The 57,671-nt window shown below is 75.2% G+C and carries 45 protein-coding genes (1 of these 45 running past the window's edge); 19 read left to right on the top strand and 26 right to left on the bottom strand.

Features of this window, described 5'->3' with window-relative positions:
- Both MNY62_RS12275 and MNY62_RS12270 read right to left on the bottom strand, forming a co-directional pair.
- Positions 1-580: the beginning of an acetyl-CoA C-acyltransferase gene (locus MNY62_RS12275; protein WP_242344504.1), read on the bottom strand. It extends 593 nt beyond the left edge of the window; 580 of the gene's 1,173 nt are visible here — the first part of the coding sequence; its start codon is at positions 578-580; its stop codon lies off the left edge, out of view.
- An 18-nt stretch (positions 581-598) separates the two neighbouring features.
- Positions 599-2,989 carry a 3-hydroxyacyl-CoA dehydrogenase/enoyl-CoA hydratase family protein gene (locus tag MNY62_RS12270; RefSeq protein ID WP_242344483.1) on the bottom strand — a complete coding sequence of 797 codons (2,391 nt, stop codon included), beginning with the start codon at positions 2,987-2,989 and terminating at the stop codon, positions 599-601.
- A 311-nt stretch (positions 2,990-3,300) separates the two neighbouring features.
- On the opposite strand from MNY62_RS12270, the gene prpR reads away from it, so the two are divergent.
- Positions 3,301-5,238: a propionate catabolism operon regulatory protein PrpR gene (gene prpR / locus MNY62_RS12265; RefSeq protein ID WP_242344481.1), complete on the top strand. Its 1,938-nt coding sequence runs from the start codon at positions 3,301-3,303 to the stop codon at positions 5,236-5,238.
- Between the two features lie 398 nt (positions 5,239-5,636).
- Here prpR and MNY62_RS12260 read toward each other — a convergent pair whose 3' ends face one another.
- Entirely contained in the window at positions 5,637-6,821 is a 1,185-nt protein-coding gene (locus tag MNY62_RS12260; RefSeq protein ID WP_242344479.1) for an HNH endonuclease, read from the bottom strand.
- Positions 6,822-7,444: 623 nt separating this feature from the next.
- Entirely contained in the window at positions 7,445-7,831 is a 387-nt protein-coding gene (locus MNY62_RS12255; protein WP_242344478.1) for an ACT domain-containing protein, read from the bottom strand.
- A gap of 293 nt (positions 7,832-8,124) precedes the next feature.
- On the opposite strand from MNY62_RS12255, the gene MNY62_RS12250 reads away from it, so the two are divergent.
- The gene (locus MNY62_RS12250) at positions 8,125-11,097 is read left to right on the top strand and encodes a fibrinogen-related protein (protein ID WP_242344477.1); all 2,973 of its coding nucleotides are present in this window, start codon (positions 8,125-8,127) and stop codon (positions 11,095-11,097) included.
- Positions 11,098-11,169: 72 nt separating this feature from the next.
- Here the strand turns inward: MNY62_RS12250 and MNY62_RS12245 are convergent, their stop codons facing one another.
- The 3 genes from MNY62_RS12245 to MNY62_RS12235 all read right to left on the bottom strand — a co-directional run bounded on the left by MNY62_RS12245 (position 11,170) and on the right by MNY62_RS12235 (position 12,774).
- The gene (locus MNY62_RS12245; RefSeq protein WP_242344476.1) at positions 11,170-11,610 is read right to left on the bottom strand and encodes an acyl-CoA thioesterase; all 441 of its coding nucleotides are present in this window, start codon (positions 11,608-11,610) and stop codon (positions 11,170-11,172) included.
- A 51-nt stretch (positions 11,611-11,661) separates the two neighbouring features.
- Entirely contained in the window at positions 11,662-12,264 is a 603-nt protein-coding gene (locus MNY62_RS12240; protein ID WP_242344474.1) for a hypothetical protein, read from the bottom strand.
- Between the two features lie 93 nt (positions 12,265-12,357).
- Complete coding sequence (locus tag MNY62_RS12235) at positions 12,358-12,774, bottom strand: hypothetical protein (protein WP_242344473.1); 417 nt, start codon at positions 12,772-12,774, stop codon at positions 12,358-12,360.
- A 215-nt stretch (positions 12,775-12,989) separates the two neighbouring features.
- On the opposite strand from MNY62_RS12235, the gene MNY62_RS12230 reads away from it, so the two are divergent.
- Positions 12,990-13,718 carry a hypothetical protein gene (locus MNY62_RS12230; RefSeq protein WP_242344472.1) on the top strand — a complete coding sequence of 243 codons (729 nt, stop codon included), beginning with the start codon at positions 12,990-12,992 and terminating at the stop codon, positions 13,716-13,718.
- Positions 13,719-13,774: 56 nt separating this feature from the next.
- Here MNY62_RS12230 and MNY62_RS12225 read toward each other — a convergent pair whose 3' ends face one another.
- From MNY62_RS12225 to MNY62_RS12215, 3 genes are all read right to left on the bottom strand, one after another.
- On the bottom strand, positions 13,775-14,479 hold the full coding sequence (locus MNY62_RS12225) for an endonuclease V (RefSeq protein ID WP_242344471.1): 705 nt from the start codon (positions 14,477-14,479) through the stop codon (positions 13,775-13,777).
- Complete coding sequence (locus tag MNY62_RS12220) at positions 14,476-14,955, bottom strand: YbhB/YbcL family Raf kinase inhibitor-like protein (RefSeq protein WP_242344470.1); 480 nt, start codon at positions 14,953-14,955, stop codon at positions 14,476-14,478. Before MNY62_RS12220 ends, MNY62_RS12225 begins: the two co-directional genes overlap by 4 nt.
- An 83-nt stretch (positions 14,956-15,038) precedes the next feature.
- Positions 15,039-16,025 (bottom strand): aldo/keto reductase, encoded by a 987-nt coding sequence (locus tag MNY62_RS12215; RefSeq protein WP_242344469.1) that lies wholly within the window; start codon positions 16,023-16,025, stop codon positions 15,039-15,041.
- A gap of 139 nt (positions 16,026-16,164) precedes the next feature.
- On the opposite strand from MNY62_RS12215, the gene MNY62_RS12210 reads away from it, so the two are divergent.
- Complete coding sequence (locus MNY62_RS12210; protein WP_242344468.1) at positions 16,165-16,311, top strand: hypothetical protein; 147 nt, start codon at positions 16,165-16,167, stop codon at positions 16,309-16,311.
- Positions 16,312-16,338: 27 nt separating this feature from the next.
- Here the strand turns inward: MNY62_RS12210 and MNY62_RS12205 are convergent, their stop codons facing one another.
- Complete coding sequence (locus tag MNY62_RS12205; RefSeq protein ID WP_242344467.1) at positions 16,339-17,403, bottom strand: DUF475 domain-containing protein; 1,065 nt, start codon at positions 17,401-17,403, stop codon at positions 16,339-16,341.
- A gap of 93 nt (positions 17,404-17,496) precedes the next feature.
- Entirely contained in the window at positions 17,497-17,889 is a 393-nt protein-coding gene (locus MNY62_RS12200; RefSeq protein ID WP_242344466.1) for a VOC family protein, read from the bottom strand.
- Between the two features lie 137 nt (positions 17,890-18,026).
- Here MNY62_RS12200 and MNY62_RS12195 point away from each other — a divergent pair, with 137 nt between their 5' ends.
- Positions 18,027-18,701, top strand: a complete 675-nt coding sequence (locus MNY62_RS12195; RefSeq protein ID WP_242344465.1) for a site-specific DNA-methyltransferase — start codon at positions 18,027-18,029, stop codon at positions 18,699-18,701.
- Between the two features lie 85 nt (positions 18,702-18,786).
- Here the strand turns inward: MNY62_RS12195 and MNY62_RS12190 are convergent, their stop codons facing one another.
- The 4 genes from MNY62_RS12190 to MNY62_RS12175 form a co-directional block, all read right to left on the bottom strand.
- Positions 18,787-19,068 (bottom strand): GIY-YIG nuclease family protein, encoded by a 282-nt coding sequence (locus tag MNY62_RS12190; protein ID WP_242344464.1) that lies wholly within the window; start codon positions 19,066-19,068, stop codon positions 18,787-18,789.
- Positions 19,069-19,101: 33 nt separating this feature from the next.
- Complete coding sequence (locus MNY62_RS12185) at positions 19,102-20,073, bottom strand: patatin-like phospholipase family protein (protein ID WP_242344463.1); 972 nt, start codon at positions 20,071-20,073, stop codon at positions 19,102-19,104.
- Positions 20,070-21,458, bottom strand: a complete 1,389-nt coding sequence (locus MNY62_RS12180; protein ID WP_242344462.1) for a NapC/NirT family cytochrome c — start codon at positions 21,456-21,458, stop codon at positions 20,070-20,072. The genes MNY62_RS12185 and MNY62_RS12180 overlap by 4 nt, the downstream gene beginning before the upstream one ends.
- Positions 21,459-21,625: 167 nt before the next feature.
- Positions 21,626-23,386 (bottom strand): MASE1 domain-containing protein, encoded by a 1,761-nt coding sequence (locus MNY62_RS12175; RefSeq protein ID WP_242344460.1) that lies wholly within the window; start codon positions 23,384-23,386, stop codon positions 21,626-21,628.
- A 619-nt stretch (positions 23,387-24,005) separates the two neighbouring features.
- Between MNY62_RS12175 and MNY62_RS12170 the strand changes: the two genes are divergently transcribed.
- Entirely contained in the window at positions 24,006-24,947 is a 942-nt protein-coding gene (locus MNY62_RS12170; RefSeq protein ID WP_242344459.1) for a LysR family transcriptional regulator, read from the top strand.
- A 9-nt stretch (positions 24,948-24,956) separates the two neighbouring features.
- Here MNY62_RS12170 and MNY62_RS12165 read toward each other — a convergent pair whose 3' ends face one another.
- A complete protein-coding gene (locus MNY62_RS12165; protein WP_242344457.1) occupies positions 24,957-25,397 on the bottom strand; it encodes a hypothetical protein in 441 nt (146 codons plus the stop codon).
- Between the two features lie 192 nt (positions 25,398-25,589).
- Here MNY62_RS12165 and MNY62_RS12160 point away from each other — a divergent pair, with 192 nt between their 5' ends.
- From MNY62_RS12160 to MNY62_RS12150, 3 genes are all read left to right on the top strand, one after another.
- A complete protein-coding gene (locus MNY62_RS12160) occupies positions 25,590-26,300 on the top strand; it encodes a DUF2059 domain-containing protein (RefSeq protein WP_242344455.1) in 711 nt (236 codons plus the stop codon).
- Positions 26,301-26,396: 96 nt separating this feature from the next.
- On the top strand, positions 26,397-28,967 hold the full coding sequence (locus MNY62_RS12155; RefSeq protein ID WP_242344454.1) for a PEP/pyruvate-binding domain-containing protein: 2,571 nt from the start codon (positions 26,397-26,399) through the stop codon (positions 28,965-28,967).
- A gap of 123 nt (positions 28,968-29,090) precedes the next feature.
- Positions 29,091-31,724, top strand: a complete 2,634-nt coding sequence (locus MNY62_RS12150) for an ATP-binding response regulator (protein ID WP_242344453.1) — start codon at positions 29,091-29,093, stop codon at positions 31,722-31,724.
- Positions 31,725-31,745: 21 nt separating this feature from the next.
- On the opposite strand, the gene MNY62_RS12145 is transcribed toward MNY62_RS12150, so the two are convergent.
- The gene (locus MNY62_RS12145) at positions 31,746-32,312 is read right to left on the bottom strand and encodes a methyltransferase family protein (protein WP_242344503.1); all 567 of its coding nucleotides are present in this window, start codon (positions 32,310-32,312) and stop codon (positions 31,746-31,748) included.
- The gene (locus tag MNY62_RS12140; protein ID WP_242344451.1) at positions 32,309-33,889 is read right to left on the bottom strand and encodes an N-acyl amino acid synthase FeeM domain-containing protein; all 1,581 of its coding nucleotides are present in this window, start codon (positions 33,887-33,889) and stop codon (positions 32,309-32,311) included. Before MNY62_RS12140 ends, MNY62_RS12145 begins: the two co-directional genes overlap by 4 nt.
- A 331-nt stretch (positions 33,890-34,220) precedes the next feature.
- Here MNY62_RS12140 and MNY62_RS12135 point away from each other — a divergent pair, with 331 nt between their 5' ends.
- Entirely contained in the window at positions 34,221-35,420 is a 1,200-nt protein-coding gene (locus MNY62_RS12135) for a 3-phosphoglycerate dehydrogenase family protein (RefSeq protein WP_242344449.1), read from the top strand.
- A gap of 31 nt (positions 35,421-35,451) precedes the next feature.
- Here the strand turns inward: MNY62_RS12135 and MNY62_RS12130 are convergent, their stop codons facing one another.
- Complete coding sequence (locus MNY62_RS12130) at positions 35,452-36,153, bottom strand: DUF2059 domain-containing protein (RefSeq protein WP_242344448.1); 702 nt, start codon at positions 36,151-36,153, stop codon at positions 35,452-35,454.
- 102 nt (positions 36,154-36,255) lie between these two features.
- Between MNY62_RS12130 and MNY62_RS12125 the strand changes: the two genes are divergently transcribed.
- From MNY62_RS12125 to MNY62_RS12100, 6 genes are all read left to right on the top strand, one after another.
- Entirely contained in the window at positions 36,256-38,241 is a 1,986-nt protein-coding gene (locus MNY62_RS12125; protein WP_242344446.1) for a hypothetical protein, read from the top strand.
- Between the two features lie 99 nt (positions 38,242-38,340).
- On the top strand, positions 38,341-39,699 hold the full coding sequence (locus MNY62_RS12120; RefSeq protein WP_242344445.1) for an APC family permease: 1,359 nt from the start codon (positions 38,341-38,343) through the stop codon (positions 39,697-39,699).
- Positions 39,700-39,709: 10 nt separating this feature from the next.
- Positions 39,710-40,333 carry an SAM-dependent methyltransferase gene (locus MNY62_RS12115; RefSeq protein ID WP_242344443.1) on the top strand — a complete coding sequence of 208 codons (624 nt, stop codon included), beginning with the start codon at positions 39,710-39,712 and terminating at the stop codon, positions 40,331-40,333.
- A 59-nt stretch (positions 40,334-40,392) separates the two neighbouring features.
- Complete coding sequence (locus tag MNY62_RS12110) at positions 40,393-45,702, top strand: carboxyl transferase domain-containing protein (RefSeq protein WP_242344441.1); 5,310 nt, start codon at positions 40,393-40,395, stop codon at positions 45,700-45,702.
- A 242-nt stretch (positions 45,703-45,944) separates the two neighbouring features.
- Positions 45,945-46,865: a hypothetical protein gene (locus tag MNY62_RS12105; protein ID WP_242344439.1), complete on the top strand. Its 921-nt coding sequence runs from the start codon at positions 45,945-45,947 to the stop codon at positions 46,863-46,865.
- A gap of 14 nt (positions 46,866-46,879) precedes the next feature.
- Positions 46,880-47,482 carry a hypothetical protein gene (locus tag MNY62_RS12100; protein ID WP_242344438.1) on the top strand — a complete coding sequence of 201 codons (603 nt, stop codon included), beginning with the start codon at positions 46,880-46,882 and terminating at the stop codon, positions 47,480-47,482.
- A 108-nt stretch (positions 47,483-47,590) separates the two neighbouring features.
- On the opposite strand, the gene MNY62_RS12095 is transcribed toward MNY62_RS12100, so the two are convergent.
- A complete protein-coding gene (locus MNY62_RS12095; RefSeq protein ID WP_242344436.1) occupies positions 47,591-48,430 on the bottom strand; it encodes a PfkB family carbohydrate kinase in 840 nt (279 codons plus the stop codon).
- A 51-nt stretch (positions 48,431-48,481) separates the two neighbouring features.
- A complete protein-coding gene (locus tag MNY62_RS12090) occupies positions 48,482-50,242 on the bottom strand; it encodes a DEAD/DEAH box helicase (RefSeq protein WP_242344434.1) in 1,761 nt (586 codons plus the stop codon).
- Between the two features lie 138 nt (positions 50,243-50,380).
- Between MNY62_RS12090 and MNY62_RS12085 the strand changes: the two genes are divergently transcribed.
- Together MNY62_RS12085 and MNY62_RS12080 are read left to right on the top strand one after the other, a co-directional pair.
- A complete protein-coding gene (locus MNY62_RS12085) occupies positions 50,381-51,541 on the top strand; it encodes a hypothetical protein (RefSeq protein WP_242344433.1) in 1,161 nt (386 codons plus the stop codon).
- A complete protein-coding gene (locus MNY62_RS12080; protein ID WP_242344431.1) occupies positions 51,538-52,116 on the top strand; it encodes a c-type cytochrome in 579 nt (192 codons plus the stop codon). Before MNY62_RS12085 ends, MNY62_RS12080 begins: the two co-directional genes overlap by 4 nt.
- 37 nt (positions 52,117-52,153) lie before the next feature.
- Here the strand turns inward: MNY62_RS12080 and MNY62_RS12075 are convergent, their stop codons facing one another.
- Positions 52,154-53,521, bottom strand: a complete 1,368-nt coding sequence (locus tag MNY62_RS12075) for a GAF domain-containing protein (protein WP_242344430.1) — start codon at positions 53,519-53,521, stop codon at positions 52,154-52,156.
- The gene (locus MNY62_RS12070; RefSeq protein ID WP_242344429.1) at positions 53,518-54,003 is read right to left on the bottom strand and encodes a pyridoxamine 5'-phosphate oxidase family protein; all 486 of its coding nucleotides are present in this window, start codon (positions 54,001-54,003) and stop codon (positions 53,518-53,520) included. The genes MNY62_RS12075 and MNY62_RS12070 overlap by 4 nt, the downstream gene beginning before the upstream one ends.
- Before the next feature lie 217 nt (positions 54,004-54,220).
- Here MNY62_RS12070 and MNY62_RS12065 point away from each other — a divergent pair, with 217 nt between their 5' ends.
- A complete protein-coding gene (locus MNY62_RS12065) occupies positions 54,221-55,777 on the top strand; it encodes a serine/threonine-protein kinase (protein WP_242344428.1) in 1,557 nt (518 codons plus the stop codon).
- A 29-nt stretch (positions 55,778-55,806) separates the two neighbouring features.
- Here the strand turns inward: MNY62_RS12065 and MNY62_RS12060 are convergent, their stop codons facing one another.
- Both MNY62_RS12060 and MNY62_RS12055 read right to left on the bottom strand, forming a co-directional pair.
- Entirely contained in the window at positions 55,807-56,739 is a 933-nt protein-coding gene (locus MNY62_RS12060) for a DUF6328 family protein (protein WP_242344427.1), read from the bottom strand.
- A 30-nt stretch (positions 56,740-56,769) separates the two neighbouring features.
- The coding region (locus MNY62_RS12055; protein WP_242344426.1) for a (Fe-S)-binding protein at positions 56,770-57,671 on the bottom strand (902 nt) is incomplete at its 5' end.

Genomic DNA, 57,671 nt, shown 5'->3' with positions numbered 1-57,671 from the left:
CGTCCACCGGCGCGAGCTCGCCCGCGAACAGGCCCTTCGCCTGCGCGGACGCCGCGCGGGCGTGGCTCTCCGCCGCGAAGGCGTCCTGGTCCTCGCGCGTGACGCGGTAGCGCGAGGCGACGAGCTCGGCGGTGACCCCCATCGCCGCGTAGGACTCGGGCCAGGCGCCGACGAGCCCAGGGTTCGCGCTGAACTTCGCGCCGCCCATCGGGACGAGGCTCATGCTCTCGGCGCCGCCCGCGACGATGGCGTCGGCCTGGCCGGCGAGGATCCGCTCGGCGGCGGTCGCGATCGCCTGGAGGCCGGACGCGCAGAAGCGATTCACGGTCTGGCCGGGCACCTCCACCGGCAGGCCCGCGCGCAGCGCCGCGACGCGGCCGAGGTTCATGCCCTGCTCGCCCTCGGGGAAGGCGCAGCCCATGATGACGTCCTCGATGGCGCGCGGCTCGACCCGCGCACGCTCGAGGAGCGCGCGGATCGCCGTCGCGGCGAGGTCGTCCGGGCGGACGTCCCTGAGCTTTCCCTTCTTGGCCTTGCAGCCGGGCGTGCGGACCGCGGCGAGGACGTAGGCTCCACTCATGGTGATCACCCGTGTGTGCTAGTTGCGGAGCGGCTTGCCCTTCTTGAGCATGTGCTGGATCCGCTCGAGCGTCTTCTTCTCCCCGCAGAGGCGCAGGAACGCCTCCCGCTCGAGGTCGAGCAGCCACTGCTCGGTGATGGCGGTGCCGGCGGGGACGTCGCCGCCCGTGATGACCCCGGCGACGGTCCTCCCGAGCTTCTCCTCGTACTCGGTGATGAAGCCGCCCATCCGCATGTTCCAGAGCTGGGAGGCGAGGCTCGCCGCGACGCTCCGGCCCGGCGCCCTGAGGTCCGTCGCCGGCTCCCCCGGGCGGTGGTTCGCGGCGAGCGCGAGGACGCGCGCCTTCGCGTCGTGCACGAGCCGGTCCGGCGAGAGCGTGACGCCGTCGCCCGGCCGGAGGAGCCCCATCCCGCGGAGCTCGTCGGCGGAGGCGCTCACCTTCGCGGTCGCGATCGTCGTGAAGTGCTTGAACAGGAACGGCGAGACGTCGGTCTCGTACTGCTCGGCGAGCCGGACGGCCCGGAGCGCGAGCTCCTTCGTGCCGCCGCCGGCGGGCAGGAGCCCCACGCCGAGCTCCACGAGCCCCATGTACGTCTCGGCGAGCGGGTTCATCGCGGTGGCGTGCAGGCAGACCTCGCAGCCGCCGCCGAGGGCGAGCCCGTGCGGCGCGGCCACCACCGGCACCCGCGCGTACTTCACCGCCATCATGGCCTTCTGGAACGCCCGCACGGTGAGCGCGATCTCGTCGTACGCGCCCTCCGCGATGGCCATCGCGACGAGCATCAGGTTCGCGCCGGCCGAGAACGCCGGGCCCTGGTTCGCGATGACGAGCCCCCGGCCCTCGGTCTCCGCACGACGCAGCGCCTTGTGGACCATGGCGAGCACGTCGTTGCCGATGGCGTTCATCTTGGTGTGGAACTCGAGGCAGAAGACGCCGTCGCCGAGGTCCAGGACCGAGGCGCCCGCGTTCCGCTCCACGACCGCGCCCGCCTTCTCGAGGACGGTGAGGTCGAGGTGATCCGGCGGCCGCGGCACGTCCAGCCAGCCGCCGCCGTGGGCGAGATCCACGAAGCGGCGCTTCCCGCCCTCCTCGGAGTAGAACGACGGCACGCCGTAGAGCGCGGCGGGGACCTTCACGCCGTCCGCCTCGGCGCGGCGCACCAGCTCGGCGACGCCGATGGCGTCCATCATCTCGAACGGCCCGAGCTCCCAGCCGAAGCCCCAGCGCATCGCGGCGTCGACGTTCACGACGTCGTCGGCGATCTCCGGGATCCGGTTGAACGCGTAGAGGAGCGTGTCCCGCAGGTTCCGCCACGCGAACGTCGCGGCCGGATCGCTCCCGGCGAGCACGGCGCGGAGCCGCTTCCCCGGATCGTCGATCCCCTTCGCCGCCTCGACGGAGGCGAACCGCGGCCTCCGCGCGGGGAGGTACTCACCCGAGCGGTGATCGAAGAAGAGGACCTGGCTCCCCTCCTCCCCCTTCGTCTTCCTGAAGAAGCCGCCCTGCGTCTTGTTGCCGAGGAGGCCCCGCTGGATCATCCCCCCGACGAACCCGGGCAGGAGGAACGCCGCCCGCTGCTCGTCTCCGGGCAGGAGCTCGTACGAGTTCCGCGCGACGTGCGCGAGGGTGTCGAGGCCGACGAGATCGGCGGTGCGGAACGCCGCGCTCTTGGGGCGCGCCGTGGCGGGGCCGGCGACCGCGTCGACCTCCTCCACGGTGAGGCCGAGCTCGACCATGTGGTGGACGGCGTTGCAGAGGGAGAACACGCCGATCCGGTTCGCGACGAAGTTCGGCGTGTCCTTGGCGGTGACGATCCCCTTCCCGAGCCGCACGCGGATGAGCTCCGCCATCCGCGCCGCCACCGCGGGATCGGTGAAGCGCGAGGAGACGATCTCGACGAGCCGCATGTAGCGCGGCGGGTTGAAGAAGTGGGTGACGAGGAGCCGCGGCCGGAGCGGCTCGGGGAGCGCCTCGGCGAGCGCGTTCACCGAGAGGCCGCTCGTGTTCGTCGAGAGCACCACGTCGGGCCGGAGGTGCGGCGCGAGGCGCGCGAGCAGCGCCCGCTTCACCTCCAGGTTCTCGAGGACGACCTCGACCACCCAGTCGCACTCGCGGAGGCGCGGGAGGTCGTCCTCGAGGTTGCCCACCTCGATGCGCGCCGCGTACGCGGGGAGGTAGAGCGGCGCCGGCTTGAGCCTCTCGAGCCCCGCCCGCGCGGCGGTGGCGAGCCGGTCGCGCACGGCGCGATCGGCGAGGCCGAGCCCCGCCGCGCGCTCCTCGGCGGTCGCCTCCTTCGGCACGATGTCCAGCAGGAGCACGCGAAGCCCGGCGTTCGCGAGCTGGGCTGCGATGGTCGCGCCCATCACCCCCGACCCGAGCACCGCCACCCTCTCGATCCGTTCGTCCACCGCTCGGCCTCCGGTCTTCGCGTGCGCGTCCACGCATCGCGCTACACCATCGGTTCACTCGGCCGCGCCCGGGGCGGGAGCGGCTCGGACGGCGAGCGGTCTCCATTGCATCGAGCGCACCGAGCGCGGCGAGCGGGCGCACCCGAGCACAACCCGCCGGGTTCGCAGGCGTTCGAGCCACGGCGCCGACCAGCAGCCCCCGGACGGGGCGGCCACTCGGTGCACCGCTTCCGGAACAGGTATGCTCCGCGAACGGAACACTGGGCCGCAGCCCGGGCCGGTGCCGTCGCGAACCAAGAAGGAGGAGCCCGATGGCCGCCGACGCGGACCGCCGCCCCATCGTCTGGGCGTTCAGCACGAGCCGCCTGCGCCACGTCTTCGAGAGCGTCGCCCCGCTCCTCGCGAACGTCGCGGAGGTCCGCGTCTTCGACAAGGGCTTCGAGGAGGCGCTGCAGGCCGCGCGGTCGCTCGTCGAGGCGGGCGAGGAGGTCGACGCGTTCGTCGCCGCCGGCGCGAACGGCGCGTACCTGCGCGACCACGCCGACGTGCCGGTGGTCGTGGTGATGGCGTCCACCGTCGACGCGCTGCAGGCGCTGGTGCAGGCGCGCAAGCTCTCGAACCGGATCGGCGTCGTGAACTTCCGGCGCGTCGTCGCCGGGATCGAGCAGAGCGCCGGCCTCATGAGCGACCTCGTCATCGAGCAGCGGCCCTACGTCACGCCGGAGGACGTGAAGGCGCACGTGGCCGACCTCGCCGCGCGAGGGTTCGGGGTCATCGTCGGCCCCGGGCCCGTGTGCGACTTCGCCGAGCGCCAGGGTCTGCCGGCGGTGCTGCTCTACGGGCAGGACTCGCTCTCGGAGGCGATCCGTCACGCGGCGGAGGTCGCCCGCATCGCCCGCGCGGCCGAGGCGAAGCGCCTCGAGGTCGAGCGCGTCCTCCGCCACCTCGACGTGGGCGTGCTGGCGGTGGACGGCGACGAGCGGATCCAGTCGATCAACCCCGCCCTGCAGCGGGTCCTCGGGGTGACGAGCGCGGAGGTGAACGGCCGCCGCCTGTCGAGCGTCGCGCCGGAGCTGTCGCTCGCGCGCGTGCTCGAGACCGGCGCCCCGGAGCTCGACGTCGTCCAGCGGCTCGGCGGCCGCACGCTGGTGGTGAGCCGTGTGCCCCTGCGCGAGGCCGGCGTGCAGCGCGGCGCGGTCCTCACCTGCCAGGACTCCGCCGCCATCCAGCGGCTCGAGCGCGGCCTGCGCTCCGAGCACCGCCCGCCCCGCTTCGTGGCCCGGTTCGACCTCGCCGGCCTCGTCGGCACCTCGCCCGCCATCGCCCGCGTGCGCGCGCTCGCGGAGCGCTACGCGCGCACCGACGCGACCGTGCTCATCACCGGCGAGAGCGGCACGGGCAAGGAGATGGTCGCGCAGGGCATCCACCGCGCGAGCCGGCGGCGCGACCGCCCGTTCGTGGCGGTGAACTGCGCGGCGTTCCCGGAGACGCTGCTCGAGGCGGAGCTCTTCGGGCACGAGGAGGGTGCCTTCACCGGCGCGCGCCGCGGCGGCCGCCCCGGCCTCTTCGAGGCGGCGCACACGGGATCGATCTTCCTCGACGAGATCGGCGACGTGCCGACCACGCTGCAGACCCGGCTCCTGCGCGTCCTCCAGGAGCGGCAGGTGCTCCGCCTCGGCTCGAACGACCCGACCCCCGTGGACGTCCGGGTGATCGCGGCGACGCACCGGGATCTGCGCGCCGCGGTCGCGCGCGGGGACTTCCGCGAGGACCTGTACTACCGACTCGCCATCCTCCCCCTGCACATCCCGCCGCTGCGCGAGCGCGGCGACGACGTGCAGGCGATCGCCTCCGACCTCCTGAAGCGCGCGCTCCTCCGGCACGGCGAGCCCGACGCGCACCGCCACGCGCTGGCGCTCGTCCTGCCGCGCCTCGCGGGCTACGCCTGGCCGGGAAACGTGCGCGAGCTCGAGAACGTCCTCGAGCGCGTCGCCGCCCTGTTCGTCGATCGCGGCCCGCGGGCGCGGATCCCCGAGGAGGAGCTGCGCGCCGCGATGCCGGAGGTCTTCGAGCGCCCCGCCCCCGCCCCCGTGGTCGCCCGGGCGGACCTGCGCGCCACGCGCGAGACGCAGGAGCGCGCGCACGTGGAGCGCGTCCTCGCCGAGTGCGGCGGGAACCAGACCGAGGCCGCCCGCAGGCTCGGGATCGGTCGGACGACGCTCTACCGGAAGCTGGGCCGGGCGCGCTGAACGACAGTGCGCGATTCGCGATCACCTTCGGTGTCGCGCATCGCGCTGTCGTTTGGCCGTGTTCTGACGGGGCTGCGCCCTCACCATCATCACATCCTGGGGATGCGACGGTGCTCGCGGTTGCCGTTCGACGAGCGGCCCAGCGCGCAGGCCGGTGGGGCATCGACGGGGTGAGCCCGTGCGGCCCGGGAACGCGCCCTTCGGAGTCGTACGGGCGGCAAGCGCGCGGCGAGCGTTGACCGCGGGGACCCGGGCCGAGGGGTCGGATGCCGGATGCCTGCGGAGGCGCGGCGGCGCGACGTTCGGCCCGACCGCAGCTGGAGAGCCGTCTCTCCGGCGTGTCCGCGCGAGCGCCGTCCGTGCGCAGCGTCACTCGTCCTTCGTTGGCGCGCGCAGGCTCACGGCGCCCACATCCCCAGCTGCATGGCGGGACGCAGGGGCGCTCCCCCAGCGCGCTCCAGCGGCGTCGGTCCGGCGCCCGCGTGGCGGCGGAAGCGCGCCATGTGCTCGCGTCCGAAGATCCTCTCGGCGTGAAGCAAATTGTGAGCTCGGCAGGCGAGCCGGAGATTGTCGATCGTCGAGGGTCCCCCGAGCGCGGCGGGTTGGATGTGGTCGAGCTCGAGCTTCCAGCGGCTGCTGCAGCGGCACCCGTCCGGACCGACCCAGGCGCAGCGCCCGCCGTCGCGCCTCCACACCGCGCGGCGCACTATCGCCGGGATCGTGGAAGTCGCCGCCGGGGACGCCGCCGCCATCGGCTCAGGGCGCTTCGTCTTTCGCTCCGGTACGACCGCGCCCTTGCGCTTGCCGTGCTTGTCGATGGCGCAGCGGATCGCCTCGTGGAGCACCGCCGCCAGGTCACCGTCCGGGATCTTGTGCGAGAGAAGACACCGGAGCGTCTCGAGGTCCTCCTTGCAGGCGCGGTCGAGGGTGACGCGGAGCGACCAGTGGCTCTCGGTGACCGCCACGGTCTCCGACCGGCGCTTCGTCCTCTCGGTCGCGACCTCGCGGGTGGCCGGCGACGTCGAGCGCGCGTCGGGCATCGGCGCCGCGGACGCGGGTGCTCCCCCCGACGACTCGGCGCGCTCCCCGCCAGTGTCCTGCGCCGTGAGCGGCAGCGCCGCGCTCGCCTTGGCGGGCTCGCGCTCCGGGAGCTTGCGGATCCCTGCGCGTGGCGCGGTGCGCGCATGGATGGAGGCGACGAGGTGCTCGACCTCGGCGCGGGTCCGGTACGCGGCGCGGGCGAGGAGGTCGTCCACGTTCTCCTCGGTGAGCACCGGACCGAGGAGCCCCACGGTGGAGAGGCAGACGCGCCCATCGCGCAGCGGCGCCTCGAGGCTCGGGAACCGGCGCAGCACGCGCATGGCCTGGATGCGGCGGCCGGCGGCCCCCTCCCGGAGGTGGAGGACCTTCAGGCAAAAAGCCCAGAGCGAGGCGTGCCCCGCCTCGACGTAGGCGCGCCGGCGGTCGAACTCGTCGAGGTGAAGGAGGAAGTCCACCTGGACGTTTCGTTCCTCTCCGGCGAGCTCGCGCAGGCGAACGGCGAGGACGTTCGAGTCGAGGGAAGCGGGGGCGAGCGAAGACATGGAGTGCACCTCCAGATGCACCCTTCGTAACACGCGTTTTCGGGAGCTCCGGAGGCGCTCCAGGCTCGCGCGAGCGCGGCTTTTCTCGGTGTGCCCTCGGCAACCCCCTGCCGCGGTCGAACGCGCGCGCCCAGCCCAGCTGCGTGCGCGTGAGCGGCCCTGGCGCGCCGCCTCGAACCCCGGATCGGAGCTCCGGCGGGGAGCAGTCAAGGGCGATTCTTCACGCACCGCAACTGGGACAGATTGTTCACATCGTCAGGAAGCCCGTACGACGACCGGCGCTACCTCTGGCGACAGCTGTTACGTTCAGTGAATATGCGAAAGCTCGTGCGCCGCTTCCGGGCTCGCCTCCGCGCGTGGGCGCGAGCGCCCACGGCAAGACGCTCTCGGTAGAGAGACGCTCGCTTGCACCCGCCACTCCGGCTGGGCCGCTCGGAACCGTGCCCGGACAGCGCGATTCCTCCTCGTCGATGCCCGAGCCCGATGTGCGCATCCATACGCCGGCCCATCGGCGTACGGCCCTCCGGGCGCGTCCCTGAGATGTGACGAATCCTGGGCTGCGCCCCCGCCCCGGCGGGCTCGCTTCGCTCGTCGACTGTTCCCGAATATTGATCGGTCGTTAGCTACCGGACGGCCTTCAGCGCCGTCTTGAGATCGCTGACACCCAGGAAGACGGTCGTCTTCCGCGCGGGCGCCGTCCCGACGAACACGTGGGTGATGTCCACTCCGGCCTTGCCGATCGCGGTCGCCGCGCGGCCGAGCGCGCCGGGCTTGTCGGGCAGCTCGAGCTCGAGGACCTCCTGCTCCTCGGTCGCCCAGCCGCGCTTCGCGAGCACGCGCTTCGCCGCGGCCGCCTTGTCCACCACCATCCGCACGACGCCCTCGTTCCCCTCGACCCAGGCGTTCACGGCGCGCAGGTTCACCTGCTTCTCGCCCAGCGCGGCGGCGATCTCTCCCAGCATGCCCGGCCGGCTGGGCACGCGGATCTTCAGCTCCTTCGCTCGAGGCATCGTCTTCCTCCCGGTCCGCCATCGCAGCGCGCCGCGCACGCCACGGCAAGCTCACGCAGAGGGCGCGCTTCTCCGGCGCACCGCTCTCGCCCCGCCGGCCAGCCCGGGTTCGGGCGATCGCCCTAGGCCGCGCGGCGCGCCAGTCGCTCCCGTCACTCGCCCGCCGGACACGTACCGGGGGTCGCACCCGTCGCGGGTCCTCCATGCTGGCGACAGGCGCACGCCCGCACCCCTGCCTACCTTCCGAGCCATCCAGCCTTCGCCGGCCGTGCGCCGGCTCCATTGGGGGAAGCATGCAGTCGAGATCGCTCGCCGGTCTGATGCTCGCCGCGCTCCTCGCGGCCTGCTCCAGCTCGAGCCCGAGGAAGGACCCTCCGAAGTCCTGCAGCGAGACCTGCGCCGCGCCGAACGTCTGCGTGCGGGAGGTTTGCGGCCCTCCGTCCTGCACGGACGGCGTGCGCGACGGCGGCGAGTCGGACGTGGACTGCGGCGGGAGCTGCGCGCCGTGCACGAGCGGCGGCGCCTGTACCGTCCCGGCGGACTGCGACTCCAGCGTGTGCTCGTCCGGCGCGTGCGCCGCCGCGAGCTGCGCCGACGGCGTCCGGAACGGCGCCGAGACGGACGTCGACTGCGGCGGGAGCTGCGCGCCGTGCCCCGCCGGCGGCGACTGCAGCGGCGGCGGCGACTGCGCCTCCGGCGTGTGCGACTCCGGCGCCTGCGCCGCGCCGACCTGCTCGGACAGCGTCCAGAACGGCGACGAGACGGACGTCGACTGCGGCGGCTCCTGTGGGCCGTGCGCCAACGGCGGCGGTTGCCTGACGGGGAGCGACTGCGCGTCCGGCGCGTGCGCCTCGGGCACCTGCACCGCACCGGGCTGCGCCGACGGCGTCGCGAACGGCGACGAGAGCGACGTGGACTGCGGCGGGAGCTGCCCGGCCTGCGGCACCGGCCAGGGCTGCGGCGCCGGCACGGACTGCGGCTCGGGCGTGTGCAGCGCCGGCGCGTGCGCCGCCCCGACGTGCTCGGACGGCGTGACGAACGGCGGCGAGTCCGACGTGGACTGCGGCGGCGCGTGCGCGCCCTGCCAGGACGGCGCAGGCTGCAACGGCGCGGGCGACTGCGCCTCCGGCGTGTGCGCCTCCGGCGCGTGCGCAGCGCCGAGCTGCGGCGATCAGGTGAAGAACGGGGACGAGACCGGCACGGACTGCGGCGGGCCGACCTGCGCGCCGTGCGCGAACGGCGGCGGGTGCAGCAGCGGGACCGACTGCGCCTCGGGGACCTGCGCCGGCGGGACCTGCGCGGATGCGAGCTGCGCCGACGCGCAGAAGAACGGGGACGAGACCGGCACGGACTGCGGCGGGAGCTGCCCGCCGTGCGGCGCGAACCAGGGCTGCGGCGTCGCCGCCGACTGCGCCTCGCAGGTCTGCACGGGCGGCGTGTGCCAGCCGCCGTCCTGCACGGACCTCCTGAAGAACGGCGACGAGAGCGACGTGGACTGCGGGGGCAGCGTGTGCCCCGGCTGCGTCGACGGGTTCTCCTGCTCGGGTCCCGCGGACTGCGCGTCCGGCAAGTGCATCGCCGGGGTCTGCTATCCGCAGTTCTGTGCGAACGGGCGCCTCGACGGTGACGAGACCGACCTCGACTGCGGCGGGTCGTGTGCCCCGTGCGGCGACGGCGGCGCCTGCATCACCCCCGAGGACTGCGCCTCCGGCGTCTGCAACGGCAACGTCTGCCAGGCGCCGACCTGCGCCGACGGCGTGAAGAATGGCGCCGAGACCGACGTGGACTGCGGCGGCCCGACCTGCAACGCCTGCACGACGGGCTACCAGTGCACCACCGGCACGGACTGCACCTCCGGGATCTGCACGGACGGAACCTGCCAGGCGCCGACCTGCGCCGACCAGGTGAAGAACGGGTTCGAGACCGGCGTCGACTGCGGCGGCTCCTGTGTCGGGTGCGTGGACGGCGGTCCCTGCAACACCGGCCCGGACTGCGCGTCGGGCGTGTGCAGCGGGAACGTCTGCCAGGCTCCCACCTGCACGGACGGCGTGAAGAACGGGACGGAGACCGGCAAGGACTGCGGCGGCGGCACCTGCGCCGCCTGCCCGAACCGCGAAGGCTGCGCGACCGGCGCCGACTGCACCTCCGGCGTGTGCGCGAGCGGCGTCTGCGTCGCCGCGACCTGCACGAACGGCCAGCCGGATCCGGGCGAGACCGGCCTCGACTGCGGCGGGCCGGACTGCGCGCCGTGCGGCGATGGCGGCGGCTGCGGGACCGGGAGCGACTGCGCCTCGCGCGTCTGCACGGGCGGCGTCTGCGTGCCCGCGACGTGCAGCGACGGCACGAAGAACGGTGACGAGAGCGACGTGGACTGCGGCGGCGCCTGCGCGGACTGCGGCGCGAACCAGGCCTGCAGGGCCGCGTCGGACTGCGCCTCGGGCGTCTGCGTGAGCGGCGTGTGCCGCGCGGCGACCTGCACCGACGCGGTCGAGAACGGGAGCGAGAGCGACGTCGACTGCGGCGGGACCTGCCCGCAGTGCCCGCTCGGTCGGACCTGCACGAGCCCCGCCGACTGCAACGCGGGCGCCTGCGTCGACGGCAAGTGCGGGGCGTCGAGCTGCGTCGCGCTGAAGCGCACCGGGCTCAAGTTCCCCACCGGCACGTACTCCGTCGCGCCGAACGGGACCTCCGCCCTCACCGCTTACTGCGACATGCGCACGCTCGGCGGCGGCTGGACGCTCGTCCTCCGCGCCACGCGCGGCGCGGAGTACCCGGCGGGCCTCGCCTACTCGCAGTCCTACTCGGACTGGCTCACGTCCGGCGTGGGGAGCCCGGTGGTCGCGCCGAGGGTGCTCTCGAGCCAGTACGTGTTCCCGCTCGAGCAGCTGCGCCGCCTCACCCTGCTCCGGAACGCCTACCTGCGCTTCTCGGCGGACGGCGTCACGCAGGTCGCGCGGCTCCGCAAGGTGAAGCTCTCCTCCGCCTACGCCATCGCCGGCCAGAACTCGCTCTTGGTCGCCGAGGAGCTGTGCGGTCCGCAGTCCACCACGCGCTGCTTCCTGCGCGACCGCGGGATGCCGTTCGTGGCGCCGGGCGGCCCGGCCGGCCCCGCCGACGCGTGCGTCGTCGCGAACGGCGGCGTCGGGTTCTGGTACGACCCGAGCGGCTGCTACTCGCACGACCCGTTCCACGTCGAGGACGAGAAGGCTTTCTCGGGGACGACCACCGCCCCGACGACGCAGCACTGGACCTGGTGGGTGCGCTGACGGCGAGGAGCGTCCGGAGCGGCGCGCTGCTGCTCCGGACGCTCCGGCCGCGCGCGGTGGCGGGCGCGCCCCTCACGCACGGTGAGCGGGCGCGCCGACCACCTCGCGGAACGCCGCGGGCATGGTCACCACCCGGCGCGCCTTGTAGTCGAAGAAGACGATCCCGGTCTTCACGCGCGCGATCTCCTGGCCGGTGGCGGCGTCCGAGAGGCGGTAGAGGAGATCGCAGCCGCGCGTCCGCACGTCGTCCGCGGCGATCTCGACCGCGAGCGTCATCCCGTACCGGCCCTCGGCGCGGTAGACGAGCGCCGCGTCGACCATGATGATCCCGGCGCCGGCCACGTCGAGCTCCCCGAAGCCGTGCGCCGCGAGGAACCGGACGCGCGCCTCGTGGACGATCGAGAGCACGGCGTCGTTGCCGAGGTGACCGCCGTAGTTCACGTCCCCGATGCGGACGGGGATCTCGGTGCGGAAGAGGAACGTCTCCGGGAGCGCGATCTCGACGCGGGCCATGCCCACCCGTACCGCGAAGCGCCCGCCCGGGCCAGGGCCGAGCGCCTCCGTTCACGTCCCGCAGAGCACCCGCACCTTCCGCACCGCGACGTCCACCTCCTCGCGCGTCCGCGCCCGCAGCAGCTCCTCCTTCGCGGCCGAGCAGCGCCCCGCGTCCTCCTGCGCGCGCTGCGCGAGCGCCGCGTCGTCCGGCTCCGGCGGGGCCGGCTCGCAGAGCGCCCCCGAGACCCGGCGGAGGTTCGTGAACCGGCCGGTCTCGACCTGGACGCAGTCGCCGGGCCTGAGATCGGCCTGCTCCGTCACGACCTGCACCGCCCGGCCGTCGAGCAGGGTCACCGTGTGAATCCACGACGGCAGCGCGCTCTCGGAGGCGGCGGTGACGGCGCCGCCGATGAACGCGCCGGCGATCATCCCGGCGAGCTTCTCGGCGGGGTGGTGCCCGCTCGCGACGAGGCCGATGAGGCCGCCGACCATCGCGCCGGCGGGCGCGTTCGACGGGCGGGCGACCCGCTCCACCGCCGTGATCGTCCCGTGCTCGACGGCGATCGCGGTGTACGGCTCGGGCGGCGGCCCGGGCGGCGTGGTCGCGCAGGCGAGGAGCGCGAGGGCGGAGAGCAGCGGGACGGCGAGGGTGGAGCGTGGCCGAGGCGTCATGGTGCCTCCCTCCCACGAGCGGGATCGTACGCCTCCGGGCGGCGCGGCCGGCGCGCCTCCGGGGTTCGGGGAAACGGGGGCGCGCACACGGCCTCACCGGTGCGGCGCGCCCGCCGGGTCGGGCATGCCCGGCACGCCCACCGCGCCGTCCGCGTCCCCGCCCACCGGGCGCACCCAGCGCACGGGCGTGCCTTCCACCACCAGGCAGCGCTCGTTGTAGACGAGCGTGAACAGGCCGCGCGTCCGCACCGAGACCTCGGCGAGCGCGTCGGCGCCGGGCGCGGCTGCGATCGCCCGCAGGTAGGCGTCCTCGAGATCCGGCATCGGGGAGAGCGGGACGAAGAGCAGGTACTTGCGGCACGACTCCCCGCGGACCGTCCTCGGCGCGTCGTGCGTGCGCGCCGCGGCGACGAAGGCGGTCGCCGGGTGCGTGGAGACGATCGAGAAGTGGCCCATCCGCTGCGCGCAGCCCGCCGCGGTGCACAGCAGGACCACGGAGACCCATCGCATCGCGCGCCTCCGATCCCACGCCCCTCGGGCCCGGGATCCGGGGCCGACGGTAGCGCCGCGCGAGCGCCCGGGGCCGCGCCGAGGTGTGGCTCGCCCGCGCGCGTGTGACCGGAAGCCCTCCCCGCCCGCTGCGCGTGCGCCTGCTCGCCTGCTCGCCGGCGCCGCCCGCCGCCGCGTTGTCCTGGCCCCCGCTCCCCGGGTAGGCTGCCGCGCGCATGATCCCGATCAGGTGCTCGCTCCTCGCAGCCGGCGCGCTCGCCGTCGCCGCGCCCGCGTTCGCCCAGTCGTACCTCATGAAGCCCGGCGCGGAGGCGGCGCCGGGAGGAGAGGCGGCTCCGGGCGCCGGAGCGAAGTCGACGGCGGGCTGCCACTGCTTCCGCGATCGCACCTTCGAGCTCGAGCGCCCCGCCGCGGCCGATCCCTACATCCTCGCGACCACGCGCAGCTCGCTCCTCTCCGCGGCGTTCGGGCCCGGCAAGGCGAGCCTCGTCCAGGCGGTGATGACCGGGACCGCGCCCGAGGACCTGTGGGTCGCCCACTTCGCGGCGGCGCGCTCCGGCGGCGATGCGGGCGCGCTGCTCGCCGCGAAGGGCGCAAAGGGCGCCTGGAAGCCGGCGCTCGCGGGCGCAAAGGGGCTCGACGGCCCGTTCGCGGCCGCGCTCGCGCGCGGCGCGCCGGATCAGGAGCTCGCCGGGATCGCCGTGGACGACGTCCTCGTCCGCCGGACCGGCGCGAGCGCGGACGCCGTGCGCGCGGTGCGCCAGGCGGGCGCGTCCACCGAGGAGACGATCCTCGCCACCGTGCTCTCGAGGAAGCTCGGCTCCCCGGCCGTGCCGCTCCTCCAGAAGGTGCGCAGCGGCAAGGCCACCTGGGGCCGCGTGCTGAACGACGCGGGCCTCGTGCCGAAGCAGATGGACGGGATCGTGCGCGCGATCGTGCGGTGAGCGAGCCCGGCGCCAGCCTCGGGCCGCGCCGGCTGCGACCGCCGATCCTCCTTCTTTCACCCGACGCGCCCGTCCCGCAGCGCGCGCGCCCGCTCGACGGCGCGGCGGAGCGGCTCGGGGAAGCGCGTACCGCGCGTCGCGGCGAGCACGACCTCGACCGCGACCACCGCCGTCGTTCGCCACGCGGCGTGCGCCACGATGGGTCGGACGCCCGCGCGGGTCCGCAGCCAGTACGCGACCTCCTCGCCGCCGCGGGTGAGCGGAGCGCGCGCGCCGGCGCGCTCCTGCGGAGGCGATCCCGAGGCGACGAGCGGGCGGGCCGTGACGCCGATGGAGGGTACGTCGAGCGCTGCGCCGAGCATGAGGGCGAGGCCCGCGCCGCGGGGGTGGTCACGCCCGGCCGCGTGGACCATCAGGATCTCGGGACGCGCGGGCAGCCCCACCACGGCCGCGGCGAGGAGCGGCCCCTCGCGCAGCGCCAGCATCCCGCTCTCGAACCCGGCGCCGAGCGGGCCGCTCGCGTCCCCGTACGCGAGCACGCGCGGCGCGCCGGAGCCCACCTCCACGAGCGCAGCGGCGGCGAACCCGTCCTCGCCCTCGCCTCCCGGCCTCCCTCGCCCCGCGACGAGGGCGCAGCCCGCGACGCGGAGCGGCCCGCCCTCCCAGCGCCACGGCGCGGGGATCGCGAGCGCGAGCGTCGCCTGTGCCGCCTCGAGCTCCGCCCGCGTGCGCGGCCAGGCCGGCGGCACGGCGGCGCTCAATGCTTCTTCTTCTGGTACGTCCCCATGAGCCGCGCCTCCTCGAGGACGTGCCCCTTCATCGCCGCCTCGAGCTTCGCCTTCGTCGGGTGACCGAGGTCCGGGAGCGCCGTGTCGAGCGCGTACAGCTTGAAGAAGTAGCGGTGCCGGCCGATGGGGGGACACGGGCCGCCGTAGCCGGTCCGCTTCCAGTCGTTCGTCCCCTCGCGGGCGCCCGCCGGAAGCGCCTTCGCCTGGGCGGCCTCCGGCAGGCTCTTCGCGTCGGCGGGGAGGCCGTAGAGCACCCAGTGCACGTACGTCATCTTCGGCGCCTTCGGATCAGGCGCGTCCGGATCGTCCACGATGAGCGCGAGGCTCCTCGCGCCGGACGGCACGCCCGTCCACGCGAGCGCGGGCGAGGTGTCCTTCCCCTCGCACGTGTGGACCTGCGGGATCTCGCCTCCGTCCTCGAACGCGGTGGAGCGGATCGACATCGCCATGGCGCCTCCCCTCTCTCCCGCCGCGGCGGTCGCCACCGCCGCCGCGGCCACGAGCCCCCATCGGCGCGCCCACGCGCCGGGCGTCACAGGTTGACCGACTTCATCCCCGCCTCCGGGTAGCGTGTCCCGGCGGCCGCGCCCTTCGGCGCGATCTGATCGATCCGGGCGAGCTCCTCGGGCGTGAGCCGGATGGACGCGGCAGCGACGTTCTCCTCGAGGTACTTGCGCCGCTTCGTGCCCGGGATCGGCACGATGTCCTCACCGCGCGCGAGGACCCAGGCGAGCGCGAGCTGCGAGGGCGTCACGCCGCGAGCCTCGGCGAGCGCGCGCAGGTGCTCCACGAGCTCGAGGTTCTTCGCGAAGTTCGCGCCCTGGAAGCGCGGCGCGTTCCGCCGGTAGTCGCCCTCCGGGAGGTCCTCCGGCGAGCGGATCTGGCCCGAGAGGAAGCCGCGGCCGAGCGGGCTGTACGCCACGAAGCCGATCCCGAGCGCGCGCACCGTCGGGAGGATCTCGTCCTCCGGATCCCGGCTCCAGAGCGAGTACTCGGACTGGAGCGCGCTGATCGGGTGGACGGCGTGCGCCCGCCGGATCGTCGCCGGCGCGGCCTCGGACAGGCCGAGGTAGCGCACCTTGCCGGCGCGGACGAGCTCCGCCATCGCACCCACGGTGTCCTCGATGGGCACCGTCGGGTCGACGCGGTGCTGGTAGTAGAGATCGATGACGTCGACCTTCAGGCGTCGCAGCGACGCGTCGCAGGCGCTGCGCACGTACTCGGGCCTGCCGTTCACGCCGACCCAGGTGCCGTCCGCGCGCCGCTCGTTCCCGAACTTCGTCGCGAGCACCACGCGATCGCGGCGGTCGCGGATCGCCCGCCCGACGAGCTCCTCGTTCTTGAAGGGGCCGTACATGTCGGCGGTGTCGAGCAGGTCGACCCCGAGCTCGAGCGCCCGGTGGATCGTGGCGATCGACTCGGCCTCGTCGCCCGGCCCGTAGAACTCGCTCATCCCCATGCAGCCGAGGCCCAGCGCCGACACCGAGAGCCCCTGCTTCCCCAGCCTGCGCTTCTGCATCTCCCGCACCTCCGACGTGGAGTGGTGCTCCCGGCGCCCGCCGCGCGCAACCTCCGTCGTGTCGCAGCTCCGCCGCCAGGACCGTGCGGGCGGCGCCCCGATTCCTTATCACTCCGCCGAACGGACTCCCGGAGGCAGGATGGAGATCGACCCCATCGCGGTGATCGGCGCGCTCGTGCTCACGCTCCTCGGCGTGCTCCTGACCGGCCCCGGGCTGTGGAGCGAGAGGTGGGGCTGGGGGTTGCTCCAGCGCCGCAAGGACGAGCGCGAGAAGCCCACCGAGTGAGCGGCCGGACGCCGCCAGCGCGGGACGTCAGCGGACCGCGCGCGTCGCCTGGTAGCGCCGGTTGAAGCGGATCGACGACCAGAGCGAGACCCCGATGAACGCCGCCCCCACGAGGCCGGTGAACGCCTCCGGCACGTGCGTGGCGGTCCCGACGAACATGAGCAGCGCGAGGGCGCCGATGGCGTAGAACGCGCCGTGCTCGAGGTAGCGGTACGACGCGAGCGTGCCGTGCTCCACGAGCATGACCGTCAGGCTCCGGACGAACATGGCGCCGATGCCGAGGCCGATCGCGATGACGAAGAGGTTGTTCGTCAGCGCGAACGCGCCGATGACGCCGTCGAAGCTGAAGCTCGCGTCGAGCACCTCGAGGTAGAGGAAGCTCGCGGCGCTCGCCCGGTGCACGTCCCGCATCGCCTCCTCGCCCACCTCCATCGCCGAGCCGATCCCGTCCACCGCGATGAAGGTGACGATCCCGAAGATCCCGGCGACGAGGAACGCCTCGTGCTCGCCCGCCGGCACGAGCCGCGAGAACCCGTAGATCATGAGCAGCATGAGGCCGAGCGCGGCGGCGTCGACCTTGCCGAGCTGGGCGAGCCGGATCTCGAGGCCGCGCAGCCAGTGGATCTCCTTCTCCTCGTCGAAGAAGTACTTGAGGCAGACCATGCCGAGGAACGCGCCGCCGAACGCGCCGAGCACGGTGTGCGCGCTCGTCAGGATGCGGGCGTACTGCGCGGGGTCGAGCGCCGCGAGGCGCAGGGCCTCGTACGGCCCGACGCGCGCGACGATGCTCACCACGAGGAGCGGGAACACGAGCCGCATCCCGAACACCGCGATGGCGATGCCCCAGGTCAGGAACCGGTGGCGCCAGACCGGGGTCATGTCCCGGAGCACCGTCGCGTTCACCACGGCGTTGTCGAACGAGAGCGACGTCTCGAGCACGCCGAGGACCGCCACGATGAAGACGGTGCCGAGCACGCCGGCGAGCGTCCCGTGGTAGTAGGCGCCGAGCCCCGCGCCCGCGACCAGCGAGACGGCGGTGAAGACGAGCGAGCCTGAGAAGAAGCGGAGGGTCTCGGAGCGGGAGTTGGCCATCGCGGGAGGGCCGCGCGGGACCGCCGGCGCAGGCGGGCGCATCATGCCGGGCGGCGGCCCGCCTGGCAACGGACGGGCGGCGCAGTGCCGCGGTCACAGCCCGCGGATGGGCTGCCCGAACGTGAACTCGACGAGGTGACCATCGGGATCGCGGACCATCGTGACGTACCCGATGTCCCCGCCGCCGTCGAACGGCGGCTCGGCGAGGATGCCGAGCCGCGCGCCCTCGGCCGCGATCCTGTCCACCTCGGCCCGCGCGTCGCACTGGAAGCCGAGGTGGTCGAGCCGGAAGTCGACGCGCGTGAGGTAGAGCACGAGCACGAACTCGGGCGGCCCGTCGGAGCGCGCGGCGGGCGCGAGCCAGACGGTGTGCCCGCCGGGCCGGCCGTCCCGGACCACGTCCAGCCCGCAGAACAGGCGGTAGAAGGCGATCGAGCGCTCGAGGTCCGCGACCTTGACGACGACGTGGGTCCAGCGGGCGGGCATCACCGCAGTATCTCCGCCCCGCCGCGAAAGTCACCCCGCTCGCGCACCGCCCCGCTCCGCGCCGGGAGCGCGGATCCCGGGAGCCGCCCGCTCCCCGCCCCCCAGCGGCGGGCCGCGCCGGGTTATGGTCCGCGCACATGGCCGACGTTCCCACGCGCTCGCCCCTCGCGCCGCGCCGCACCGTCCACGCCGGCGACGGGGTCGCCTGGCTCGAGTCGGCCTCGCTTCCGGCGGACCACGCCATCGTCACCTCCCTGCCGGACGCCTCGGAGCTGCCCGCGCTCGGCCCCGAGGGCTGGCGGAGCTGGTTCGTCGAGGCCGCGGAGCGCGCCTGCCGCGCGGTCGCAGACGAGGCGGTCGCGATCTTCTACCAGACCGACGTGAAGCGGGACGGCCGCTGGGTGGACAAGGCGTTCCTCGTGCAGCTCGCCGCCGAGCGGGCCGGGAGCGGGCTCCTCTGGCACAAGATCGTGTGCCGCGTCGCGCCGGGGACGACCACGTTCGGCCGCCCCGCCTACGCGCACCTCCTCTGCGTGAGCCGCGGGCTCCGGCTCCTGCCGGGCCAGTCGTCTCCGGACGTCCTGCCCGTGCCGGGCGCGATGACCTGGCCACGGGCGATGCCGCTCGAGGCGTGCGCGGCGGCCGCGCGCTTCCTGCTAGCGCACACCCGCTGCCGGGCGGTGGTGGATCCGTTCTGCGGCCTCGGGTCGATGCTCGCGGTGGCGAACGCGCACGGCCTCGACGCGATCGGGGTCGAGCTCTCGCGGCAGCGCGCGGAGCGGGCGCGGGCGCTCGCCCTGCCCGCCGCGTGACCTCGTCGCCGCCTCGCCAGGGAGAGACGACGAGCCGTGGCCGTCGACGGCCAGGACATCGTCGAACGACCGCGATCGCCGCAGCCTATCGCGCGCGCCGGCGGCGCCGCGGCCCCGCCGCCACGAGCGCCAGCTTCTCGGTGCGCGTGAGCCGCTTCAGGGCCGCCTCGCGCCGGAGCGCCGCCGAGCGATCCCCGGCCCGCTCCGAGTACACGAGCACCACCGGCAGGCGCGCGCGCGTGTAGCGGGCGCCCTCTCCCGCCGCGTGCCGCGCGACCCGGCGCTCGACGTCGTTCGTCGCGCCCGTGTAGAGCGAGCCGTCGCCGCAGCGGAGGACGTAGACGTGCCAGGCGGGGGCGCGGGCCATCGACGAAGCCCGTAGCACGAGCCTGAGCCCGCGTCAGCCGCCCGGGGTGCCCGCGCCCGCCACCGAGGCGGGGCGGGGCCACGCGGCGAGCACCTCGCGGATCCGGGGCAGCGCCGCGCGGGCCGCCTCCATGCCCGCCCTGATCGCCGCGTCCTTGCGGTCGAAGTCGATGAAGCCCACGTCTTCCACGGCGGGCTCGATCGTCACGTCGGCGATCCCCCGGAGCTCCTTGGCCTCGGCGCGCGACACGAGGTTCACGACCCGGAAGATCACCTCGACGAAGTTCCTCGGGGTCGCCTTCGGCTCGAGCGCGGCGAGGTCCACCGCGATGACCACGTCCGCGCCCAGCTGCCGCGCGACGTCCACGGGCAGGTTCCGGACGACGCCGCCGTCCACCAGCACGCGCCCGCCGAGCCGGACGGGCTCGAGCACGCCCGGGATCGCGCACGACGCACGCACCGCCCGCGCCACGTCCCCCTCGTGGAGCACCACCCGATCGCCGGTGTCGAGATCGGTCGCGACCGCCGCGACCGGGACGCGCAGGGCCTCGAACGTCCGCGCGTGGACGTGGTCGCGCACGAACCGCTCGAGCCGGTCCCCCGTCGCGAGCCCCTGGCCGAACAGCGCCGGCGCGAGGGAGAAGTCGAAGAAGTCGTCGCGGTCGAGGCTGCGCGCCATCCGCTCGAGGGCGTAGCTGTTGGGCTGAGCTGCGTAGATGGCGCCCACGAGGCTCCCGACGCTGGTCCCGACGATGAGCTCGATGGGCACCCGGGCGTCCTCGAGCACCCGGATCACGCCCACGTGGGCGAAGCCGCGGGCGCCCCCGCCACCGAGGACGAGCGCCACCTGGGGAGGCTGGTCGTCGAACGGCGCCGGCGGCACGTCGGGCAGCGGCGGCGCCACGGTGCGGCAGGCGGCGAGCGCCAGGATCGCGGCGAGCGCGCGGGGCGCGAGCCGCGGAGCGGAGAGGGGACGGCGGCGCGCCACGCTCGACCGGGCGCTCACCGCCCGAGCTCCTTCAATACGGGCGGATCGACCTCGTCCTCCGCGAGCACCCGGTGGCAGAGATCGCAGTCCTGGGAGATCGTCCGGCCGTCTTCGGCCGCGTGCGCCTCGTCGTGGCAGCGGAAGCAGCCCGGGGCCTCCTCGTGCCCGACGAACGACGGGTACGTCCCCCATCCGATGCGCATGCTCGGCCAGACGTTCGTGGCGTACACGTCGCCGAGCGCGCCCGCGGCCGCGTCGATCGCGTCGCTCCGGGAGCGGGCGACGTCCGGGTGCTCCCGGGCGTAGAAGGCGCGCAACCCGTCCCGGATCGCGGCGCGCGCGGCCTCGTGGGACGGGTGCTCCTGGCGCACGAGCCGCACCCCCTCGCGCCGGACGAACGGCAGCGTGCGATCGATCCGTCCCGCGACGATCGCGGCGTCCACCTCGCGCTCCGGCGTGCCGAACACGTGCGTCGGCCGGTTGTGACAGTCGACGCAGTCCATCGTCCGCCACTCCCCGCCGGCGCCCTCCACCGGCTCGGGCGCGCGGAAGGTGCGGCGCGTGCCATCGGCGAGCGCGAGCTCCACCGCCCCGATCTTGCTCCGGGAAGGATCGGCCTGGTAGCGCACCTGGACGCCGGGCCGCACGTGCCAGTGGACGCCGCCGCCGCCCTCCTCCCCGCCGCCCACGTGCACGACGAGCACCGTCCGCCGCGGCGTGCTCGCCGCGTCGTCCGCGTGCGAGGTGCGCACGCGCAGCCGGTCGCCGAAGAACCGGGTCGGCCAGTGGCAGCGCTCGCAGGTGTCCCGCGCCGGGCGCAGGTCGTGGACCGGCACCGGGATCGGGCGCTCGTAGAGATCGAAGGTCACGGACACGAGCTGCCACGCGCCGGACAGCTTCGACTTCACGAACCAGGGCGCGCCCGGCCCGATGTGGCACTCCACGCACGCGACGCGCGCGTGGTTCGAGCGCTGGTACGCTGTGAACTCCGGGTCCATCACGCTGTGGCACGACCCGCAGAACGCCGGCGAGTCCATCACCTCGACCGCCCCGAACGTCGCGAGCGCGACGATGACCACGTTCACCATCGTCAGCGCGGCGATGAAGAGGACGCGCCGGCGGGTGGCCGGGCGGTTGAGATCGACCACCGGCAGCGCCGGCTCCTCGCCGCCTCCGGCGCGGCGGCGCCGCTCGAGCCAGTCGCCGAGGGGGATGAGGAGGAGCCCGACGACGAAGACCCCCGGCAGGATGACGAACGCCAGGATCCCGAGGTAGGGGCCGCCGTGGAACCCGACCAGCCCGAGCGCGAGCAGGGTCACGACGAGGACTCCCGCGACGGTGGCGGCGATCGCGCCCGCGAGCCCGAGCGGACTGCGCGTGAGATCCGCGAACAGGCGCCTCATCTCCCCTCCCCGGCGGCGTGCCCGACGACGCCGGCGCCATCATGCGTCCGCGGTCGCCCGCGCTGGCCACGCGATGGCGGCTCCGGTGGGGAGGACCCGGCGGGTGCGACGGGATGGCAGCCTGCCGCGGGCGGCCAGCTTGCACCGCAGCAGGGACTACGGCGCCCTCAGGCGGACGTGCGGAGGACGGGCGCCTCCGCGACCTCGAGGGCGAGCTCGAACCAGAACCGGCTCCCGACGCCCAGCTCGCTCTGGACGCGCAGCTCGCCGCCCATGAGCACCACGAGCTGGCGGCTGATCGCGAGCCCGAGGCCGACGCCGGCCCGGGCGGTGCGCGCGGAGACCCCCTGGCGGAACGGCTGGAACACGCCCTCGAGCTCCTCGGCGGCGATCCCGGCGCCGGTGTCGATCACCGCGAAGGAGACGGCGGAGCGCGCCGCGCGGACCTCGAGCACGACCTCGCCCCGCGACGTGAACTTGACCGCGTTCCCGAGCAGGTTGAGCAGCACCTGGCGGAGCCGCACCTCGTCCGCGAGGACGTAGGTCGGCAGCCCTGCGCCGACGTCCACCCTGAGGTCGAGCCCCTTCTCGTCCGCCTCCAGCCGGACGAGCTCCCCGGTCGTGCTGGCGAGCTCGTGGAGGTGCGTCGTCGCGAGCCGCAGCTCCAGGCGCCCCGCCTCGATGCGCGACAGCTCCAGCAGATCCTGCACGAGGTCCAGGACGTGCGCGCCGCTCCGCCGGATGACGGCGGCGTGGCCGAGCGCCCGCGGCCCGGCGCCCGCGTCGCGCTCGAGCAGCCACGCCCGGCCGAGGATGGCGTTGAGCGGCGTGCGGACGTCGTGGCTCATCCGGGCGAGGAAATCCGACTTGGCCTGGTTCGCGGCGTCGGCGGCGCGGCGCGCCTGCTCGGCCACCTCGTGCGCCTCGCGGAGCTTCGCCTCGCCCTCCCGGAGCGCCGCCACCTGGCGGTCGAGCTCCGCCGTGCGCTCCGCGACCGTCTCCTCGAGCGCGTCCCGCGCCTCGCGCAGCCGCGCCTCGCCGCGCCGCCGGTCCTCGTCGAAGACGGAGAGCGCGAGGAGCGGCAGGGCCGTCGCCACGAGGAAGAGCTGGAGCGCGAGGACGTTGTGCGCCGGGGAAGCCCCCGTGAACGGCCCGAGCCCGTGGCGCGTCGCGAAGAGCGCGAGCAGCGCGACGGAGGACACCGCCGTGCTCGCCCCGATCGTTCCGAAGCGGATCGCGGCCCAGAGGAGCAGCGGGAGCGGCAGGTAGAGCGCGCCGGGCCACGCGCTCTCGCCGGCATGGTGCCCGAACGCGACGCCGACTGCGATAGCGAGCCCGGCGCCGAGGGCGATCGCCTCGGCGACGCGGCGCGGACGGAGGGGGGCTCGCCACGGGCGCCTCGCGAGCCAGAGCAGGATCGTGGGGGTGAGCGTGAGATGGGCGAGCGCGTCGCCGACGAACCACCGGCCCCAGGCCGCGCCGTACGGAGTCCCGGCGACCACGGCGGCCGCCGCCCCGAGGAGCGCCGCGACCGCCGGCGCGAGGAGCACCGCGAAGAGCGCGAAGCGCGCCGCGACACCGACCGTGACCGTGGGCGCGCAGCCGTCGGCGCTGCGCAGCAGCCGCGCGGCGACGAGCACCTCGAGTGCGTTCGCCGTCGCGAACCCGGCCGCCGTCAGGGCAGGGAACCCCATGACGAGATCCGAGGCGAGCTCCGCCGCGGAGAGCGCGGCGACGAGCGCCGCCCAGCGCCGCCTGGGAGAGCGGAGCAGCGCCGCGAGCGCGATCGAGTTGGGTGCCCAGAAGGCCGCGATCGACTCGGGCCCGACGTTGAAGGCGGAGCCGAGCCGCGCGGCGAGGAAGTAGCCGGCGAACAGGGCGAGCGGATCGACGACGGCACGAACGGACGGCAGGGAGGTTCGGGGCATGCTCGCTTCGGCTCGAGACGAGGCGGCTCGTGCCGCGGAGTCCGAGCCTAACGGCGGGAGCGCAGCGCCGCGAGCCGTCACTCCTCCCGTACTCACGGTACGGTCGATTCCGGAGCCCGTCGCGCCGCCTGCCGGGCGGACGGGCGCCGGTTCGCGAGCGCGTGCGTGGGCGCGTGCCGTCGTCCAGAAGCATCCAGCGCCGGGAGCCTCGCGGAGGGAAGCGCGGGCGGTCCGGCTCGGGTCCGGACCGCCCGCTCGCCTCTTCGACGGTTCGCCCGTCAGCGCACGAGCCGCAGCGCCGCTGCCGGCTCCACGATCCCGAGCAGGAAGAGGACCCAGAGCGCCACCCAGCCGACGAGCAGCACCACCCCCGCGACGGCGTCGGGGGTCACGGCGGCGGCCGCACGCCGCGCCGCGAGCGTCGCGCCGCGCGTGGTACGGTCGAAAGCGCGCCGCGCGCGGTGACGAGGTGGCTCCGGGGTCCGGGTGTGCCGCCCCGGGGTCCACGGGACGGGGCCCCACGAGGGCGGTGAAAAGCGGGTTCCGGCAGGCGACGTCATCGTGCACTCCTTTTCGGGGACCGCGCGCGCTGCGCGGGACGAACGAGAGAGGTCTAGCGATGGCGAGGGCACCGCTGAACGCGCAGCCGAGCACTGCCCCCGCGCACGAACGCGCGGGCCGGCTCGACTGGGGCAATCTGCGGTTCTTCCTCGAGCTCTCCCGCTGCGGCAGCCTCTCGCGCGCCGCCCAGCGCCTCGCGGTGGACCGGAACACGGTGGCGCGCCGGGTCGCGGCGCTCGAGGAGGAGCTAAAGCTCCCGCTCTTCGAGCGAGGTCCGCAGGGCTGGACGCGCACGGCCGCGGGGGACGAGCTCGCCGCCCTCGCCTCCCGGATCGAGGAGGACGTGCTCGCGCTCGCCCGGCACGTGGACGCGCGCGACCGCACCATCGCCGGGACCGTGCGCCTCACGACCGCGACGCACCTCTCCGCGCACCTGCTCGTCCCGGCGCTCCCCTCCCTGCGCGAGCGGCACCCCGCGCTCCTCCTCGAGATCGCCGCCGATCAGCGCACCTTCGACCTGGGCCGCCGCGAGGCGGACCTCGCGCTGCGGATGGGCCGGCCGCGCGAGGCGGGGCTCGTCACGCGCAAGCTGTCCGACGTCGCGTACGGCCTGTACGCCGCGCGCGGCTCACCGCCCGCCCGGCGCGGCGCCGTCGATCTCGCGGGCGATCCGTTCCTCGGCCTCGACGACTCGCTCGCGAGCGCCCCGCAGGAGCGCTGGCTCGCGCGCGTCGCGCCCGATCGCCACGTCGTCTTCAGGTGCAACAGCACCGCCTCGCTCCACGGGGCGGCGCGGATCGGGATCGGCGTCGCGGTCCTGCCCTGCTTCGTGGCCGAGGGAGACGACGCCCTCGTCCGGCTCGACGCGCCGGAGCCGCCGCACCACGAGCTGTGGCTGCTCGTGCACGGCGATCTCCGCCGCACGCCGCGCGTGCGCGCCGTCATCGAGTGGGTCGACGCCCTCGTCCTCGCCGCGCGCCCCGCGCTGTGCGGCGGCTGACCGCACCCGTCAGAGCGGGAACGCGAGCCGCACGCCGATCATCGCCGTGGGGTCGAGGTAGCCGACCTCGAGCCCGAACGACACCGAGCGCCCGACGAGCCCGAAGCCCACCGCGGCGTGGAGCTTCAGGGCGTCGTCGTCGTCGAACACGATCCACGGCCCGGCGAGCCCCTCGACGTACAGCCGGTCCACGCGCACGCGCAGCTTCACGTCGACCGGGACGCCGACGCGCGACGGCTCGGAGAGGAGCATCGCCCCGAAGCGCGCGCCGACGGAGATGTGCCGGGCGAGCGGCGTCGCGACGCCGAGCGTGAGCTGGAACTCACCGATCTGCGGGTCGAGCAGGTAGTCCGCCCCGAGCCCGAGGGCGACGGACGCCTCCGCTGGGCGCGCCCAGGCGAGGGCGGCGGCGGCGGCGAGCGAGGCGACGAGGGCGCGGCGGGCGGGCATGGCGAGGCTCCTGCGGTTCGTGGCCGCAGTGCGGCCGATCGCTCGCCATCCTACCCAGCGGCCGCCCGCAGCAAAGGCACCGCAGTCGGTGTTTTCCCGCGAATGTGCGGCCGGGCGTGCGACGAACCATCCGGGTCGCAGTTGCACCAACCCCGTGCTACTACCGTTTCCGCCCCCAACCCGGAGCCCAGAATGTCCCTGTCTCGCCGTCTCGCCGTCGCAGCCGTGCTCTCCACCCTCGCCGCCCCGGCGTTCGCCGCGGCCCCGGCCCCGGCCGCGAAGCCCCCGGCCCCGGCCCCGGCCGCGAAGCCCCCGGCCCCGGCCGCGAAGCCCCCGGACGCCGCGAAGCCGGCCGCTGCCAAGCCGGCCGCCGTCGAGCTGAAGCCGAGCGCCGCCGAGCTCGCCCGTGTCCTCATGCCGAAGAAGACGTGGGACGCGGGGCTCGGTGCGCTCGCCAAGAACGTCCAGAGCCAGATGCAGGCGCACCCGGGCGCCAAGCTCGAGTACCCGCGCGACTTCGACAAGCAGGTCCGGAACGAGCTCGAGGCCGCGCTCCCCTACGAGGCGCTGCTCGACGTGCACGCGAAGGAGCTCTCCGCCAGCTACACCGAGCCGGAGCTGAAGGATCTCCTCGCCTTCTACAAGACGCCGACCGGCCAGAAGTCGCTCGAGGTGATGCCCGCCGTCTCGCAGAAGATCGCCCTGCAGACGCAGCAGCGGGTCGAGAGCAAGATGCCCGCGATCATGGAGAAGCTCGCCGGCAAGGTGAAGATGCCCGCAGGCGGGAAGGCGGCGCCGAGCCCGCACGGCGCCATGCCCCCGGGCCACGGCGCGATGGGAGGGACGCCTACCGCCCCGCAGGGCGCGACGCCTGCGGCGCCCGCGGCCAAGCCGGCGAAGTGAGCCCGCCGCGGCACCGCCGCGGCGCGATCCGTCACGGCGGGCTCCTCGCGCGAGGACGCGAGAGCCCGCCGGCAACAGCGCGATGAGGAGCGTGTCATGACCGCCCCCGCGCCCAGCACCGGCCTGCCCGGCCTCGACGCCGTGGTCGGCGGGCTGCGCCCGGGCGACAACGTCGTCTGGCAGGTCGAGACGCTCGACGACTACCCGCCGCTCGCGGCCCCGTTCGTCCGTGCGGCGCGCGCCGCGGGCCGGCGGGTCGTCTACCACCGCTTCGCGCGCCACCCCGCCCTCGCCGGCGCGGCCGACGGGGTGGAGATCCACGCGCTCGATCCGTCCATCGGCTTCGAGAGCTTCACCGCCGGCATCCACGAGGCGATCGAGCGCGCAGGACGCGGCGCGTACCACGTCTTCGACTGCCTCTCCGAGCTCGCGGCCGGCTGGTGCAGCGACCTCATGCTCGGGAACTTCTTCACGGTCACCTGCCCGTACCTCTACGAGCTCGACACCGTCGCCTACTTCGCGGTCCTGCGCGACGGCCACTCGCTCGAGGCGGTGCAGGCGATCCGGGCCACGACGCAGCTCCTCGTCGACGTCTTCCGCCAGGCGCGGACGCGCTACGTCCACCCGCTCAAGGTGGACGGGCGCCACTCGCCCACGATGTACCTGCCGCACGTCTGGGAGGACGGCGCGTTCCGCCCGCTCACCGAGAGCGCGGTGCTCGCGGAGGCGCTCGCCGGCGCGTCGGAGGGGCGGCTCGACCCGGCCGCTCGCCTCGACGTCTGGGACCGGCGCTTCCTCGAGGCGCGCGAGCTCCAGGAGGCGGTGCGGAGCGGGGCGCGGCCCTGGCAGGACGAGCAGGCTGCGTTCCGCGCCCTCGTGCGGATGATGCTCACGCACGACGCCCGCCTGGCCGAGCTGGCCGACCGGTACCTCGACCTCAACGCGCTGCTCGCGATCCGCCGCCGCATGATCGGGACGGGGCTCGTCGGCGGCAAGGCCTCGGGCATGCTGCTCGCGCGGGCGGTGCTGGAGAGCACCGACCCGGCGTGGCGGCACCGCTTCGAGCCGCACGACTCCTGGTTCATCGGCTCGGACGTGTTCTACACGTACCTCGTCCGGAACGGCGCGTGGCGGGCGCGGCGCGACCAGCGGAGCCGCGCCTCGCTGCTCGCGGGCGCGGCCGAGGCGCGCGCACGGCTGCTCGCGGGGACGTTCCCCGCCGCCGTCGTGCAGCAGTGCGTCTCGATGCTCGACTACTACGGGCAGTCGCCCATCATCGTCCGATCGAGCAGCCTCCTCGAGGACGGCTTCGGGAACGCCTTCACCGGCAAGTACGAGAGCGTGTTCTGCCCGAACCAGGGCGCGCCGGAGGAGCGGCTCGAGGCGCTCCTCGCCGCCGTCCGGTCCGTCTACGCGAGCGCGATGAGCGACGCGGCGCTCCACTACCGCGACGATCGGGGGCTCCTCGATCGCGACGAGCAGATGGCGATCCTCGTGCAGCGGGTGTCCGGCGCGGTCCACGGCCGCTTCTTCTATCCGCAGGCGGCCGGGGTGGCGCTCTCGTACAACCCGTACGTCTGGAACCACGCGATCGACCCGGAGGCCGGGGTGATGCGGCTCGTCTTCGGCATGGGGACGCGCGCCGTGGACCGCTCCGACGACGACTATACGCGCATCGTGGCGCTGAACGCGCCGCAGCTCCGCCCGGAGACGAGCCTCGACGAGGCGACCGAGTACGCGCAGCGCCGGGTCGACCTCCTCGACCTCGAGGCGAACCGCTTCACGTCCGCGCCCATCGACGAGGTCGTCGCGGAGAGCCCGCTCCTGCCGATCGACCTGTTCGCCACCCGCCGCCGCGGGCCCGGCGGCGGCTTCGTCCTCACGTTCGAGAAGCTCCTCTGGGCGACCCCGCTCGTCGACGAGCTGCGCACGCTCCTCGCGGCCCTCCGCGAGGCGTACCGCTACCCCGTCGACGTCGAGTTCACCGCGAACTTCCTCGCCAGCGGCGACTTCCGGCTGAACCTGGTCCAGTGCCGGCCGCTCCAGGTGAAGGAGGGCGGGATCGTCCCGCCCCCGCCCGAGAGGCTCGCGGACGACGCCATCGTCGCGGCGAGCCGCGGACCGGTGGTCGGCCAGAGCACGAGCGCGCGGGTGGATCGGATCGTCTTCGTCGATCCCGACGCGTACACGACGCTCCCGACGCAGGACCGCTACGAGGTCGCGCGGGTCGTCGGCCGCGTGACGCGCGCAGGCGACGCGGCGCGGCGCGTCCTCCTCCTCGGCCCCGGCCGCTGGGGGACGACGACGCCCTCGCTGGGCGTACCGGTCTCGTTCGCGGAGATCCGCCGGGTCGCCGCGCTCGGCGAGATCATGCGGCTCGGGGACGTGATCCCCGACGTCTCCCTCGGCTCGCACTTCTTCAACGATCTCGTGGAGTCGGGGATGCTGTACGTCGCACTCTATCCCACCCACCCCGGCCACGCGCTCGACGAGGCGCGGCTGCGGGCGGCGCCCAACCGGCTCGCGGAGCTCTCGCCCGACGACGCGCGCCTCGCGCACGTCGTGCGGGTCGTCGATTTCCCGCTGCCGGGCGACCCGCGCGCGCTCTGGCTGCACGCGGACTGCGTCCGACAGGAGGTGATGTGCTACCTCCGCGCCCAGGAATGACGCCGCGTCGTGGGACGCGCACGCTGCGTGCGCCGGCTTCTACGAGCGGGTCGAGATCCACTACACTCCGCGCAACCATCGCCCGCCCGCGCGCGCCGCGCGGCGACGCTGGCGCGAGGTCGCGTGAGCGAGCAGTCGACAGCCTCCGAGCGGCACGCGCGCCGTCCCCTGCTGGATCGCAGGCGGGTCCTCGCAGCGCTGTTCCCGGAGGTCCTGCTCGACGGCACCCCGTGGCGCGCGCAGTGGCGCGGGCACGAGGACCGGCTCATCGTCCTCTACGCGCGCGTCGCGCTCGTGAGCTCCATCGTCGGCCAGGTCCTGCACCACTTCCTCGTCGACCTCCCGCTCGAGCTCACGCCCGCGTCGCGCTGGGCCACGTACCGCTTCGGCAGCTCGGTGTTCTACGCGCTGCTCCTCGCCGCGACGTTCCTGCCGAGGCTCCAGCGCGGCCTGTGGGCGCGCGCGCCGCTCTTCCTGCTCACGCTCGTCGTCAGCTGCCTGCAGGCCTTGACGGTGGTGTGGCTCCCCAGCGTCTCGTACCTGTACGCGTTCGTCTTCGGCGTGGTGGGCGTGCTGCTCCTCCGCCAGTCGGCGCCGACGGCGGTGGCCACCCTGTTGGCGGTCTTCACCTGCGAGTGGGCGTTCGCGTGGCGCCACACCGATATCCACCCGGCGCGGCTCTTCAGCGTCCTCACGATGGCGATCGGCCTGGTGCTGCTGTTCCGGGCGCGCATGGCGACCGACGTGCGCGCCTTCCTCACGTCGCGGCGCGAGCGGCAGGCTCAGCAGCAGCTCCTCGCCACCCAGGTCGAGCTCGACCGCGTGAAGACCAACTTCTTCACGAACGTCTCGCACGACCTGCGCACGCCGCTCACCCTCATCATCGCGCCGCTCGAGGCGATGATGTCCGAGGCGGGCGGCGTCTCCGCGGAGGTGCGGGCCGATCTCGAGCTCATGCTGCGCAACGCGCAGCGGCTGCTGCGGCAGATCAACACGCTCCTCGACCTCTCCCGCCTCGACGCGAAGCACGAGTTCCTGCGGCTCGAGGACGTGGACGTGGTCGAGCTCCTCGGCTCGCTCGTCGAGAGCGGACGGCCGCTCGCGGCGCAGCGGCACGTCTCGCTCGCGCTCGCCGTGGACGGGCCGGTGCCGCCGCTCCCGGTGGACCGCGACAAGCTCGAGAAGGTCGTCCTGAACCTCCTCTCGAACGCGATCCGGTTCACCGACGGGACGGACGCTCGCCCCGGCGCGGTGACGGTGCGCTGCGGCGTCCGGGGCGATCGCTTCTTCTGCTCCGTCGAGGACACCGGCATCGGGATCCCCGACGACCAGATCGAGCGGGTGTTCGACCGGTTCCACCAGGTGGAGGGCCCGGCGGCGCGCGGCCGCGGCGGGACCGGCATCGGCCTCGCGCTGGTGCGCCAGCTCGCCGAGTTCCACATGGGCTCCGTCGCGGTGCGCAGCCGCGTCGGAGAGGGTTCGTGCTTCACGCTCGAGCTGCCGACGGACCGCGCCGCCTATCCCCCCGAGCGGATCGACCGGCGCCAGGAGCACCAGCCCGTGCCGGTGGACCGCAGGCGCCCCGCGCAGCCCGCCGCCGTCGCGCTGCACCTCGAGGGCGCCCGGCCGCCCCCGCGCCCCATCCGGCTCACCCCCTCCCCCGCCACCCGGGCGTCGAGCGGCACGAGGCCGCTCATCCTCGTGGTGGACGACAACCGCGAGCTGCTCGACTTCGTCGCGCGGCAGCTCGCCGACGAGTTCCGGGTTCGCGTCGCCGAGCGCGCGGCGGAGGCGCTCCGCATGGCGGCCGTCGAGCCGCCGGCGCTGGTGCTGAGCGACGTGATGATGCCGGGCGGCTCCGGCACGGACCTCCTGCGCGAGCTGCGCCGCGACGCGCGCCTCCGCCACGTGCCGGTCATCCTAGTGACCGCCAAGGCCGACCTGGAGAGCAAGATCGAGAACCTGCGCGAGGGGGCGGACGACTACCTCGCGAAGCCCTTCAGCGTCGCCGAGCTGCGCGCGCGCATTCGCTCGCTGCTCGAGAAGCGCAAGCTCGCCGTCGAGCTCGCAGAGAAGAACGAGTACCTCGCGAAGCTCAACTTCGACCTCGTCCTCTCGAAGCGCCAGGTGTTCCTCGAGACGATGGAGGCGTTCGCGCTCGCGGTGGAGGCGAAGGACCCGTACACCCACGGCCACTCGCGCCGCGTGTCGCTGCTCGCCGAGCGCGTCGCGCGCGAGCTCGGGCTCTCCGAGGCGGAGTGCGAGACGATCCGCATCGCGGGGATCCTCCACGACCTCGGGAAGATCGGCACCCCCGAGGCGGTGCTCGTGAAGCCGGGAAAGGTCACGCCCGAGGAGTACGCGATCTTCAAGCGCCACTCGCAGATGGGGTGGCGCATCGTCTCCGCCGTGAAGGAGCTCGACGGCGTGGCGCGCGCGATCCTCCACCACCACGAGCGCTTCGACGGCGCGGGCTACCCGGACGGCCTCGCCGGGATGGAGATCCCGCCCCTCTCGCGCGTGCTCGCCGTGTGCGACACCTACGACGCGATGACGAGCGACCGCCCGTACCGCGCCGGGATCGAGCACCGCCTGGCCGTCGAGGAGATCCTGCGCTGCAGCGGCTCGCAGCTCGATCCCGAGTGCGTGCAGGCCTTCCTGCGCCTGTACGAGGACGCCGCCCCCCAGTTCCCCGACTTCCCCTCCGGCCTGCACGAGCTCGCGAACCCGGACCTCCTGGGCGGCGGAGCCAGCTGACGGCGCGGTCCGCCGCCGCGGTCAGCCCCGGCGGCCGAGGAGGGCGGAGAGTCGCGGCACGAACATGCCGACCCGCTCGGCGTACTCGCGGTGCGCTCCGGCGAGCGGGCTCGCGGCGAAGCCCCGCTCCTCGCGCGCGGCGGCCTGCCAGTACGTGTAGAAGCCCACGCCGAAGAGCGGCAGGAGCCAGGCGGTCCCGGCCGCGACGAGGCCGCCCGCGAACGCGAGCAGGTAGCTCGCGTAGAACGGGTGCCGCACGAGGAGGTAGGGGCCGCGCGTCTGGAGGTGCTCCGGGACGTGCGCCGCGAAGGCGAGGAGCAGCGGCCGCTCCCGGTTGACCCGCGCCGCCCACAGGAAGAGCCCGAGCGACAGGGCGAAGAGGACGAGCGCGGCGGCGAGCCGCGCTGGAGGGACCGGGGTCAGCGCGATCACGGCGGACTCGACCGCGAGGACGAGGCCGGACACGAGGGAGGCGCGGTAGCGGTGCGGTCCCTCCGGCCGGCGGAACACGCGGCGCACGCCGCCGAGGAACACCGCGGCGAGCGCGCCGAGCGCGGCGAGCGCGACGAGGCGCAGATCGCCGCTCATCGGCGCCACCCCCGCGCTCCCTTGCGCTTGAGGTGGAGTGCCAGCGCGGCGCGCGCCGCCGGGCCGAACAGCCGCCAGACCGCGACGCGCGCGTCGAGCAGCCTGCTCCCGGGCGCGACCCCGCAGAGGCGCGCGAACGACCAGAGCTCCCAGCCGCCCATGAGGTTCCAGATCACCGGGTTCACGTGCTTGCCCGACACCACCCGCGCGACCTCCGCCATCATGAGGTGGTGCTCGAGCTTCATCGTGGGGTGGACGTAGGAGGCGCCGAGCTTGCGGAACCCCACGCGCCCGTACGGCTTGACGAGCTCGTCGGTGCAGCTCATGACGGCGTAGCGCCGCCCCGACTGCATCGTGGTGAGCGCGCAGTGCTTCACGAGCGTGTAGAAGAGGTCGCTGCCGCGGAAGTCGGGGTGGGTGCAGAACTTCGAGAGCTCCACGATCTCGTCGCGCGGGGGCGCGCCGGAGGGCAGCGTCAGGTAGTCCTCGTGCTTGAGCGGCGAGTCCGGGGTGGGCGGGAAGAGCAGCCGGACGCAGGCGACGATGCGGCCGCGGTACTTCGCGACGAGGATGCGCGAGCGCGCGTCGAGCGCGTCGGCCATGTCCTCGTCGCGCGCCCCTGACCCCACCTTGCCCGCGCGCAGGTACGCGATGCGCCGGAGCGCCAGCACCTCGCGGTACTCCTCCTCGGTCCGGACGGCACCGAAGTCGAGCGCGCGGCTGGACGAGCGGACGTGGAAGCCGGTCTCGCGGAGCTCCTGCACGCTCGTCCCGGGCCCGAACTGGAGGAGGTACTGCCCGACGAGCTCGCGAGTGCGGGGATCCGGGACCGACCACGTCACGCCGAGCGCGAGGCAGCGCTTCGCGCCGTGCTGCGCGATCCGCACGCGCACGACGCGGAAGGCGATCTCCGCCTGGCCCATGGTCGGGAAGGTGCAGGTCCCGGTGAACTCGACGCCCGGGATGAGGAACTTGTTCCGCAGGCTCGTGACGAGCTGCATCCCGGTCCGCGAGATGTCGGCGATGCGGAAGTGGATCTGGTCGTCGTAGCGGACCGCGTTCGGCGTCACGCCCGTCGGGAGCCAGTCGCGCTCGCACGCGAATCGCGAGGACGACCGCTTCTCGCCGGGCGCGCCCTCCTCGTCCGCGGGGCCAGCCTCCGACCAGCGCAGCGCGACGATCTCGCGCCCGCGATCGATCCGGACCGCCGCGACGCGCAGCCCGGTGAAGGAGCTGACGCTCCCCCCCACGCGCAGCGTGAGATCGAGGGCGTCGCCGGGCGAGACCGCGGCGAGCGCGGGGGAGCGCACGAGCTCGACGCCGAGGGGCGACATGCGCCAGACCTGCCCGGATGCGCCGGGCCCCGGGGCGCCCGCGACGCGAACCTGCGCGAAGACCGGATCTCCCGGGCGCACGTCGCCGGGCAACACCGCGCCGTGGACCGGATCGCGCGGGCCGAGCGCGTGGACGCGCGCAAGCGACGCCTCGGGGTCCGCCGCGTCGAACCTGCGCGGAAGCGGGGTGGCGTCTTCGGCCGGGCGGGCGCTCGCGTCCGCGGACCAGGTGGGAATTCGCATCGGTGCTCGCCTCCTGCTGCGGGGCCCGCCCTCCCGCGACCGCGGGACATACCAAGGCAGGAGCCAAATCCCCCCTGGGTACACATTCACGTACCGTATCGGGTACAGGCGCACCGTGACGCAGATCAAGTCTTCGCGGTCCCGATGGGCGCCGATTTCGCTCGAAATCATCGGCCTTTCCGCGGGTTGCGTGAGCGGCGTCGCGTCTTTTGAGGGCGTCGAAAGGCCTCCCCCACTAGGCCCAACTCGTCCCACGACGCCGACGGCCGCGCATGTTCTCCTCCGCGCGGCTCTTTGCCGCCCCATCCACGCCCCCACACCGGAGGCCACCGTGAAGATCCTCGTCGCAGACGCCTTCCCGACCGAACGCCTCTCCGACTTCCAGGCGCTCGGGCTCGAGGTCGATCACCGCCCGGACGTCGCCGTGAAGGACCTCGCCGCCGCCGCGCGCGACGCCTCCGTCCTCGTCGTCCGCTCGAAGCAGGTGCAGGGCGACGTGTTCGACTCCGCCTCCGGCCTCTCGCTCGTGGTGCGCGCCGGCGCCGGCGTGAACACGATCGACGTGGCCGCCGCCTCCAGGCGCGGCGTGTACGTCGCGAACTGTCCGGGCCAGAACTCGATCGCCGTCGCGGAGCTCGCCATCGGGCTCGTCGTCGCGCTCGATCGCCGCATCCCGGACAACGTGGCGCTCCTGCGCGCCGGCAAGTGGGACAAGAAGACCTTCTCGGAGGCGCAGGGGCTCTTCGGGCGCACGCTCGGGGTGGCCGGCCTCGGCTCCATCGGCCGCGAGGTCGTGACGCGCGCGCAGGCGCTCGGGATGCGGGTGGTCGCGTGGTCGCGCTCGCTCGACGATCGCAAGGCGAAGGAGCTCGGCGTGGAGCGCGCACCCGACCTCGCCGCGCTCGCGCGCGAGGCGGACTACCTGTCCCTGCACCTCGCGCTCTCGAAGGAGACGCGGGGGGTCGTGTCGCGCGAGGTGCTGGAGGCGATGAAGCCCGGCGCGGCGCTCGTGAACACGGCGCGCGCGGAGATCGTGGACCAGGCGTCGCTCCTCGAGCTCGCGCGCGCGGGGCGGATCCGGGTCGGCACCGACGTGTTCGCGGGCGAGCCGGAGAAGGGCAAGGCCGACTTCGACAGCGAGCTCGCGAAGCTCCCGAACGTCTACGGAACGCACCACATCGGCGCGTCCACCGCGCAGGCGCAGGACGCGATCGCGCGCGAGGCGGTGCGGATCGTCGAGGCGTTCGTGAAGAGCGGCGAGGTGCCGAACTGCGTGAACGTCGCGCGGAAGACGCCCGCCCGCGCGCGGCTCGTCGTGCGTCACCTCGACAAGGTCGGCGTCCTCGCCAACGTGCTCGGCGCGATCCGCGAGGCAGGCATCAACGTCGAGGAGGTGCAGAACACCATCTTCGAGGAGCACCAGGCCGCGTCCTGCAGCATCGACCTCGACGAGCGCCCGCCCGCGGCGCTCCTCGAGCAGCTCCGCTCGCGCATCCCGGACGTGCTGTTCGTGGGATCGTTCGAGCTCTGAGGGCGCTCCGGCCCGGTGGCCGGCGCCGCGCTCACGGCCGCGCCGGAGGCGTCCCCGGGGGCACGCTCCCCTTGGCGTTCCCGCCCGAGGGCGGCGCGCCAGCCCCAGGTGCCGGTGCCCCACCCGCGCCCGGAGCCGCGCCGGGCGCAGGCGTGGCCTGCGTGCCCCCCGGGTGCTGCTGCGCCGCCGCGAGCGACGGCGCCACCTTCTCGACGATGCGGGGGACGCGCTCCTGCAGCAGCGCCTGGATCTGCTGGTCGACGGTGCGCGCGAGCTCCGGCAGCTCGCGCAAGAGCTTCTGGCCAGGCCCGCTCCGGTAGAAGCCGACGATGCTGCGGAGCTCCTCCGGGGTGAAGCGCTGCGAGAGCGCCTTCGCCTGGAGCTCCACGCCCTGCGCCCAGCGGAGCGCATCGGCGAGCTCGGTGCGAACCTTCGCCGCGAGCCCCTGCGGCGGCGTGCCGCCCTGCTGGGCGAGCCCGGCCTCGATCTGGCGCGTGAGGCTCTGGGTGAACGCGTCGATCATCTGGTTCCACGCCCGCTCGGAGACGAGCGTCCTCGCGAGCTCCTCCGCGGGCGCGCTCGCGCCCTTCGTCGCCTTCGCGTCCTCCCGGACACGGGCGTCCTTGCCCTGACCGTCGGCGGCGGGGGCGAGCGTCGCGGCGGCTACGGCCAGGGCGGCGGCGAAGCGGCGCATCGGCTCCTCCCTCCTCGCGGCGTCCTCGCCGCGGCGCATCTAGCCTACGCACGACCGCGCCCACCCGCCCCCGCGGCCCGCTTGCCCGCCGCGCGGCGCGCCGCTAGAACGCCTGGTCACCTCGAGTCGACGGAGCCTCCGATGAAGCACCTGCGCCTCGCCCTCCTCGCCCTCCTCGTCACAGGCTGCGCCTCCCGCGGTGGCGGGAAGCCCACCGTCGGCCCCGCTCCCGAAGGTCCTCCCCGCGAGAAGCTCAACCGCGCGTCGCTCGAGCTCGCCTATCCGTTCTTCTGGAGCCAGGACTCGAACCGGAACGGCGCGCTCGACCCCGACGAGCTCGCGCTCGTGTGGGGCCTCGATGCGCGCCCCCGCGAGCACTGGGTGAAGGACGGCCGCTTCACGCCCGAGTTCCTCGAGGCCTGGGCGCGGGTGCGCGCTCGCGCGGCGTCCCCTGCCGCCCAGGAGGACGCGCGCCACGCCGCGCTCGAGAAGGAGCTCGCGCAGAGCTACTTCACCGTCCTCGAGAGCGACTTCGCGTCCGCCGCCGCGGAGGAGCGCGACCTCGTCCGGCATGTGCTCGAGGCGGCGCGGCTCGTTGAGCGGCTCCACGCGCGGCAGCTCGGGACGCTCGACCTCGCGGCGCGGATCCCGGCGGACGACGGCCTCTCGCGCCTCGTCTTCTTCCTCAACCAGGGTCCCTGGTGCAGCGGGCCGACCACGGAGAAGGACCCGGCCTGCACCGCCATCTCCCCCACGCCGCCCCGCCTGTCGGGCCTCTACCCGGCGGAGCTGCAGGCGAACGGCACCGGGTTCTGCGACGCGCTCGAGAAGGCGCCGCGCGGCGAGGAGCTCACGAGGCCCTTCTCCGTCGTCGGGCGCGACGCGTCCGGCGCCCTCGTCCCGGTGCCGTACCACGTCGCCTTCCGGGACGACATGGAGGCCATCGCCCGCGAGCTCGAGGCGGCGGGCGCCGCGATCCAGAGCCCCGGCGAGGCGGCGCTGAGGGGGTACCTCGCCGCCGCGGCGCGCGCGTTCCGCACCGACGACTGGACCTCCGCCGACGAGGCCTGGTCGCGCATGAGCGCCGAGAACTCGCGCTTCTACCTGCGCGTCGCGCCGGACGAGGTGTACTTCGAGCCGTGCAGCCTCAAGGCCGGGTTCCAGCTGAGCTTCGCCCGCATCGATCGCGCCTCGCTGGAGTGGCAGCGCCGGCTCGATCCGGTGAAGAGCGACATGGAGAAGGCGCTCGCCGGGCTCGCCGGGCCTCCGTACGTCGCGCGCGCGGTGTCTTTCCACCTGCCGGACTTCATCCAGATCGTCGTGAACGCGGGCGACGCCCGCTCGGCGCGCGGCGCCACCGTCGGCCAGTCGCTCCCGAACTGGGGGCCGGTCGCGAACGAGGGGCGCGGCCGGACCGTGGCGATGACGAGCTTCTACACCGACCCCGAGAGCAAGGACGTGCAGCGGCGCCGGGCGGAGTCGATCCTCTGCCCGGCGACCCTGGCGCGCTACTCCGACGACGCCGACGCGACGGTGATGGGCACGGTGCTGCACGAGGCCGCGCACAACCTCGGGCCCGCGCACGAGTACGCCGTCGGCGGCCGCACCGACGACCAGATCTTCGGCGGCCCGATGGCGAGCACGCTCGAGGAGCTGAAGGCGCAGACGAGCGCGCTGTTCCTCACCGACTGGCTCGCCGCGCGCGGGATCCTCGCCCGCGACCTCGCCGAGCGTGCGCACGTCCGCGACGTGGTCTGGACCTTCGGCCACATCAGCCGCGGGATGTACGACGCGGAGGGCAAGGTGAAGCCCTACAGCGCCCTGGCCGCCATCCAGGTCGGCTTCCTCCTGAAGGAGGGCGGGCTCGTGTGGCGCCCCGAGGCGAATGCCGCGAACGGGCGCGACCACGGGTGCCTCGAGGTGGACTTCGCCGCCTTCCCGGCGGCGGTCACGAAGCTCGAGCAGGTGGCGCTCGGAGTGAAGGCGCGCGGCGACGCCGCCGCCGCGCGAGCGCTCGAGGCCGAGTACGTGCGCGGAGAGGGGCCCTCCGCCTCCGTCCTGCGCGCCGTCACCGAGCGCTGGCTGCGCTTCCCGGGCGCGACCTTCCTGTACTCGGTCCGTTACTGAGCCGAGCCGCGCCCGCCCGCCCGGCGGGCCGACGCCCGCTCGCGCGCGGCGAATGCGGAGCGTTGACGCGCACGCCGCCGCGGCCGAACGTGGCCGGGCATGGGAGCGGGGGACTCGTCCGCTGGGCGCGAGGACCGGGGCGGTGCGCCGCGCCCGGCGCTCGCCCTCCACGACGCCGTCGCGCTCGTCCTCGGGATCGTCATCGGCGCCGGGATCTTCCGCGCGCCGTCGTCGGTCGCGGCGAGCGCGCCGGACGTCCCGGCGATCCTCGCGGCATGGCTCGCGGGCGGCGCGGTCTCGCTGGCCGGGGCGATGTGCTACGCGGAGCTCGCCGCCGCCTATCCGGACCCGGGCGGCGACTACCACTTCCTCTCCCGCGCACTGGGGCGGCCGACGGCGTTCCTGTTCGCGTGGGCGCGGCTCACGGTGATCCCCACCGGCTCGGTCGCGCTCCTCGGCTTCGTGTTCGGCGACTACGCCGGCGATCTGCTCGGCGCGCCCGGCGCGAGCGGGCCGCTCGCCGCGGCGATGGTGGTGGCCCTCACGCTCGTGAACGTCGCAGGGCTCCGCGTCGCCCGCGGCGTGCAGAACGTCCTCACGGTCGCGCTCGTGCTCGGGCTCGTCGCGGTGATCCTCACCGGGCTCGCGCTGCCGGCGGTGCCTCCGCCGGCGGCCCCCGTCCCGGCGCGGCCCGCGTTCGGCCTCGCGATGGTCTTCGTCCTCCTCGCCTACGGCGGCTGGAACGAGGCGGCCTACGTCTCGGCCGAGCTGCGCGGCGGGCGGCGCGCCATCGCGACCGCGCTCGTCGCCTCCCTCCTGCTCGTGACGCTCCTCTACGTCCTCGCGAACGTCGCCTACCTGCGCGGCCTCGGCCTCGACGGCGTGCGCGCCTCGAGCGCGGTCGCCGCGGACCTCCTCGGACGTGCCTTCGGGCCCGCCGGAGCGACCGCGATCGGCGCGATCGTCATCGCCGCGGTGGTGACCTCCGCGAACGCGACGCTGCTCATGGGCTCGCGGATGGTCTGGGCGTTCGGGCGCGACTACCCCCGCTTCGCGACGCTCGGGAGGTGGAGCGCGCGCGCCGCGTCCCCGGTGAACGCCGTCCTCCTGCAGGGCGCCATCGCCCTCGCGCTCGTCGGGCTGGGGGTGCTGTCCCGCCGTGGGTTCGAGTCGATGGTCGCCTACACGGCGCCGGTGTTCTGGCTCTTCTTCCTGCTCACCGGCCTCTCGCTCTTCGTGCTGCGCCGCCGCGATCCCGGGGCGCCGCGCCCGTTCAAGGTCCCGCTCTACCCCGCGACGCCGCTCGTCTTCTGCGCGGCGTGCGCGTTCCTCTTGTGGTCGAGCCTCGTCTACGCGGGCCCCGGCGCCATCGCCGGCGTGGCCGTGCTCGCGACGGGGCTCGCGCCCATGTGGCTCTCGCTGCGCAGGGCGCCGGCGCGCCCACCTGCCGCAGCGTGAAGGAGGCGAGATGATGTCCCCGCTCACGCTCCCGTTCCCCGCGCGGCTCGCCGCGCTCCTCGCCGCGCTCGCCGCGCCAGCCGCGCTCGCGCAGCAGGCCTCCCCCGCTCCTCCGGCCGCCGGGGCAGCCGCCGCGCACAAGCCCGCGCGGGAGCCCGACGTCATCTACGTCCCGACCCCGGAGCGAGTGGTCGCGGCGATGCTCGACCTCGCCCACGTGGGCAAGGGCGACGTGGTGTACGACCTCGGCTGCGGCGACGGCCGCATCGTCGTGGCCGCCGCGAAGCGGGGCGCGCGGAAGGCCGTCGGCGTGGACATCGATCCGGAGCGCGTCGCCGAGGCGCGGGCGAACGTGCGGGCGGCGGGCGTCGGCGACCGGGTGCAGATCCGCGAGGGCGATCTCTTCGAGATGGACCTGTCCGACGCGACGGTGGTGACGCTCTACCTCCTCCCCGACCTCAACCTGAAGCTCAAGCCGAAGCTCCTCGCTCTCCGGCCCGGCACGCGGATCGTGTCGCACGCGTTCGACATGGGCGAGTGGAAGCCGGCCCAGGTCCGCCAGGTCGACGGGAAGACCGTTTACTTCTGGACCGTGCCGCCGCGGGCGAAGGCGCAGGCTCGCACGGGAAGGTAGCGTCGGCGCCGCACCCCCGCGTTCGCGTGTACCCCGCCGCCGTTCCCGGCTAGAACTCGGTGCGCGGCGCCGCCGCCGCCGCCTGCCCGGCAGGCGGGCGGCGCCGGGCGCGCGAGGAGGCCGAGGTGGACGTACGGAGCGGGCTGGGTCGTGTCGCGGTGCTGGACGGGAGCGAGGCGGCGCGCCGTGTCGTGCGCGCGGTGCGGGACCTCGGGCGCGAGGGCGCCGCCGACGCGGCGGTGCTGCTGTACGCCCGGGAGCACCGCCGCTCGCCGGCGGTGCGCGAGGCGGACGAGGCCCGCGAGGTGGACGCCGACCTCGAGGAGGTGCTCCGGCAGGCCCGCGCCGACGCGGCCTGGCTCGGCCCCGCGTCGATCGCGGAGCGCGCCACGTTCGCCGAGGCGTGCGCGCGCGCGGGCGTGGCGTACGTCGGCCCGCCGCCCGACGCGCTGCGCTGGCTCGCTGCGCCGGGCGCGCTCGGAGCGCTCGCGGCGCGGCTCGGGGTCCTCCCCGGGCAGGCGGTCGGGCTCGCGCGGCGGCTCGAGGTGATCGTCGCGCGCGACCGCGCCGGTGGGACGCGGGCGCTCGGGATCGGCGACGCGTCGCTCCGCACCGGCGGCACGGCGTCGCTCGTGGAGTCGCCTCCCGCCGGCCTCGCGGCCGACGTCGCGGAGCGCGCGCTCGCCCTGGCGGAGCGCGCCGCCGTCGAGGCGGGCTGGGTGGGAGTATGCGCGGTGGAGCTCGCAGCGGACGCCGCCGGCCGCATGGCGTTCTCCGGGATCGACGCGCGCGCCGACTCGGCGCCCGCCGTCGAGGAGGCCTCGGGGATCGATCTCGTCCGGCTCGCGCTGCGCCTCGCGGCGGGCGCGGAGCTCGACGATGCGCCGGCCGGGGCGCGCCACGGCCACGCGCTCGCCGCCCGGATCGTCGCGGCCGGCGCGCCCGCCGGGCGGGTCGAGGTGCTGCGGCTCGCGTCGGGGCCGGGGGTGCGCGCGGAGCCCGCGCTCGACGAGGGCGACGAGGCGCCCGCCGGGGCGGTGATCGCGACGGTGATCGCCCGCGGTGACGATCGCGCGGAGGCGCTGGACCGGCTCGAGCAGGCGCTCGCGGAGAGCGACGTCCTCCTCCGTGGCGCCGCCCCGTCGACCGCCTGGCTCCGGGCGCTCTGCGCGCGCCCGGAGGTCCGCACCGGCCGCGCCGGCGCCGGGCTCCTCGACGCGCTCGCCGCGTCCGGCGAGCCCGCCCTTCCCCAGCGCCCCGAGGTCGCCGTGGTCGCCGCCGCGATCGAGGCGTACGACGCCGAGCTCGATCTCGAGCGCGCGCGCTTCGTCGCCGAGGCGCGCCGCGGTCGCCCGCGTGTGGGCCCGTCCTCGGGCCGCAGCGTGGAGCTGCGCCACGCGGGTCGCCGCCATCGGCTCGACGTCCGGCAGATCGGCCCCGGCGCCTACCGTGTCGCCCCCGCGGGCGGCGCGCCGCTCGAGGTCGATGTCGAGCGGCTCGGCGCTCACGAGCGCCGGCTCGCCTGGAGCGGCGGCCGCGCGCGGCTGCTCGTGGCGGTCGACGGGCTGCGCCAGCTCGTGCAGGTGGACGGGGTGCCGCACGTGGTCCGGCGCGATCCTGCCGGCGTCGTCGCGTCGCCCATGCCCGCCGTGGTGGTGGCGATCCCCGTCGCACCCGGGCAGCGCGTCGCCGCAGGCGAGCCCGTGGCGCGCATCGAGTCGATGAAGGTCGAGATGGCCGTGCCCGCGCCGTACGCGGGGACGGTCCGCGAGGTGCTCGCCGTCGCGAACGCCCAGGTCGACCCCGGCGCCCCGCTCGTCCGGATCGATCCCGAGGGCGAGGCCCCCCTCGAGCCGGCCGCCGCTCCCCTCACCCTGGGGGCGCCCGCGCCGGCCGAGTCGGGCGATGCCGCCGATCGTTACCTCGCCGCGCTCTCCGAGCTGCAGCGGCTCGTCCTCGGGTTCGACGTGAGCGATGCGGAGGCCCGCAGGCTCGCCGCCGGCTGGCGCGAGCTCTCCCTCGCGGCGCCGCACGGCGCCGCCACCACGCTCCGGGCCGAGTCGGCCGCGATCGCCGCCTTCGCGGACGTGCAGTCGCTCTACAGCCGCGCGCGCCCCGGCGCCGATCCCTCCGCGACGGCGCCGCTCGAGGCGCTCTGGCGTTACCTCCACGAGCCCGAGGCCCGGGGCGAGGGGCTCGGCGCGACGTTCGTGGCCGCGCTCCGCCGCGCGCTCGGGCACTACGGCCTGTCGCTCGACGTCCCCGGCCGCGCGCTCGAGGTGGCGCTGCTCCGCATGCAGAAGGCCTACGAGCGCGCCGAGGCGCAGCTCGCGCCGGTGCTGGCCATCCTGGAGCGCTGGCTCGCCGCGCCGGAGGCCGCCGCCGCGGTCGCGCCGCGCGAGCAGCTCGATCGGCTCGCGGCGATCGGGCAGGAGCGCTTCCCCGCGCTCGCCGATCTCGCGCGCGAGGTCCGCTACCGCAGGCACGACCAGCCCGGCCTCGATCGGGCGCGCGCGGAGATGACCGCCCAGGCGGAGGCGGACCTCGCGCGGCTCGCGTCGGAGACGGGGGCGGAGCGCGAGGCGCTCGTCGAGCGCATCGTGCAGTGCCCGCAGTCCATCGCGACGCTCGTCGTCTCGCGGATGGCGGAGGCGGCGCCGCCGCTCCGCGCGCGGCTCGTCGAGACGCTGCTCCGGCGCTACTACCGCGACCGCGCGCTCGGCCCGGTCGAGGTCGGCGCCGTCGAGGGGCTCGCGTGCGCGTGGTCGGACTACACGCTCGAGGGGCAGGCGTTCCGGGTGATCGCCGCGTTCGCGCAGCCCGGCGAGGTCGACCAGGCCGTCCGGCGGCTCGCCCGGCTCGCGGCGGAGGTCCCTGCGGACCGCGCGGTCGCGGTCGAGCTGTACGTGTGGCACGACGCGCCGGTCGAGGCGCCCGACGTGCTCGCGGAGCGGCTCCGCGCCGCGCTCGCGGAGGCCGCCTTCACGCGCCCGATGCGCCGCGCCTCGTTCCTCCTCGCCATCCCCGGGCGCGGCCTCGGGCGGCAGGCGAGCCAGGAGCACTTCACGTTCCGTGGGGGACCGTCGGAGTGGACCGAGGATCGCCGCCACCGCGGCGTCCACCCGATGCTCTTCAAGCGGATGCAGCTCGGGCGGCTCGCGCGCTTCGAGCTCGAGCGCCTCCCCTCGGTGGAGGACGTGTACCTCTACCGCGGCGTCTCCCGCGACAACCCCAGGGACGAGCGGCTCTTCGCGGTCGCGGAGGTGCGGGCCATCGCGCCGGTGCGCGACGGCGCCGGGCGCGTGGTGCAGATGCCGTACGTCGAGCGGATGCTCCACGAGGCGCTCGCCGGCATGCGGCGCTTCCAGGCGCGCCGCGCGCCGGGGCAGCGGCTCGAGTGGAACCGCGTGCTCCTCACGGTCGGCCCGCCCCTGCCCCTCACGCGGGACGAGATCCGCGGCCTCGCCGCGCGCATGGCGCCCGCCGCGGCGGGGCTCGGGCTCGAGGTGGCGCTCATCGACGCGCGGCTCCCCGACCCGGCGACGGGCGCGATGAAGCGGACGCTGCTCCGCTTCTTCGCGGACGACCGGGGCGGCGTCTCGATCCGCTGGGACGAGCCCACCGACCGGCCGCTGCAGCCGATGACGGAGTACGAGCAGCGCGTCGTGCAGCTCCGCCGGCGCGGGCTCACCCACCCGTTCGAGATCGTGAGGCTGCTCGCGCCGCCCCGCGGCGCCCAGGCCGCGATCCCTCCCGGCGAGTTCGTCGAGCACGACCTCGACGCCGCCGGCGCGCTTGTCCCCGTCGCGCGCCCTCCCGGCGCGAACCCGTCGAACGTGGTGGTCGGGACGGTGCGCAGCTTCACGGACCGGCACCCGGAGGGCATGCTCCGCGTGGTCCTGCTCGGCGACCCGAGCAGGGCGATGGGCTCGCTCGCCGAGCCCGAGTGCGCGCGCATCGAGGCGGCCATCGCGCTCGCCGAGCGGCTGCAGGTGCCGCTCGAGTGGTTCGCGATCTCGGCGGGCGCGAAGATCTCGATGGAGAGCGGCACGGAGAACATGGACTGGATCTCGCGCGTGCTGCGCCGGATCGTCGAGTTCACCCAGCGCGGCGGCGAGATCAACGTGGTGGTGGCGGGCATCAACGTCGGCGCCCAGCCGTACTGGAACGCCGAGGCGACGATGCTCATGCACACCCGGGGCATCCTGGTGATGACGCCCGGCTCCGCCATGGTCCTCACCGGGAAGGAGGCGCTCGAGTACTCCGGCAGCGTGTCCGCCGAGGACAACATGGGCATCGGCGGCTACGAACGGATCATGGGGCCGAACGGCGAGGCGCAGTACCGGGCCGGGAGCGTCGGGGACGCCGTCGCGATCCTCATGCGGCACTACGCCCACACCTACGTCGTCCCGGGCGAGCGCGCCCCGCGCCGCGCCGCGACCACCGACCCCGTCGATCGCGACGTCCGCGCCTACCCGCACGGACCCGAGGGCGGCGCCGGGTTCGAGACGGTGGGCGACGTCTTCAGCCTGGAGAAGAACCCGGACCGCAAGAAGCCGTTCGACATCCGGCGCGTGATGGCTGCGTGCGTGGACCAGGATCACGCGCCGCTCGAGCGCTGGCGCGACCTGCGCGGAGGCGACACCGCGGTCGTGTGGGACGCGCACCTCGGCGGCTTCCCGGTCTGCCTCCTCGGCATCGAGTCCCGCCCGCTGCCGCGGCTCGAGTTCGTCCCCGCCGACGGCCCGGAGCTCTGGTCGGCCGGGACGCTCTTCCCGCAGTCCTCGAAGAAGATCGCGCGGGCGCTCAACGGGGCGAGCGGCAACCGACCCGTCGTCGTGCTCGCGAACCTCTCGGGCTTCGACGGCTCCCCCGAGTCGATGCGCCGGCTCCAGCTCGAGTACGGCGCCGAGATCGGCCGCGCGGTGGTGAACTTCCAGGGCCCGATCGTCTTCTGCGTCGTGTCGCGCTACCACGGCGGCGCGTTCGTGGTCTTCTCGAAGGCGCTCCGCGAGGACCTGGAGGTCGTCGCGGTGGCGGGCGCGCGGGCGTCCGTGATCGGCGGCGCTCCCGCCGCGGCCGTCGTGTTCGCGCGCGAGGTCGAGTCCCGCACGCGCAAGGACCCGCGCGTCGCCGAGGCGGAGAAGGCGGCGGCCGCAGGCGGGGCGGCGCGGCTCCGGCTCGCGGAGGTGACGGGCGCGGTCCGCGCCGAGAAGGTCGGCGAGGTCGCCGAGGAGTTCGACGCGACCCACACCGTCGAGCGTGCGCTCCGCGTCGGCTCGCTCGATCGGATCATCGCCCCCGAGGAGCTCCGGCCTTACCTCGTGGCCGCCCTCGAGCGGGGCATCGCACGCCTCGCGGGCCGCTGATCGGGCGGCCAGCGGGCGCTCGGCCGCTCGCGCTCGCGCACTCCGTTCTGCGACCGCTCGCGGCTCGAGGGAACGAGCGTGCCCAGCGGTTCCCGTCCGTTGCCACGCGGTGGGCACCGGACTTCCTCTCGTCCGGCCGTCCGGTGCGTGAATGTGCGTTCGAGCCTACCTGCGCCCACCGGCACGACGCATGAACGGGCCCCCGCCAGCTCCCGCTCTCCGGGAGCGAGGGAGAATCCCACGTGAGACAAGCCTGCAGGTGGGCCGGCGTCGCCGCGATCATGCTCGCGGCCCCGCTGGCCCGCGCACACGAGCTCGTGTGCGAGAAGACCGTCAACGGAGCGGCCGTCGCCGAGGTCGACTCCTATCCCGCAACCCTCACGTTCCAGGCGACCGTCCGGAACGTGCACCCCACCGACGTCTCCATCGTCGAGTGGGTGAGCGATCGGTTCATGGACCCGCCGCGCCTGGAGCTCGACCTCGCGCTCCCGGTCGGCGGATCGCGCACCTTCGAGTACGGGCTCACGATCGCCTCGTACGAGGAGTGCGTCGCGCTCGCCGGAGAGGCCGGCATGTCGTGCTCGACCGCGGGCGGCTGCGCGCGGCTCGACAACCGCTTCGCGGCCGGGTGGGACCAGGGCGAGGCGCAGTGCACCGCGCGGGTGGTGTGCAAGCCCCCCGCGATCCCGCCCCCGCCCCCGCCGAGCGGCGCCACCCGGACGCTCGGGTTCTGGAAGACGCACGTCGACGCGGCGACGGCCTGCATCGCCGGCGGCCCCATCGACCTCGGGTTCGTGACCCTCGACTCCCTCGAGGATCTGCTCGGCCTGCTCTGGTCGAGCCCGGCGCGCTACCCGTCAGGCGATCCGCGCGACGCGCTCGGGCGCTTCCGCGTCCTGCTCGCCCACCAGACCGCGACCGCGATCTGCAACACGCGCGCGTTCGGGACGACGACGCCGCTCGTGGCCGAGGCCGTCTCGGCCCTCGGCGGAACGGCGTGCGGCGACATCAAGGGGCTCGTCGACGACCTGACGGCCTTCAACGAGCAGGGCGACGCGCTGCCGTTCCCCGACGGGTTCGTGGTGGGCCCGGCGCAACCCGTCGATGCCCGACAGATCGCCGTCGATCCCACCTCGCCGACCGGCGAGAGCTGCAGCCCGTGAAGGAGGAACCGACCATGACCCGAACCCTCGAGAGTGGCCTCCTCCTCCTCTCCCTCGCCGCGATCGCCTGCGGCGGCACCGGCCCGAAGAGCAATGCCGCCCCTCCCGGAGCGCCCGGGCAGCCGGCGATCGAGAGCCCGACGACGCCCCCGCCCGACGTCTCGAACAGCACCACCGATCCGACGGCGTCCACCGAGCCGCAGCTCGCGAGCCTGCGACTCCTCGGCGTCGCCAACCCCGGCTTCGACGCGGTCGTCCTCGACCTCGCCGAGGTCTCCATCGAGGTGGACGGCGCGCCGCTCGCCATCGACCTGAGCCGCGTCACCACGATGGACCTGACCCGCGCCGATCAGGCCTGGGACCTCGGCACGTTCGCGCTGCCGCCGCCGGGCACCGTGGCGCACGTCCGCATCGTCCTCGACGACGTGGGGGCGTGGGAGGAGGGCGCCGAGGCGGGGGCGCTCGACGTCTGCGGCCTCCCGATCGAGTTCGACGCGCCGGCGGAGTGGCTCGCGCTGCGCGGCCACGCGGTCGTGCACCTCGACCTCTCCCGGTCGATCCTGAAGGTCGACGCGCAGGACGCGATCCTGCTGCCGCAGCTGCAGGTCCGGTACTGACGCTGGAGAGGGGGCCGCTCGTCCCGAGAGCCTGTCGGGACGAGCGGCCGAGTTCAGAGGGCGACGCGGACCCCCGACCTCGACCTCGCCGCGAACGGCCGCCTCCGCTCAGCGCGGCGGCAGCTCGAGCCGGAGCTGCCCCGCGCGTGGATCGAGCCCGCCCAGCACCGCCGCGCCGTGGTGCCCGGCGCGAGCGCAGGCCTCCGCGAGCGGCACGCCCGCGGCGAGGAAGAACGTGAGCGCCGCTGCGAAGCTGTCCCCCGCGCCGTAGGCGCCCCCACCTGCCGGTGGCGAGGGCGGCGCCTCGAAGACCGCGAGCCCCTCCTCCGTCTCGATGCGGCCACCCCGCGCACCGTCGGTGAGCACGAGCGCGGCGGGCGGCACCGCGTAGTCGGCGCGCCGGCTCGCCTCGCGCGGATCGCGCGCGCTGCCGACCACCACGTCCGCCCGCACGCCCGACGCCGCGAGCGACGGCTGGCGCCGGGCGGCCACCACGAGCACCCGGGCCGCGCGCGCGGCCCGGAGCACGGCGGGATCCTGCGCGGTGAAGTAAGCGGCGTCGAATCCCGCCAGGGCGCCCCACGGCAGGGGGTCCTCGGCCCGGGGATGCAGCGGCTCGCCCACGACGACGATCGTGCGCTCGCCGGCCGGGTCGACCATCGCGATCGCGCGCGTGTGGGGCTCGGCCCGGCGGGCCGCGTGGAGGTGAGCGCCGCTCGTCGCGAGCTCGGCCGCGACGGCGTCGCCCGCGGCGTCGTCGCCGATCGCCGTGAACAGGTGCAGCTCCGCGGGGCTGCGGACGAGCTGCCAGAACGCGACCCCACCCCCGCCCCCCGGGAACGAGCGCGGGCCCTCGAGGTGGACGATCGCGCCCGGCGCGGGCACGGCGGGGACGCGGCCGATCGTGACGTGCTCGACGTGGCCGATGACGGCGATGCGGAGGCTCACGCGCGCGGTTCTAGCGCGGAGGCGGAGGCTCGCGCACGCGTACCCGCGCGGCTACCGCGGCCCCCGCCGCTTCGTGGCCGGCGCGATCCGCCGCGGCGGCGCGCCCTCCCCTCGCGCGCGTTCGTAGCGGCGCGGCCCCTCGGCACCGTGCGGCCGCGCCGCGTGCCTCGGCTCCCCGGCGCGCGCGTGCGGGCCGAGCGGCTCGATCCGGGCGTCGGGCATGCGCGCATCGGGGCGCTGCGCGGCGCGGAGGAACCGCTCGGCGACCGCGGCGGCGACCTCGAAGCGCGTCTCCCCGGCCTGGATGACGATCTTGCCGATGTCGTCGCGGGTCACGCCGCCGCGCCGGCAGAGGAGCGGGAGGATCCAGCGCGGGTCCGCCTGGCGCGAGCGGCCGAGGGAGAGCCGGAACCAGACCGCGTCCTTGGGAGGCCCGGCCCGCGGAGCGCGCCTCTCGCCGGCGCCGGCGGGCGCCTCGCGAGCGGCGCGAGCCGTCTCGGGCAGCTCCTCCGGCGCGGGCTGGCGCGCCCGGTCCCGCCGCACGAGCGCGACCGCGAGCTCGAGCGCGGAGCGCGTCTCGACGAGCCGGTGCGCCGCGGCGAGATCCTCCTCCGGCGCGTCCGCGGCGAGCGCGACGACGTCCGCCCCGAGCCGCTCGGCGTCGCCCGCGCGGATCGCCTCCGCGGTCGGCACCGCCGTCCACTGCGCGGCGACCCCCGCCTCGCGCAGCATCCGCTCGAGCCGGTAGCGCTCCGGCGGCGCGGCGAGCAGCACCGCCACGCCCTTCCGCCCTGCGCGCCCGGTCCGGCCGCTGCGGTGCTGGAGCGCCTCGGCGTCGCGCGGCAGGTCCGCGTGCAGCACGAGGGCGATGCCCGGCAGGTCGAGCCCGCGGGCGGCGACGTCGGTCGCGACGAGGACGCGCGCGCGGCCGTCGCGGAGCGACTTCAGGGCACGGGTCCGCTCCGCCTGCGTGAGCTCGCCGGAGATGGCCACCACCTCGAACCCCCGCTCTCCCAGGCCCGCGGCGGTGTGCTGCACGGCCTCGCGCGTGGCGCGGAAGACGAGCGCGCTCGGCGGATCGGCCTCGCGCAGGACGTTCACGATCGCGTGCTCGCGCTCGCGCGCCGCGACGAGGTGCGCGCGGTAGGTGATGTCGGCGTGCGCCTCGCCCGCGGGCGTCGCGGCCACCCGCGCGGGTTCGCGTGTGTAGCGCTTCGCGAGCTCGACGATGGGGCGCGGCAGCGTGGCCGAGAAGAGCACGGTGCGCCGGTCCGGGGGGGCCGCGCCCAGGAGCTTCTCGAGCTCCTCGCGAAAGCCCATGTCGAGCATCTCGTCCGCCTCGTCGAGGACGAGGGCGCGCACGGCCGAGAGATCGAGCGCGCCGCGCTCGAGGTGATCGACGAGCCGTCCCGGCGTGCCGACGACGAGGTGCACCCCGTCGGCGAGCACCCGCGCCTCGCGCCGCGCGTCCATGCCGCCGACGCACGACGCCACGCGTCCGCCGGCGTCCGCGTAGAGCCAGGCGAGCTCGCGCTGCACCTGGATCGCGAGCTCGCGCGTCGGCGTGACGACGAGCGCTCCCGGCGCCCCCGCCTCGCCGAACGTCTGCGCGCCGTCGAGGAGCGTCTCGGCGACGGCGAGGCCGAAGGCGATCGTCTTGCCCGAGCCGGTGCGCGACGAGACGAGCAGGTCGCGGCCGCGGTGCGCGGCGTCGAGGACGGCGACCTGGACCGGCGTCGGCTCGGCGTAGCCGCGGCGGTCGAGGGCGGGGAGGAGCGCGGGGTGGGCCCCGATGGAGCTGAAGGTGTTCACGGGCTACGTTCTAACCCTGACGCGCCGCGGTTAGGCACTTCTTAGGAAGCGCGGAGGGATCATTTAGGAAGCGGGCTCACCCGCTCCGCAGGCACATTGCGCACGCACGGCGCGGCGGACCGCCGGCGCGGAGGCGCGATGCGGGGGACGGGTCGGGAGGGGCTTCGACGCGGCGCGAGGCGGCGCTTCTCCGCGCTGGCCCCCGCGGGCGCGGTTCTCGCCGCCGCGCTCCTCCTCCGCGGCGGCGCCGAGAGCGCCGCCGGCGCGGCGCCCGAGCCGGCGGCGGCGGTGGAGAGGTCCGCCGCGAGGGCGCCCGCCCGCCTCGCCGACACCGGCCTCTACGCCGACGCCGCGGCAAGTCGGGTCGCCCCCGACGTGCTCCCCTACACGCCCCAGTACCCGCTCTGGTCGGACGGCGCGTCGAAGCGACGCTGGATCCGCCTGCCGCCCGGATCCGCGATCGACGCCTCGGACCCCGACGCCTGGGTCTTCCCGATCGGCACCCGGATCTGGAAGGAGTTCAGCTTCGGCCGGCGCGTCGAGACCCGCTACATGGAGCGGGCGGCCGACGGCTCGTGGATCTTCGCGGCCTACGCCTGGACGGCCGACGGCTCCGGCGCGGTGCTCGCCCCCGAACGTGGAATCCGCGCCGCGGCCGAGAGCCGCCCGGGGATCCCCCACGACATCCCGTCCGTCTACGACTGCCGCGCCTGCCACGAGGGCGGTCCCTCGCCGGTGCTCGGGTTCTCGGCGCTGCAGCTCTCTCCGGACCGCGATCCGCTCGCTGCGCACGCGGAGCGGCCGGGGGCGAACGACGTCGACCTGCCCGCGCTCGTCGCGCGCGGGCTCGTCCGCAGCCTGCCCGAGGCGCTCCTCCACCGGCCGCCGCGGATCGCCGCGCCGACGCCGCGCGCCCGCGCCGCGCTCGGCTATCTGCACGCGAACTGCGGCACCTGCCACGACGCGCGCGGGCCGCTCGCGACCCTGGGGCTCTCGCTCGTTCAGCGCGTCGGTCCGGGCGGTGCGCCGGACGTGCCCCTCGCGACGACGGTCGGCGTGCCGAGCCGCTTCCGTCACGCGGGCGCCGGGGAGGCCCCCGTCCGGATCCTCCCCGGCCAGCCCGCGCAGAGCGTCCTCCTCGCGCGCATGGCCTCGCGCGATCCGCTCGTCCAGATGCCGCCGCTCGGGACCCACGCCGTCGACGAGGCGGCCGTCGCGCTCGTCTCCACGTTCATCCGTGAGCTCCCACCCGACGCGGTCCCCTCTCGCAACCCCCCACCTCAGGAGGAAGCCCGATGAAGAAGCGCATCATCCCCGTCACCCTCGGCGGCGCCGCAGTCTTGATCGCCGCGCTCACGCTCGCCCGCGTGAGCGCGGACGCGGGAGGCGACGTCGCGCGCGGCAAGTACCTCGTCACCGTGGCCGGCTGCAACGACTGCCATACGCCCTGGAAGCCCGGGAAGAACGGTCCCCCCGAGCCGGACATGACGCGACTGCTCTCCGGGCATCCGGAACAGCTGACGATGCCGCCCGCCCCGGCGTCGGCGGAGGGCCCGTGGATGGTCACGGGAGCCGGCACGATGACGGCCTGGGCCGGGCCGTGGGGGGTGAGCTTCGCCGCCAACCTGACCCCGGACGCGGAGACCGGCATGGGCAAGTGGACGGAGAAGGACTTCGTCGACGCGATGCGCTCGGGTCGCCACATGGGCCGCGGGCGGCCGATCCTCCCGCCGATGCCGGTGCAGAACGTCGGCGCCATGACCGACGCGGACCTGCGCGCGGTGTTCGCCTACCTGCGCTCGATCCCGGCCATCAAGAACCGGGTGCCGGAGCCGCGCCCGCCCGCCCTCGCGGACGCCAAGCCCGCGAGGTGATCGCGCGATGCGCTCGGCCGCTCCGCGCGCCGGTCGGTCACCCGCACTCCTTCTCGACGAGCGACACGGCGCAGTCGAGCTGGAGCGTGAACCGGCCACGCCGCACCGGCACGAGCCGCACGTCGGGACACCTCTCCTGGAGGCGCCGGCGCAGCAGGATGAGCCGGCTCTCCAGGTTGTCCTTCACGGGCGGCAGGCCGAGGCCGGGGTCGAGCCGGAGCTCGCGGTTCGTGAACTCGGTGCGCCCCTCTCGCCGGTGCTGCCCGAGCAGCTTCCAGAGGATCCGGCCGGGCACGTTGCGGACCAGGTACTCTCCGTCGACGAAGACGCAGTCGTCGTTGCAGTAGTAGCAGAAGACGCGCCTGCGCCCCTCGGCCGGGGGCGCCCGGGGCGGGGGCGCGCCGCCGTCGGCGTCTGCGGCGACCGCCTGCACGCGATCCATCCCCGCCGCGATCTGGTTCCCCACGATCCCGAGGAAGGCCTCGTCCCAGTCGTCGAAGCAGAGCGGGTCGCGGCTCTCGAAGGCGAGCACGCCCACGAGCCGGTCCCCCGCGAGCAGCGGGAGCGCCAGCTGCGCCTGCGCGTCGGCGAGGCCGGGGAGCGGGAGCTCCGGGGGGAGCGCGCCGCCGCCGGAGGCCGCCACGCGCTCGCGGATCGCGCGCCCGTAGCGCAGCTCCGCCCCGACGCCCGCGACGCGGAGCATCCGGCGCCGCTGCGCCACGCAGCCGATGATCCCCGCCCCGAGCCGCGCCCGCGCGCCGAGGCCGGCCTCGCCGTAGCCATGGCTCGCGATCGCGACGAGCTCCTCCCCACCTGCGGGGACGAGCACCATCGCGTGCGAGAACCCGAACATCGTGTCGAGCGCCTCGAGCGCGCCGGCGAGCAGCGCCGCGAGGTCCGGCGCGCGGGCGATGCGGTCGGAGACGACCTGCAGCCCGCGCAGCTCCGTGAGCGGCCCCGCTGGCAGCGACGGCGCGGCCTCCTCGAGGGCCGGATCGCGCGGCAGGAGGAACCCCTCCACCCGCTCCACCGAGAGCACCTCGTAGACGTCGGCCGAGCGCAGCGCGAACACGCCCGTCATCCCCGTGTGCGAGGCGATCGCCTGGATCCGCAGGGCCATCGCGTCGAACAGCGGCCCCTCGGTCTCCGCGTGCTCGAAGCGCAGGCGCAGCCGGTACGCCTCGAAGGTGAGGGGGTGGTAGAGCAGCACGGAGGCGAGCGGGTTCTCCTCGACGTTGCGCCGGGTCTTGTTGAAGAACTGGCAGGAGAGCGCCACCCGCCCAGGATCGACGTAGTGGACCTGCGACAGGTACGTGACGTTCGGCTCGCCGTCCCGGCCGCAGGTCGCGATCTGCGCCGGCACGATGCCCTGGAGGCACGGGCCGAGCTCCTCGAGCCGGATCATGGCGCGCGCCCAGCGACCTCGCCCAGCGGGGCCCCTGCGTCGGGCCCGGGCGTCTGCACGAACAGGCTCTCGACGCGGAAGCGCACGGCGTGGCACGGCCAGTGCGCGAGCCGGAGCGTGGCGCTCGCGGGGAGCCCGACGAATCCCCACGCCTCGGCGAGCGCGCCGAGGTACCCCTCCACGCGTCCGCGCTCGTGCGCCGCCGCCTCGCGCACCTCGAGCGCGTGCCCCTTCACCTGGACCGAGCGATGGTCGGCGGCGCGCGAGAAGCAGACCGCGATCCGCCCGTTGTCGCTCAGGTTCGCGAGCGCCTCCGCGCAGGTCGCCGAGGGCAGGAACACGGTGAGCTCGGCACCCCCCTTCTCCACGCGCGCTCCCACGGCGCGCGTCGCGTCCGGCGAGAGCCGTGCGTCGCGCGTGGCGACGAGCATCGAGAGACCGGACTCGAGAAAGCTGACGAGCTCCGCGGGGATCACCACCACCTCCGACGAGCTATCCTAAAAGGCGACGGCCGCGCGCACCCTTCCCGGAAACCGGTCCCGGGCGGGGTCCTGTGCACCTTGCAGTCCGAACACGGGGCCGCGCCCGAGAGCTGCGCCCCACCCCGCGTCCCGTCTTCCTGCGGCTTCTCGTCGCCGGAAGGACCGGCTACCGTGCGTTCCATCGCCGCGGCGCGACGACCGCCTGCGGAGGGCACCGGTGACACCACGGGAGACGCTCGAGCTCGCCGCCGAGGCGCGCGACGCGGCCGCAGCGCGGGTCGGGCCGCTCGAGGAGGAGTCGATCCGCCCCGGCCTGCTGCTCGACGGGCGCTACCTCCTGCAGGCGCTCCTCGACGAGGGTGGGACCTCGAGCGTCTGGCGCGCGGAGAACGTCCGCATCGGGCGCGCCGTCGCGGTGAAGATCCTGAGGCCGGAGGTCGCACACAGCCCCCGCGACGTCGAGCGCTTCCGGCGCGAGGCCCAGATCGCGGTGCGCCTGTCCTCGCCGCACGTCGTGGACGTGCTCGACTTCGGTGACGCGCCCGGCGGCGGGCTCTACCTCGTGATGGAGCTCCTCACCGGCGAGTCGCTGCGCGAGCGGCTGCGGCGGGAGGAGCGTCTTCCGCCCGCCCGCGTGACGGAGCTCCTCCGCCAGCTCCTCGCCGGGCTCGACGCGGCGCACCGCGCCGGCATCGTCCACCGCGACCTGAAGCCGGACAACCTGTGGCTCGTCCCGCTGCCGGACGGCGAGGAGCGGCTCAAGATCCTGGACTTCGGGATCGCCAAGCTGGCGGAGCCCGCCCCGTCGGCGGACCCTGCCGAGGCGGGCTTCGTCGTCGGCACGCCGCAGTTCCTCTCGCCGGAGCAGGCCGTCGGGGGCGAGGTGGATCACCGCGCGGACCTCTACAGCGCGGGGGTCATCGCCTGGCTGCTCGCGACGGGCCGGCACCCCTTCCCGACGCACGATCCGCTGACGCTCCTGCGCGCCCACGCCTACGAGCCGATCCCCTCGCCCTCGCGCGAGCTCCCGTCGCTCGTCGGACACCCGGCGCTCCTGCGATTCATCGCTCGCGCGACGGAGAAGGACCGCGATCTCCGCGCCCAGAGCGCGGCCGAGCTGATCGAGATCCTCGAGGGCCGGGCCCTCGCGGCCCCGCCCCTGGCGCCCCCCGCGGCCTCGCCCGTCCCGTCCGAGCTCGCGCCGCCGCCCTGGGTCCGGACCGCGCTCGCCTCCGCGCGGCGCAGCGGGCCGCTCAAGGCGGCGGCGGCGATCGCGCTCGCCGCGGCGATCGCGCTCTCCTGGGCGGCGCTGCGGCCGTCGCCCCACCGGCTCATCGCGGCCGGGCGCATGGCGGACGCCGAGGACCGGATCACCGCGCTCGTCGCGCGGCGCGGCCCCGGAGATCCGGAGGTCCTCTATCTCGGCGGGCTCCTCGAGGCCGCGCGCGCGGAGCGCGACGCGCCGGAGCGGCTGCCGGATGCCTTCATCGCCTGGTCGCGCGCCCTCGCCGCCGGTAGCCCTGCGGCGCTCGCCGCCCTGGAGCGCGAGGCGCGCTCGGAGCGCTGCGATCGGCGCCGGCTCGCGGCGCGCGCCCTCGGCGACTCGGGCGCGCCCGCCGGGCTCGAGACCCTGCGCGCGCTCGCCGCCGCGGAGCCGCCCCTCCCCGAGCCCGACGGCGCGCTCGCCCGCGTCATGCGCGAGCTCGGCCAGCGCTGCGGCGCGGGGGACCTCGCGCGCCGCGCCATCCGCGAGCTCGAGGCCGGGCGGCGCTGAGAGGGCCGGGACCGATCCGAGACCGCGCCCTACGCCTCCGCGACCTCACGCGGCCGGCCGCGGCGCAGCGCGCGCGCCGCGAGCGGCAGCCCGAACCAGGTGGCGGCCAGGAGCGCGAACGCTGCGCCCGCGACGGCGACGGCGAGGCGCGGAGCTCCGGGGAGGAGCCGGTAGGTCACGACGCCGAGATCGGTCGCGAGCCCCGCCGCGAGTGGGAGGATCGCCGCGAGGACGAAGCGCGTCGCCACCCGATGGAACGCCTCCGTCTCCTCCCCCCGCTCGACGATGCGGTGCCAGGCGGCGGGCGCGACGAGCAGGACGACGGTGAGGACGCCGAGCCCCACCGCGCCGACGTGCGCCCACTGCGCCCCGCGCGGCAGCTCCCGGAACGCCTGCGTCATCATCACCGCGAGCTGGAACCCGAGCAGCGCCTGCGCGCCGGGGAGCACCATGCGCGCCTCCGTGAGCACGTGCCGGATCTTCTTCTCGACGCTCGTGTCGCTCACGTCCCTGCCCTCCCCCCGCGCCGGACGTCTCCCGCGCGCGATGCCGGTCGCGACGTACCACGCGCCCATCGCGGCGAGCGCGACGGCAACGCCCGCGAGCGCGGCGCCGCGAGCGCCCGCGACCGGCTGGATCCCGATCGCGACGTCGCCGGCGAGCCCGAGCGCGAACGGCAGGAGCGCCATCGAGACCGCCCGGAGGGTCACCCGATGGATCCCCTCGGTGTCCTCGCCGCCCTCCACGAGCCGGTGCCACGGCGAAGGCAGGACCACGAGCGCGAGCGCCGCGAGCAGCGTGACGAGCGTCGCGAGCTTCAGGGCCCTCGCCCAGCCCGGCAGCGCCTCGAAGCCGGGCTCGAAGAACGCCCGGAAGTCGAACCCCACGAGCACCTGGATCCCGAGGACCAGGATCCGCGCCTCGTCGAGCGCGTTCTGGACCTTGCTCGAGAGCTCCGCCACGCCTCGAACGCTGAGGCGTGCCGGGCGCCGCTACAAGCCGCGAGGGAGCGGCGGGGCGCCCGCCCGTCCGGCGTCGGCGTCCTCGGCGGCCCGGATGGCCCGGTCGAGGAGCTCGATGGGATGAGCCGCCGGGAGAGCGGCGCCGCGCTCCGCCAGCATGCGGCGGATGTGGAGCGAGCAGCCGGGGTTCGCGCTCGCGAGGAGCGTCGCGCGGGTGGAGAGCACCGCCTCCGCCTTGCGCCGGCCGATCTCGTCGGCGGCCTCCGGCTCCACGAGGTTGTAGACGCCCGCCGAGCCGCAGCACTGCTCGCCGTCGGGGACCTCGACGAGCTCGAGCTCGGGGATGGTCCGGAGCAGCGCCCGCGGCGGCTCGTTCACGCGCTGGGCGTGCCCGAGGTGGCAGGGCGAGTGGTAGGCGACGCGCGCGCGGAGCGCGGCGCGGCGGGCCCGCGGCGGCAGCGCCGCGAGGAGCTCGGTCACGTCCTTCACGCGCGCGGCGAACGCGCGGGCGCGCGGGCCGAACGGGTCGTTCTCGAACAGCGCCCCGACGTCCTTCAGGTGCGAGCCGCAGCCGGCGGCGTTCACGACGACGACGTCGATCGCCTCGCGCTCGAACCGCTCGATGAGCCGGCGCGCCAGCCGCCGCGCCTCGTCCTCGCGCCCGGCGTGCAGCGAGAGCGCGCCGCAGCAGCCCTGGTGGCGCGGCGCGACGACGTCCACCCCCTCGGCGGCCAGCACGCGGACCGTGGCCGCGTTCACGCCGGGGAAGAAGACCCGCTGCACGCAGCCGGTGACGAGCCCGGCGCGCAGCCGCCGCGCGCCGCGCGCCGGCGTCCGCTCGGGGAGGCGGGCGAGGAGGTCGCGGAGGGGCACGTCCGGCGCGAGGGCGTCGAGCGCCGCGAGCCGCCGCGAGACGCGCAGGAGCCCGGCCC

Source organism: Anaeromyxobacter terrae, assembly GCF_022690685.1.
Lineage (GTDB): Bacteria > Myxococcota > Myxococcia > Myxococcales > Anaeromyxobacteraceae > Anaeromyxobacter > Anaeromyxobacter terrae.
Note: the sequence above shows the minus strand (reverse complement) of the source record. Positions and strands in the feature narration are given on the sequence as shown.

Coding starts and splice junctions, on each gene's coding strand:
- MNY62_RS12130 (WP_242344448.1), bottom strand. CDS start 36,153: ATGCGCCGCGGCGAGGACGCCGCGAGGAGGGAGGAGCCGATGCGCCGC.
- MNY62_RS12155 (WP_242344454.1), top strand. CDS start 26,397: ATGACCGCCCCCGCGCCCAGCACCGGCCTGCCCGGCCTCGACGCCGTG.
- MNY62_RS12260 (WP_242344479.1), bottom strand. CDS start 6,821: ATGTCTTCGCTCGCCCCCGCTTCCCTCGACTCGAACGTCCTCGCCGTT.
- MNY62_RS12215 (WP_242344469.1), bottom strand. CDS start 16,025: ATGCAGAAGCGCAGGCTGGGGAAGCAGGGGCTCTCGGTGTCGGCGCTG.
- MNY62_RS12085 (WP_242344433.1), top strand. CDS start 50,381: ATGCGGGGGACGGGTCGGGAGGGGCTTCGACGCGGCGCGAGGCGGCGC.
- MNY62_RS12230 (WP_242344472.1), top strand. CDS start 12,990: ATGATCCCGATCAGGTGCTCGCTCCTCGCAGCCGGCGCGCTCGCCGTC.
- MNY62_RS12115 (WP_242344443.1), top strand. CDS start 39,710: ATGATGTCCCCGCTCACGCTCCCGTTCCCCGCGCGGCTCGCCGCGCTC.
- MNY62_RS12180 (WP_242344462.1), bottom strand. CDS start 21,458: ATGAGGCGCCTGTTCGCGGATCTCACGCGCAGTCCGCTCGGGCTCGCG.
- MNY62_RS12075 (WP_242344430.1), bottom strand. CDS start 53,521: ATGATCCGGCTCGAGGAGCTCGGCCCGTGCCTCCAGGGCATCGTGCCG.
- MNY62_RS12240 (WP_242344474.1), bottom strand. CDS start 12,264: ATGACGCCTCGGCCACGCTCCACCCTCGCCGTCCCGCTGCTCTCCGCC.
- MNY62_RS12170 (WP_242344459.1), top strand. CDS start 24,006: ATGGCGAGGGCACCGCTGAACGCGCAGCCGAGCACTGCCCCCGCGCAC.
- MNY62_RS12200 (WP_242344466.1), bottom strand. CDS start 17,889: ATGCCCGCCCGCTGGACCCACGTCGTCGTCAAGGTCGCGGACCTCGAG.
- MNY62_RS12235 (WP_242344473.1), bottom strand. CDS start 12,774: ATGCGATGGGTCTCCGTGGTCCTGCTGTGCACCGCGGCGGGCTGCGCG.
- MNY62_RS12220 (WP_242344470.1), bottom strand. CDS start 14,955: ATGGCGATGTCGATCCGCTCCACCGCGTTCGAGGACGGAGGCGAGATC.
- MNY62_RS12125 (WP_242344446.1), top strand. CDS start 36,256: ATGAAGCACCTGCGCCTCGCCCTCCTCGCCCTCCTCGTCACAGGCTGC.
- MNY62_RS12145 (WP_242344503.1), bottom strand. CDS start 32,312: ATGAGCGGCGATCTGCGCCTCGTCGCGCTCGCCGCGCTCGGCGCGCTC.
- MNY62_RS12120 (WP_242344445.1), top strand. CDS start 38,341: ATGGGAGCGGGGGACTCGTCCGCTGGGCGCGAGGACCGGGGCGGTGCG.
- MNY62_RS12195 (WP_242344465.1), top strand. CDS start 18,027: ATGGCCGACGTTCCCACGCGCTCGCCCCTCGCGCCGCGCCGCACCGTC.
- prpR (WP_242344481.1), top strand. CDS start 3,301: ATGGCCGCCGACGCGGACCGCCGCCCCATCGTCTGGGCGTTCAGCACG.
- MNY62_RS12165 (WP_242344457.1), bottom strand. CDS start 25,397: ATGCCCGCCCGCCGCGCCCTCGTCGCCTCGCTCGCCGCCGCCGCCGCC.
- MNY62_RS12245 (WP_242344476.1), bottom strand. CDS start 11,610: ATGGCCCGCGTCGAGATCGCGCTCCCGGAGACGTTCCTCTTCCGCACC.
- MNY62_RS12250 (WP_242344477.1), top strand. CDS start 8,125: ATGCAGTCGAGATCGCTCGCCGGTCTGATGCTCGCCGCGCTCCTCGCG.
- MNY62_RS12140 (WP_242344451.1), bottom strand. CDS start 33,889: ATGCGAATTCCCACCTGGTCCGCGGACGCGAGCGCCCGCCCGGCCGAA.
- MNY62_RS12100 (WP_242344438.1), top strand. CDS start 46,880: ATGACCCGAACCCTCGAGAGTGGCCTCCTCCTCCTCTCCCTCGCCGCG.
- MNY62_RS12255 (WP_242344478.1), bottom strand. CDS start 7,831: ATGCCTCGAGCGAAGGAGCTGAAGATCCGCGTGCCCAGCCGGCCGGGC.
- MNY62_RS12205 (WP_242344467.1), bottom strand. CDS start 17,403: ATGGCCAACTCCCGCTCCGAGACCCTCCGCTTCTTCTCAGGCTCGCTC.
- MNY62_RS12210 (WP_242344468.1), top strand. CDS start 16,165: ATGGAGATCGACCCCATCGCGGTGATCGGCGCGCTCGTGCTCACGCTC.
- MNY62_RS12190 (WP_242344464.1), bottom strand. CDS start 19,068: ATGGCCCGCGCCCCCGCCTGGCACGTCTACGTCCTCCGCTGCGGCGAC.
- MNY62_RS12160 (WP_242344455.1), top strand. CDS start 25,590: ATGTCCCTGTCTCGCCGTCTCGCCGTCGCAGCCGTGCTCTCCACCCTC.
- MNY62_RS12080 (WP_242344431.1), top strand. CDS start 51,538: ATGAAGAAGCGCATCATCCCCGTCACCCTCGGCGGCGCCGCAGTCTTG.
- MNY62_RS12175 (WP_242344460.1), bottom strand. CDS start 23,386: ATGCCCCGAACCTCCCTGCCGTCCGTTCGTGCCGTCGTCGATCCGCTC.